The sequence below is a fragment of the Thermovirga lienii genome (assembly GCF_036847465.1).
Lineage (GTDB): Bacteria > Synergistota > Synergistia > Synergistales > Thermovirgaceae > Thermovirga > Thermovirga lienii.
Genome location: NZ_DAITZW010000001.1, coordinates 173,015 through 220,012 on the forward strand (window position 1 = coordinate 173,015; position 46,998 = coordinate 220,012).

Genomic DNA, 46,998 nt, shown 5'->3' on the forward strand with positions numbered 1-46,998 from the left:
TGCCATTGCTCGAAGCAAAATAATAAGATGTCTTTGATTTTGTCCCACTTTGTCTTTGAAGAGCTACTCTGAGATAGTGGGGTTTCCTTTCAGGATGTACCAGCATGTCCATTAGTTCTTCTGTAGAGAAAACTCCTTCTTTGACGAGGGAGGACAATAGCTTCCCATCGTGGTCATTAAGTACAGCCTCTTCAGAAAGCTGATTTGAAAGTCTCCCAGTAGGGGTGGAACGATTTTTGCCTACTCCTTTGATTTCGAAGTTAGTGCTTCTAATTTTGTCGCTGCCAGCTATCATTCTAAATTTACTGGCCTTAATTGTTTTTCTTCCACCGGTTCCTTCAATCAGTATGGAAACTGCTCTTCCTCCTTCATCTCGTTTTGCTATAGTTATCCGTTGTATTTTCCCAAGGTTGATACCATTTTTCCTTAGTTTGCTTTCAAGTTCGCCCAAAGGTATGACTGCTCTCCAATTGGAATAAGGAGATACGTACGAAAAGGGTTCCTTTTGGGCTTTAAGGTAAGGAATGTTACCACTCCAAACATCCCAGACGTTTGCAGTGTATCCTCCGCTGTCAGAATGGTAAGGTGTAACTGCCAGTTTACTTCCGTAATAGAGCACCAAACCCTTGGTGCTGGTTATTGCCCTATCTAGTTTGGGATCTTCTGCGTTTATTCCTCTGTAGACTTGGCAGTGAGGCAATGCGCAGAGATCGAATCCCTGCGAGCTATGTTTCCCTTTATTTCTCAAAGCATAGGTCCTCGCCACTACAGCCTGGGCCTTTAAAGCTTCCATTTGCCAAGCGGGGTTTACCTCCATCTTGAGGACTCCCCTAAGGTATTGCTCCACGCTTATCACGTTGATGACGTTGAATCCCTGAGAAGAAGGATAAATTTGAAGCCATCCTCTGTACGGGCGATTTCCCCAATATATCGGAGTTTTACTGGTGATAGCTAGAGGTAAAGTAGCGGACTTGCCATTTACGTATATTTTTTTAGGAGAGTTGGTCTTTAAAAGAACCTTTCCTGAAGCCTTAAAGGTTTTTCCAGAGGCGTCTTTGAAATAAAGCATGCTCTTGGAAAAGACATACCCTGTTCTTTGGTTCGTCGCTAGGCCAATCTTCAAGGAGGTGTCAGTGGCCCATGCCGTTTCTATGCCAACCAACCCCACAATAAAGGCAAACACTAAACTTAAAATGCAAACTTTAAAAAGATTAGGCTCTTTTCTCATAATATTATTCATTCTCCTGAAATTATTTTAAAAATTTAGTAAAAAGATTTAGAAGTAGTGTTAAAATTATGCTTAGTATGAGCATGCTGGTTATTGGGAATATGAACACTACCCTTGGTTTTTTTATTACTATGTCACCGGGTAATTTCCCAAAAGGAAGATTAGCGTTGCCAATCAAAATAAAGACTAATCCTAAAAAGATAAGAACCCCACCCAAAAACAAGAACGTCTTGCCTATGCTGCTAAACATTACCATCCCCCCTTTACGAGAATGGGTTTATTCCTCCAAGTTCAATTGTTCTTGTTCCCAAGCAGGTACATTGGGCTCTATTCCCAAGTACCGATAACTTTTTATGGTCGCCTTGCGCCCCCTTGGGGTTTTTTCAATTAATCCTAATTGGATAAGAAATGGTTCATATATATCTTCTATGGTCTGTGGTTCCTCGTTAAGTGCTGCGGACAGAGTGGTGAGGCCTACCGGTCCTCCACCGAATAGGCTAATCATAACCTTAAGATATTTCCTGTCGCTTTCATCTAGCCCCATGTGATCTACGCCCAGCATCTCAAGGGCTGTTTCTGCAAGAGGACCATCTATTACGGAACAATTCTTTACCTGAGCCACGTCTCTTACCCTTTTCAAAAGTCGTAGGGCAATCCTGGGGGTTCCCCTGGATCTTTCCCCTATGACCAAAGCCCCATCTTCGGTTACCTTCACTCCAAGCACCATTGCTCCTCTACTTACTATTTTAGCCAGCTCCTCTGGGTTATATAAAGTCAGCTGCTCCACTATGCCAAATCTGGAGCGAAGCGGCGATGTTAGCAAGCCCAACCTAGTGGTGGCTCCGATGAGCGTAAATGGAGGAAGCTTAAGCCTTATGTTCCTTGCCATGGGCCCCTTACCCACAATTATGTCCAGATGATAGTCTTCCATACCTGGGTATAATATTTCTTCGACTACCGAAGGAAGCCTATGTATCTCGTCAATGAACAATACATCGTTGGGTTGCAGGTTTGTCAATATTGCCGCCAAGTCTCCTGGCCTTTCCAGGGCTGGTCCCGTTGTTACCCTCAGTTGGCCGTTCATTTCATTGGCTATTATTCCTGCAATAGTTGTTTTGCCCAACCCTGGAGGTCCATAAAGAAGGCAGTGATCCAAAGGTTCTCCCCTATTTTTGGCTGCTTCTATATATATGAGCAGCTTTTCTTTTATCTTTTCTTGGCCTATGAATTCGTCCAAAGATTTGGGACGTAGCTTTAATTCGTCCTCCGCAGGTTTGCCAGAAGGGGTAAGAAGATTCTCAGTGTTTTTCCCCATACTTTTAACTCCTAATCACTGTAAGTTTTGCGGACCTGAACTTCTTGTAGTGCTGCTTGTAGCAGCTCTTCTTCTGAAGAAAAACCGCCCTTTTTCTCCAGCGCTCCTCGTATAGCTCTTACAGCTTCGCCCGGAGAAAATCCCAGCGTTATCATGGCTTCGGTAACGCCATTACTTATATGAGCATCCAAGGCAAGGTCTGGTTTTGAGTCTCCATGTTTTAACATTTTTTGCTTCAGCTCAAAGCATATTCTTTCTGCAGTTTTTTTACCCACACCAGGGACGGTCGTCAACAGGGCTATTTCTGAAAAAGCTATGGCACGTGTAATTTCTTCCAGATTTAAGAAACGCATAAATGACATAGCTGACTTGGCTCCAACCCCTTTTACTTTCATCAGCATCTGAAACACCTCAAGCTCCTCTTCATCTTGAAAACCGAAAAGGCTGAAGCCGTTTTCGCTTACATGCAAATAAGTGTAAAGCCCTTTTTGCTCTCCTAAAATGGTCGTTTCCATGACCTTCTTTGAGCATTGGATCAAGAAACCAAACCCACCGACCATCAGTCCAATGGTATCCTGTTTTTTTTCAAAAACTGTACCCTCAAGATAGCGGAGCATCAATAGGTCCTCCTGTTTTTTGGGCAAACTCGTGTAACAAAAGACCTGCGATAGCTGTAGCCAAAGCATCGGCAACATCGTCAGGGGTCGGGGGCTTAGCCAGTCCCAAGGTTCTTTGAACCATCAACTGAACCTGCCTCTTGGTCGCACGGCCATGACCACATATTGCCATTTTAATTTGGGTTGGTTTGGGCTCCACGACCCCAATTTTTTGCAATCCAGCGTTCAAGAGTATAATTCCTCTTACCTGATATACCACCTCTGCTGTTGTGGTATTCCTCCCAAAAAAAAGCTTTTCTACCGCCAAAAGATCGGGTTTGTTTTCTTCAATCATCTTACCCAATGTAATATGCACATCAAGAAGGCGCTCCGTTAAGTTTTTTTTCGGAGACGTTTCTATGCAGCCAAAGTTTACCGCCTTAAACGTATCGCCTTCTTTGCTTACAAAAGCATATCCCAATCTGCCAATTCCCGGGTCCAGTCCCAAACACAATGACATAAATTGATTATCCTGCCATTCCTTCTAATATTTCATCAGGTATGTCAAAGTTTGCATATACTTTTTGAACGTCATCATGATCCTCCAATGCGTCCATCAATTTCAAAATTTTTGCTGCATCATCAGGAGAATTTATGGACACAGTTGTTTTGGGGATCATATCCATTTCGGTCTTCACGACCAAATAACCTGCCTTTTCAAGGGCTTCTCTTACTTCTGAGAGCAACGAGGGATCTGTAGAGATGGCATAGCCTTCTTCCGCCTTAGTCATGTCCTCAGCCCCCGCTTCGAGGCAGGTCATAAGAAGTTCATCTTCGTCAAGGTTATCTCCTTTTACGTAGATTATTCCTTTTCTATCAAACAACCATGATACGCAACCGGTCTCGCCCAGGGTTCCGCCGTTTCTGCTGAAAATATATCGCATCTCAGATGCTGTCCTGTTCCTGTTGTCTGTTAGAGTCTCTACCATTACAGCAACACCTGAGGTGCCGTACCCCTCGTAGATTACTTCCTCGTATTTGACTCCCTCTACATCTCCTACGCCTTTCTTGATGGCTTTTTCGATATTGTCATTTGGGACATTTGCCGCTCTTGCTCTCTCTAAAGCCGCCTTAAGTCTTATATTAAGAGCTGGGTCTGCTCCTCCTTCTCTGGCCGCAACCATAATGGCGCGTATATGTTTCTGAAATTCTCTGCCTTTCTTTGCATCTTGAGCAGCTTTTCTATGTTTTATATTTGCCCATTTTGAATGACCTGCCATATCTATCACCTCTACATAGTAAAATTAATTACCCTATCTTACAGATAGGTGGCGTTTTCCGTTTGTGTTCTGCTCGCAAACTTGCTTTTCTTATTTTTTCTGCGACGTCAGGTGGAACCTCTTTGCCTGCGAGATACAAATCTAGCATATGATAACTTATTCCCATTTCTTCTTCATCGGTCTGCCCTTCCCACAGTCCAGCAGAAGGGGGTTTTTTATATATCTTCTCCGGTACACCTAAATATTCTGCCAACTTGAAAACTTCCCCCTTGAGTAAGTCCCCTAGTGGCAACACATCAACTCCAGAATCTCCATACTTAGTAAAATACCCCATGGTTATCTCTGCCTTATTGCCAGTTCCGCATACAAGGAAATTTCTTTGTTGCCCAAACAAGTATAGGGCTGTCATCCTGAGCCGTGGTTTAACATTGGCTGCAGGAAGCCTTTCAAAAGGTCCTTCGAGGGCTTCTGCTTCTTTCATTAGGGTTTCATATGTCGATGTAAGATCCAATTCACGATATGGAACATCAAGGACCTCAGCAACCAGCTTGGCATCTTCTATATCAGAAGCTAAGCTCTGACAGGGCAAAATTAAAGCTAGCATATCTTTACCGCAGACTCTCCTCAGTAAGGCTGCAACAACGGCTGAATCGACTCCTCCACTGAGTCCCACAATTCCTCCAGATTTTTTGGCCTCTTTTATCTTTAAGGCCAGCCACTCACTTATTTTATCGGCTAAAAGTGCCGGATCCCTATACATTGCATCAATACACCTCTTTTATTTATATTTTTATGCCTATCTTTAGAGTTAGTTCGACACGTAACACGTGATATTCTATCATAGGTGTAAGTTTTTTAAATTGGGGGAAGGATATGAGACCTAAAGCTTTATTATTGGATGGATACGTTGACGAACCAGCATGTTTTGGAGTGCCTCCTTATATCTCACCGTACGTTAGGTATGTCTACGGTGTATTATCTTATTACAACTTTGATATTCGATACGAAACAGCGGATTCCTGGCGAAAAGTAGATAATGAAAGTGCCATAAAGGAATCCCAAATTATAGTCATAGTAGCCGGAATGACCGTACCGGGGCGCTACAGAGGTGGCTCTCCTATAACTTTATCCGAGATAAAACGTATCCTGTCTATCCCAAGAAAAGGTGTCCTTTTCATGGGCGGTCCAATCTTACATGGATACAGCCTAAAAGGTGGCACAAAGGCCATTAAGCTTGATTTGCATGGTGTGGACTGCCTTTGCTACGGTGATATTGAGGCCGTACTGGGCCACTTTTTGAAGACAAACGAAATAGACCCCTGTAGGAAAAGAACATACGATAATGATTTCTCTCTATGGGCCAGCTTGGGAGCTGAAGTGGTGATCAAGCACCCTTGGTATCCCTGGATCATAGCAGAAATAGAATTGTCCAGAGGCTGCGACAGACTTAAAGGGCATTGTAGCTTTTGTTCTGAGGGCACAATAAAAAAATATGAAGAAAGGCCAATAAAGAGTATCTCCCAAGAAGTAAAGGCTCTTTACCAGCAAGGAGTAAAAGCTTTCAGGCTTGGAAGATGTGCAAATATATTGGCCTTTGGCGGAACAAAGAATGATAAGGGGATAATGCCCAATCCCAACGCAATAGAGGACTTGTATTTATCAATTAGAACTGAGGCTCCAGATCTTGAGGTCCTTCATACCGATAACTGTAACCCTTTGAGCATAGTAAATTATCCAGATGAAGCAGCTTCAGCCCTCGAAAAAATAGCCACTCACAACACGGAAGGGGACGTTCTTTCCCTTGGTCTTGAGAATTTAGACCCGAAGGTGGCTAAACTAAATAATTTGAAAGTTGATTACAGAGGCGCTCTTTTTGCCGTGCAGTTGATCAACCAAATAGGCAATCACACCAAAAGACCTAAGGGATTACCGGCTCTGTTGCCTGGACTCAACTTTCTTTATGGGCTGCCTGGCGAAGACCGTGAGTCATTGGACATAAACAAAAGGTTCCTTGAAGAACTTATCTATGAAGGCCTTGCTGTAAGGAGGATCAATATCCGTCAAGTTATAGGGGGTTTGGAGGGGACTTATTTTTCTCAGATAATAAAAGATCATCCCAGTAAGATAAAGGAAAGAGAGTTCCATAAATGGAAGGATTGGGTAAGGAAGGAAGTTGATCCTGTTTTCCTAAAGCGAGTAGCCCCCACAGGCACAATAATAAAAGACGTCAAAATAGAGGAAATAAATGGACATATATGCTATGGTCGTCCTCTGGGGAGCTATCCCTTGCTAGTAGGAGTAATAGCTGAAGGAATCAAAGAGGGAGATGTTATACCTCAAGTGCTGATAACGGAACATGGAAGACGATCTGTGACTGGAGTACCTTGTCCTATCAGAGTAAACAGTTGCTCCATTGCCACTTATGAGGCTTTGCCAGGAATTGGAAGGTCCAGAGCCAAACGACTTCTTTTAAAAAGACCTTTTACAAACTTCGAAGAAGTTTGCTCAGCCCTAGACGATCCTTCCCTCTTGGAGCCGTACAGGGAGGAATTAGATTTTTCTGATTAGATCAAAATTTATAGCTGTCAATAAAAATAAAGGTCTTTCCTGACGTAACGAAAGTATCTGGAACACGAGGCTTTCTTCAATTTAGTCATATCTATTTTTAGTTTTATTTGCTCTTCAAAATCTGCCGTTGTCTTGGCAAGAACTGTCCCGTTTGGACTCACGGCAGATATCCCTTCTAAATTTCCACTTCTTACGATTAAGATATCGTTCTCGAAAGCTCTTGTTACCAACATAGAGGAAAAGATTTCTGCCATTTCCAGAGGACAAAATACAGGAGAACATACTACAGAGACTTGAGCTAATGCCATTGACCTAATAAATTCAGGAAAATACAGGTCATTTGCCGTAGCTACTGAAATTTTACTATCTCCAAAATTGAAGAAAAACGGCTTGTTTCCATGAACATATTTGTCTTCCCTTACATTTATGGGACCTAAATGAATTTCATCATAATGTCCAGCAACTATACCAGCATCGTTTATAACATAGGTCCTCTGAGTAAGACCTTCGTCAGATATGCATGGAATACTCCCGCAAACAATCCAACAGCCTAAGCGTTCTGCATAACCTTTAAAGGAAGCTAAAAGCACCCTTTCTATCTCTTCGGTTTTCGATGCTGGCACAAGCTGGAACTCAGGCATTAGGATCAGATCGACATCACTGTTTTCTCTGTTCAAAATTTCAGCCATACGGTCTTTTATTTGCATCAGGTTGTCATATTTATCCTTACATTGGATAATTGATATGGAAATAGATTTTTCAATCATATCAGATCACCTCTAAATAAAAATCATAACAAAAGGAGGATTACGATGGAACGGTTAGCTCGCTTCAGCATATCGCTGCCGGAATCTTTGTTGGAAGAATTTGATCGTTGGATAGAGAAAAAAGGGCATACCAGCAGATCGGACGTGCTTAGGCAATTGATTAGGAATTACATCTCAGAAACTTACTGGGAGGAAGGCACCAAAGAAGTCTATGGCACCGTTACCCTTGTTTACGACCATCACTCCCACGACACAGCGCAGGAACTTACCTCACTCCAACACGATTTCAACGACATAATAGTGTGTTCGACACACATACACATAGACCATGACCACTGTTTTGAGGTAGTGGTACTGAGGGGTTCATCTGATAAAGTGAAAGAATTTGTCGATGCTCTGAATGGCCTGAAGAGCGTTCATCACACTAAACCGGTATTCACGGCTATAGTATAAAGGCCGCCTTACAGGCGGCCTTTACCTATATTCCTCACCCTGAAGGGGCGCAACCTCTTTTCTTGCCAACAGAATCCCCCGACTCGAGGATTACGGCCTTTGAACGACATTTAGGGCATTTTATCTCGTTTTTGTCCCCTTCCAACGTAAAGATTTCTCCACACATAGCACAACGAAAGGTTCTTTTCTTTTCCTGAGTCATTTTACCTGCCCTCCTTCTTCGAGGTTTGGGCTTAAACGTTTCCTATCGTTGCCACCATTACTGCTTTTATAGTGTGAAGTCTGTTCTCTGCTTCATCGAAAACTTTGGATTGAGGTGATTCGAATACATCTTCCGTAACTTCGTTTCCTTTTACTGCAGGTAAGCAGTGAAGGAAGATAGTGTCATTGCGACCGGAAGCGGCCATAAGCTCTTTATTAACTTGATAGGGCTTCAAAAGGGCAATGCGTTCGGCGAGCTTGCTCTCCTCCCCCATAGAGGCCCACACATCCGTATATATTGCGTGGGCTCCTTTTACTGCTTCTTTCGGGTCTTCGAAAAATTCAATTGTCCCGCCAGAAACCTTGTTGAACTCTTCGCACTTTTTGACAAGTTCGTCTGAAGGTCTCAACCCTTCCGGGGAAGCTATAGCAAAATGTAAGCCCAACTTGGCCGAACCGATCATCATAGAGTTCGCCATATTGTTTCTGCCGTCACCCACAAAGACAAGCTTTATTCCCTTCAGGTACCCAAAATTTTCCTTTATCGTGAGAAAGTCAGCCAATATCTGGGTTGGGTGATACATGTCGGTCAAACCGTTCCATACGGGAACGCCAGCGTACCTAGCGAGCTCTTCCACTGTTTCTTGTTTGAACCCTCTGAATTGGATGCCATCAAACATTCTGCCTAGAACTCTCGCGGTATCCTTTACGCTTTCCTTGTGCCCTAATTGAATGTCGTTTTTCCCCAAGTATTCTGGATGTCCTCCCTCATCGATGCAAGCGACAGTAAATGCGCACCTTGTCCTTGTGGAAGGTTTTTCAAATAGAAGGGCAACACTTTTACCTTCCAGTGCATTTCCTCTTATGCCTGCGCGTTTTTTCAGTTTTAAAGAAGCAGAAAGATCGATCAAGTATTCTATTTCCTCCGGGGTGAAATCCAAAAGTGTGAGAAAATGTCTTCCCTTCAAATTTACAGCCATTTGTTTCTCCTCCTTCTAAATATATTATAGTTTATTTGTGTATATTCTCCCTGCAGATGGGCATACTCATACATCTAGGGCCTCCTCTGCCTCTCCCAAGCTCTGCTCCTTTTATTTCAAAAACTTTTATTCCATTTTCTCTCAATGCCCTATTAGATGCAACGTTGCGCCTGTAAGTTACCACTACACCCGGTTCTAATGCTAATGTGTTAGTGCCGTCGTTCCATTGATCTCTAGCCGCTGCTATTGGGTCCCCTCCTCCAGTCTCTATAAACCTCACATTGCTGATATCAAAAACTTTCTTTATACATTCTTTGAGGCTGCTGTGTTCCTTGATGGAGGTCAGGGTACCGTCTTCTTCATAATTAAGTTCCCAAATTCGTAAAGTCTCGCTGAGTCCCGGGTAAACCGTGAATGCGTCGCGATCTACCATTGTAAAAACAGTATCCAGATGCATAGCGGCCCTTGTCTTGGGGATATCAAATGCCAGTATAGTCTTGACGGAAGAGCTTCTAGCTAAGCGGCTGCCCACGATTTGCACGGTTCCAGCGGAAGTTCTCTGGCTAATTCCTATTGCGACTACTTTGTCAGAGAGGACCAGCACGTCACCACCTTCGATATGATATGGATATGTGTCTCTTGACTGAGTGCCATAAAATATTTTTAGTCCCTTAAAATAAGGATGGTTTTCAAATATATACTTGGCATATAGAGGTTCCTTCTTTCTAGCTTCGAAGTTCATAACACTTACTACTACACCATCCTGCACGAAACTGTAAGGATCTCTTTGGAAGTAAAGGTTAGGCACTGGACGAATCAAAAAATCGTAATCGCCTATAGAATTAAGGACCAAGCTAGTACAAGGACTCAAAATCTGTAAAGCTTCCTTCTTAGTCAATCCTGCTATCAATATCTCTGCCAGTTCGTCAGAAGGCATGGCCATCAATTCGCTTAGGAGTGCCATTGAAAGAGGTATATCAAGGGCTTCCAGTGCGATAACGTCTTCCAACAAAGATTTTCTGATGTTTTCATCTTTTAGTATGTGAGATAGACAATTTTTGAAATAAACTACTTCAACTCCATTGTCTCTTAATAAGTCAGCAAAAGCATCATGTTCCTTTTGAGCTTCTTCCACCCACAGGATATCGTCAAATAATAGATTATCCTTATTATCGATGGTTAAACGTTCTAATTCTCGGCCCGGCCTATGAAGCATAACCCTTTTAAGCCGTCCAATTTCTGAGGTAACGCTAAAAGCCGCACTCTTCTCCTTCATTTTTCTCCCCCTCTAATAAACCTTACTAAAAGTGAAGTTTATTTTATTACTGCTTATTATAAAACAAGATGTCTCAAAATGCACTACGTTTTGATATATTTCCAAAAAAGTGGAAGGCAGGGTTAAACCCTGCCTTCCACTTTGGTTAATTCTTCAGGTTCAAAGCTTCGTTCTGGTGCTTGGCTGGGTATAAAACCTCGCTTGACCTCCATTGTGGTGACTTTCTGCGCTTTAAGATAATTTGTTATGTGCTTAAAGGCCTTCCAAGGGTCAGCCTTAGTCCCACATGTAAAGAGATCTATGGCGGCGTAGCCGTACTCTGGCCATGTGTGTATTGTCAGATGGGATTCAGAAATGATAACAACGCCACTTACTCCTTGGGGAGCAAACTGCCTGAAGGCCACATCCAAAACCGTGGCACCAGCCAACTCGGCAGCTTCAACCATGGCAGACTGAACTCCCTTCAAGTTATCCAATTTCTCAGGTTCGCAATCATAAGCTTCAACCAATATGTGCATTCCCAAATTAGAAGAAGTCTCAAACAACCTTTTCCACCCCCCACAATAACAAAGCTTCTCTGGCAATTTTAGCTGCCAATACTGAGGTTATGTTATTGATATCCAATAAAGGACAAACTTCTACAATGTCCATTCCTACAATATTCAAAGAGCTCATAGTCGTCATGAAATTTAGCACTTCTCTGTAATCTATAACGCCTCCTGGTTCGGGAGTACCTGTTCCAGGTGCGATGGAGGGATCAAAAATGTCTATGTCAAGGCTTATATATATGGGTTTATCCTGCAAATCATTAATAACGTTGGACAAAGCTGAAACTATATCCTGCTCCTCAAATAACCTGGTATTGTTTTTGCCCCACTCGTATTCTTGCTTTGTGCCAGATCTAATTCCAAATTGGTACAAGTTTGAGGGGGTATCGAGGCACTCCTCTGCCACTCGCCTCATAACGGTTGCATGAGTAAATCTCTCTCCATGATAAGTATCGCGCAAATCCGCATGCGCATCTAAATGAATGACATGCAAACCGGGGTGAGTCTCTGCTGCGGCCTTTATCAACCCATAAGAAACTAAGTGCTCCCCTCCAAAGGAAAGCACTTTCTTCCTATTTTTGAAAAGGTGGTTTGCTACTTTATAAATTATATCTAAAGCTATCTCGATGGGCCTGCACTGTAGAACCAAATCGCCAATATCAAAGAAATTGACATCCTCAAGATCCCTTTTTATCGAAAAGCTAAAGGTTTCAAGATTCCACGATTCATCTCTTATGGACTGTGGAGCTTTGCTGCTACCTGGCTGTCTAGAGACTGTGCTGTCCAACGGCGCACCTAACAATATCCACTCCGCTTTCTTGAATCCAGACGCACTAGCAGAAATAAACCTTTTCAATTTTACTTACCTTCCTCCCCCTTTAAAAGCTGCACGACAAAACCAGGCAAAACGAAGGAGGCCTCATGCAAGGACCTGCTGTAATATTTTGTCTTTGCAGGCACATCTCTAAGGGGCTTTGCAGGGTCAGGACCTTTACTTCCGATCGTATACGTCCACATGCCTGTTGGATAGGTAGGCATAGCACCCCAGCACATTTTTACAATTGGAAAAACTTTGGACATTTCATTATAAGCATCTTTAACTATGTCCGCTTCTGCGAAAGGCGATTCAGTTTGAGCAATCATCATACCATCTTGTCTTAATGCGTGAAAAACATCTGAATAGAAATCCCTTTTAAAAAGTCCTTCTGCAAAATCTACAGGGTCTGTGCTGTCAACTATAACAATATCGAAGAAATCTTTTCTTTCCTTTATAAATTGAATTGCATCCATCGGTTTGATTTCAACTTTTTCGTTATCAAGCTCGCAACTTACTGAAGGGAAATATCTTCTTGATGCATTGATTACCTCTTCATCGATATCTACCAAATAGACCTTTTCCAATGAAGGGTGTTTCACAACTTCTCTAACTGTTCCTCCATCCCCTCCTCCTACGACTAAAACTCTTCTGGGGTTAGGATGGGAACACATTAAGATGTGGGCCATCATCTCATGATATGTAAACTCATCTTTTTCTGTTATCTGAATTGCACCATCAAGCAGCATTACCTTCCCGTACTCTAAGGTGTCAACAACTAAAAGATGCTGATACGGGGTATCTTTGTTGCATAATACCTCTTTTATCCTTAGGCCAAGACGCATATTTTTAGTCTGGTACTCAGTAACCCAAAGATCTGCAACTCTCTTTTCCATTTTTCACCAACCACTTCGCTAAATTTTTTATTTTACAGTTATAGCTTATAGAATAAGGGGCAAGAGGCTATAACGGAACCGCACACCTCAACTACGTGATCTATAGCCTTAACTTTTACTTCTTTTAACTTTAAACCCCTCATATCAAAAGCTTCTACAACCATGCTCTCTACCCTTTGGGCAGCTTCATCGGCCTTACAGAAACCAGAAAATTCCATGATCATGCCGAAACTATCGGCGTCTTCAGGAATTCCAACGCCAATGGCAGCTGCTATGGTTTCACCAGGCACATCGCTTGTTATGGAACCATAGGCAATTGGCAAAAGTGCGCCAAAAGGCATGTCCATCTTCTCCACGTAGACGCAGCGAGGGGGAAGGACACTGCTGACCCTCAAAAGATTCATGTTTCCTATCCCTGCATCAAGTAAAGCTGCATCGAAAGCCGTCAGCTTCTCTTTTCCCTCTCCCTTACCAACTGACAACGTAAACTTCTCAGGTATTGGCAACATTTCCACTGCCTCCTAGCTATTGTTATTATGATACCTTTTGAAAAACGGAATAATTATAACGTTACAGGGGTACATGTCAATTAATAAATTTGATTGATGCGAAATTTTGTTTTATTATAAGTGCTTGATGAGTGTTTTTACATAGGTTTCAATATCTTCGACAGAACATTTGCCTACTATCTTTCCGTGCTGGAAAAAGACCACACCACTTAAAGTCCCCGCTACACCCAAGTTTGCGCTTGATGCCTCCTTGGGACCGTTAACTTCGCAGCCCATTACTGCTATGGTCCAATCTTTTGGGAACTTATCAAGTACTGGTTCTATTGCCTTTACGAGGGTCTGCACATCGATTCTCTTTCTGCCACACGTAGGACAGGACACGAGATCGGCTCTAAAACGCCTAATTCCGAGAGCTTGAAGTATCTCCTGCCCCACTTTGATCTCCTTAACTGAAGAGTCCGTTAGGCTTACCCTTATCGTGTCGCCGATCCCTTGGGATAACATTAAAGCTATGCCCACGCTACTTTTAGTTACTCCATGTACTCCTGGTCCTGCCTCCGTGATACCTATATGCAGTGGGTAAGGATACCTCTGTTTTAGCAAAATGTTGGCCTTCAACGTTGCATTTATTGAAGTTGCCTTGGCTGAAATTATTAGGTCCTCAAAGCCTTCATCCCACATGAGTTTTATTTGTTCTTCAACTGCCAATACTAAGGCCTTTGCTTGATCACCTTGTGCTCTTTCATAAAAGCTTGAAGCCAACGAGCCTCCATTAGCGCCTATCCTTATCACTACACCCCTTTCTTTTGCAGCGCTTACAATCTCTCGTAAGGCTTTTTTGTTCTTCATGTTGCCAGGGTTTATCCTTACCGAGGGGCAACCTGCTTCAATGGCTGACAGGGCCAAATTAGGGTCAAAATGTATGTCGGCCATGATTGGAATATTAGTAGACTTTATCAAACATTGGAGCTGCTCCTTAAGCTCCAACGATGGAAAAGCAACACGCAACAACTCGCAACCTTCTCTTTCCAGTTCCCTAACCTTTGATACTACTTCTTCAAGGTTATATAGGGGAACTTTAAGCATAGTTTCTACTCTAACAGGATAACCACTACCCACTCCCATTCCACTGATGAAAACACATCTACCTTTTTTATCGCTCATTCTTTTCAATCAGTTCCCTTCTCGTGTCAAAATTTTCACTAAATCTTTCCATGTTACTGCGGCCAGCAGAGAAAGTAACAATATAAAACCTATAAAATGGATATATTGTTCCCACTTTTCTGGGATCCTTCTCCTAAAGATCATTTCTGCGACTACAAGCGCTAACCTTCCCCCATCAAGAGCTGGAAAAGGGAACAAATTTAAAATTCCCAGATGAAGGTTTATCAGGGCAAGGAAGGATAAAAAGCTCCAAAGACCTTCTTTTGCAGCTTCTCCTGCCATGGACGCTATTCCCAGAGGGCCTGTGACGGATATGCCGGAACTCCCAGATATCCATCTAACAATCCCCTCCAATATTTGAACACTGAAGTTCCAAATGTAGCTTACGGATTTTAAGGTGGCAGATAAAGGGTTGTAAGTTACTCTTGAAGGCTGTATGCCTAATAAAGGGTATCCATACTCTGGATCCAAAGGAATCTCCGCAAAGATCACCCTAACTTCTCCATTAACCTTCTTCACTTTTATTTTTACTGGTCCTGGTGTTTCTCCACTTTTCTTTATAGCCTGAGACATTTCCTTCCAGTCGTGGACAGGCTTATCTCCAACCGCAAGTATGACATCGCCTCTTTCTAAACCATATTTTTCAGCAGGGTAACCCTTCAGAACGTTTCCTATTTTTGCAGAGTTCAAATCCAAAACTCCGTGAGTTGAAAGCAAAAAAGCGGTCAACAATATGGCGACCATTATATTGGTAACGGAACCGCTTGCAAGGACTATGAACCTCCTCCATGCGGGTTTCCCCATGAAATCCATCCCTGGTAACACCTGCTCGTTGTCTTTCTCTTCGCCCATGCCTGCAAGTCTTACGAACCCCCCAATAGGAATGACCCTCAAGGACCAAACTGTCGTTCCTATCCTTCTTTGGTATAAACAAGGCCCCATTCCAAAGGAAAACTCGTGCACTTGAATGCCATTCCATTTGGCCGTTATGTAGTGCCCAAACTCATGGGATATCACACATATACCAATAACGACAAGGAAAGATAAAATACTTATTAACATTCACCGCACCCCTATCATAAAATTAAAGAGACTTCTTAACTTGTTTTTTGACTAGTTTTTTGCCAACATTTACCAAATCTGAAGCGTCATCCAAAGACTTAGGTTCTCCCCCGCTATAAGAGTCAAGGGCTTTCTCTATCAGCTCAGGTATCTGTCCAAAGGAAATTTTCCCCTCGATGAAGAGATTTACAGCCTCTTCATCGGCTCCCACCAAAATCGCCCTGCAAGCTTCACCTTTTCTGGCAGCCTCCAGAGCTATAAAATAACAAGGAAATCTTTTGGGATCTATCCTCTCAAGGGTTAAGGTTCCGAAACCCAGCGGGGACTCTTCAACGGGTACATCAAGCCTTTGTGGATAAGAAAGAGCTGACAGAGCGGGCAGGAACATATCTGGGTTAAGTACAGCAAGCTGCATGGAGCCGTCAACAAATTCTACTCCTCCGTGGATTTTGGACTCAGGATGAATTATTCCCTCGATTCTATCTATGGGAATATCGAACAGTATGGATGCCTCTATCACTTCCAGTCCTTTATTCATCATGGTTGCGCTGTCTATGGTTATTTTGCTTCCCATTTGCCATACAGGATGCTTAAGCGCGTCTTTAGGTGTAACCCTTGGCAACGCATCCAGAGGATAATTGAGAAAGGGACCACCGGAAGCCGTGATGAACATTCTCTTCACTCCAAAGGGTTTACAGCTTTTTCCTAAACATTGCCAAATGGCATTATGCTCGCTATCTAGTGGCAGCAACTGGTTGTCATACTTGACGTGTTCCTTGATCCATTTACCACCAACGATAAGACATTCCTTGTTGGCTATTAGCACTTCTTTTTCGTTATCAAGCGCAAGTATAATGGCCTTCAAAGATGTGACCCCGGAAGAGGCAAAGACAACCTTGTCTACCTCGGGATCACAAACCATCTCCTCCAAAGATTCAGGGCCAAACCTCACGGTAATATCAGGGATATCATCATTTTTTTTAAAACTTCCCATTTGGGGACTGAATAAATATGCCTTTGGAGTACCAAACTTCTTACATATTCTTATTAGTTTTTCGCCGTTGCTGTAAGCAGCCGCAGAGTGTAAAGAAAACACGTCGGGATATGCATCTATTACACGTAAAATAGCGTTTCCAACACTTCCTGTGGCTCCAATCAAAGCTATCTTATACATGCCAAATCAACCCCACAAATTGCCCCAAAGAAGATACACCAGCGTGGCAGAAACTACCACGCTATCAAACCTATCCAAGAACCCTCCATGACCTGGAATGATGTTTCCCGAATCTTTTATTCCTGCCTCCCTCTTGAGGAGAGATTCTGCAAGATCGCCTGCTTGACCGAAAGTGCCGCACAGCAAACCTATCAAAAGCAATGGGATAGGTTCAAGCTGCCAAAAAAAGGATAAAAGCCCTGCACACATGAGACTTCCTGCCAGCCCTCCAAAGAATCCCTCCATGGTCTTTTTAGGACTAACATTGGGCGCAAGGGGGGTTTTACCCCAATTACAACCCACAAGGTATGCCATTATGTCACAACTCCATGTGCAAAAAAACAAAGTCCCCAGAATGAAAAATCCCCACTGATGCTCTCTAAGGATAATCATGAAAGACCACGGGAAAACACAGTAAACTATTCCACCAACGGTGCCGCTCAAACTATGGATACCGAAGCTGGTCCCAGATGCGCTTTTGCGTATTATCTCAACTAACATTACAAAAAAGGTACCCATAACCAAAGAAGGAACTATCGCATTGTAAAAATGAAAGAACGAAAGAACTAAAATCGTTATGCCAACAAAAAAGCCCGTTGCCTTTGAAACGTGAAAGAAACCTTTCAGTATGCGATAGAACTCCAACAAAGACCCCAAAGCCGCAATAGAGCAAAGAATAAACCACGGATAACCACCAAGGTAGAGAGAACCCATTATTGCGGCAACAATAAAGAAACCACTGATAGCTCTTTTTATTGTCTCGTTCTTTATGTCAAACTGCCCCATAGCGCCTTTGCCTCTTTGCATATGATTCAAGAGCTTCGTCAAAATCTTTTTCCGAAAAATCAGGCCACAGTGTCTCAGTGAAAAAGAGCTCTGAATAGCTTGATTGCCATAACAAGAAATTGCTCAATCGCATCTCTCCACTTGTTCTTATTATCAAATCAGGATCCGGTACATCAGGTAAGTATAAACAAGATCTAAAAGATACCTCGTCGATTTCGTCTATATTGGAGGAGTAAATGTCCAGTAACTTCCTCGCTGCATCTATGATTTCCTGTCTTCCTCCATAATTTATGCAAAGAATTAGATCCAAAGTTTTGCAATTAGATGTTTCTTTTTGGACTTTTACCATGGCCATTCTCACATCTTCTGGAAGAGACTCTATTCTTCCTGCAAAACGTAACCTTATGTCGTTTTGCTGTAAATCACCGCTTTTTTTAGTCAAATAGTTTTTTAGAAGGGAGAAAAGTCCCTCTACTTCTTCCTTGGGTCTCTTCCAGTTCTCTGTAGAGAATGCATAAAGGGTTAAGTACCTTATACCCCTTTTTATGGCTATTTCCAAGACTCTCTCTACAGTTTTTGCACCCTCTTTGTGGCCAAAAAGCCTTGGTAGCTTTCTTTTTTGGGCCCATCGCCCATTACCGTCCATTATTATGGCTACATGTACAGGTATATTACTTGGGCTATCTTTGTGTAATGATTTTTCCACTTTGCTCACCTTGTAATTCCATCCATTTTTGTTTTATTTCCTGTATATCTATCCATGTATAGTATTTAGGGCTTCCAACCTTCGTGGAAGCGTTCCTCAAAAGATAACTGGGATGAAACATGGGTCTTATTAAAATCCCTCGCCAGTTGAACCATTTCCCCCTAAGTTTTGAGATACCCTCTGTCGTTTTCAAAAGCCATTTTGTGGGAGTAGATCCTAGGCAGACAATTATCTTAGGGTTTACCAATATAATTTGAGACATCAGATATGGATCACAAGATGTCATCTCCTCTATGGTGGGCACTCTATTGTTGGGCGGCCTACACTTTACTACATTGGTGATGTATATTTCTTCTCTCTTGATGCCTACGGACTCGAAAATTTTATCCAATAGTTGCCCCGCTCTTCCCACGAAAGGAAGTCCCTTTTCGTCTTCTTCTGCTCCTGGACCTTCTCCTATGAACATCAAGTCAGTATTTTTGTTGCCATAACCGATTACAGCCTGTTTTCTATGGGTTCCTAAAGGACATTTATTGCACTTTTCTATAAGGTCACTGAGTTTCTCCCAGGCCCTTTCCTTTTTCTCATTGATCATCGAAAGTCCACCTCTTGTATAATCAGATCTATCCTTGCGACCTCTAGTCCCGTAAAAGTTGATATTGCGCTGTTAAGCCTTTTTTGGATCAGTTTGCCCAATTCGAAAAACTGCAATTCTCCACATATTGCCCTTATTTGTACGGAAAGGGCTACCTTTTCATCCAAGGATTTAACATCTACATCAATAACTTTAGAGACTCCCCTGGTTCCTGCTACAACAAATTTCCCTATCTGTTCTATCGCCGTAGGTTCGATGTGCAAGCTCCCGTAAAATTTAAATGGTGGCCTCACTATGGTTTTTTCTCCTTCATGCTCTTGCTTATCGGATAGAAAAACCTTCAACCGACCAACCAGCTTCCCTGCAAAGTTTCTTCTGACTTGCACATGAGATACAGGAATAACATGCTGCCCCTTGATAGCACGCTCTCGCCGGGCGTTCATTATTTCTTCTTTTGAGGCTACTTCCTCTATCCGTATTATCTTTTCTGGAGTGTTAAGCCCTAAATTGTTCGTTATCTGCTCAACCATTCCAACCGAAGTAGATATTATCATTACAGTACAAGGTTGGGCCTTCTTCAAAAACGACCTTACTGCTTCTCTATGATCCTCAAATTGAAACAAGGCTCTCCGTATGGCCTTTATTTGGTTTTTTTCCGTCTTGGCACTTCTACCACAAACAATTTGTCCCTTCCTTATTACCAATCCATCGTCAATAATATAATCCGCACCTAAATCCTTTGCCACAAGCTGAGCTCTCTGACTCTTCCCAGTGCCAGCAGGTCCTACAAAAGCAATCACCTTTACTCCTTTGATCACTTCCTTTTTTGAAAATTCGGTTAGGTGATTTTTAGAGTTCAACGGAAGTCAACACCTTCTTCAAAGAGGTTAAGAATTTGTCGTTTTCCTCCGGCAGGCCTATGGAAACTCTAAGGTGTCCAGGCAATCCTAAATCGCTTCCTTTCCTTACTATTACTCCTTCTTTCAGTAACAAATCATATATCAAGTCAGATTTAGCATGTTTGATAAGCAGGAAGTTAGCGCAGGTATTTACGGTCTGCATACCCAATTCCATAAGGGAATCCAGAATTCTTTTTCTCTCCGCGATCGTTTTGAGGCGCACTTCCTTGATGTACTCCTCCTCCATCAAAGCTGCTGCTGCAGCTTTTTGCGCAATGCTGTTTACTTCAAAAACTGGATGAGTTTTATCGTAGGCATCCACTATTACTTTAGGGGCAATAGCATAGGCAACCCTCAAGGCAGCGAGTCCATATATCTTGGAGAAAGTTCTTATCACAACTACTCTACCAACCTGCCTAAACAGCTCTACCCCTGCCAGATAGGCAGCATCCTCTACATATTCTGCGTACGCTTCATCCACAATCAGAAGGATTCCTCTGTTCTCTAGTTCGAGCGCAAGCTTGAGCATCTCGCTTCTTTTCAGCATCTTCCCTGTAGGGTTGTTAGGGTTACATATAACGAGCGCTTTTGTATTCTCGCTGCAATGAGATATTAAATCTTCTATTGCCCAGTAATCTTCATCTTTCGCATTTACCTCTACGCATTTGGCAGAAGCAGCAATAGCAGCAAGTTTGTAAAGGGGGTAAGTAGGTGTTGGTAGGAGGATCTCTTCTCCAGGATTAATGATCGCGTGGAAAAGAGAATGCAAAATCCCCTCAGTTCCAGCGCCTATTATGACCTCCTGAGGAGATACCCCCCATTTGGCAGCTACCCTCTTCCTTAAAAGGTAAGATCCTGGATCGGGATATCTATGCACTTTGCTGGTTCCCTTTATTATGGCTTCTTTCACAGAATCGGGCAAAGGCCAAGGATTTTCATTTGAACAGAGTTTAACAATCTTTTCAAACCCTAGTTCCCTCTGTAACTCTTCAATAGGTTTTCCATAACGGTACTTCCCTACTGATTTCAAGTCCTCCCTAACTACTTTTTTAAGCCACATAATGCTTCCTCCTTTGTTCAGAAGCTGTATTATAACTTACCACTTAGCGCTCCCATCTTCTTCCGATGGCAATTCCTCCACATCGCCCCCCAAGGCTTTCAGTTTATTTTGAAAATCTTCGTAACCTCGTCTTATGTGACCTAATCCATACACAACTGTCTCATCCTCTGCAGCAAGCCCCGCTAACACAAGAGCAGCTCCCGCTCTTAGATCTGTGGCCCTAACCTCTGCTCCTTTAAGTTTTGGTACGCCGTTGACAATGGCGGTGTTGCCTTGTAATTCTATATCAGCACCCATCCTTTTCAACTCACTTACATGCAAAAATCTGGATTCAAAAATGGTCTCCTTTATCACGCTAGTACCTTCTGCTATGGTCAATAAAGCAGTAAACTGCGGTTGCATATCTGTGGGAAAGCCTGGATAAGGTAACGTCTTAAGGGATACTCCTTTCATTTTGCAATCTCTCGCATCAACAGTAACAGCATCTTTCTCCACTTCTACTGTCACTCCTGTTTCCTCTAACTTGGCTAAAGTGGCGTCTATGTGTTCTAGCGTTACGTTCTTCACTTTTACCTTTCCTCTTGTTATAGCTCCTGCCACCATGTACGTCCCCGCTTCTATTCTGTCAGGAATTATCTTTACTTCAGTTTCCTCTAGGGAGTCAGTACCCTCTATATGAATTATTCCGGTACCTACACCCTCTATATTACATCCCATCAGCTTTAAAGCTTCCGCTAGATTGGTGATCTCAGGCTCCCTTGCTGCGTTCTCTATAACGGTCTCTCCTTTTGCAAACACGGCCGCCATCATAATGTTCTCAGTAGCCCCGACGGAAGGAAAATCCAAGTATATTCTAGTACCCCTAAGTTCCTTAGCTTTGACATGAACTGCACCATGAAGGAGCTCTACCTCTGCCCCTAGCTTCACTAATCCTTTAAGGTGGAGATCAATCGGTCGGCTACCTATAGCGCAACCGCCAGGAAGAGGTAAGACAGCCTTTCCCATTCTAGCAAGCAAGGGGCCTAAAACGAGAGATGATGCTCGCATCTTACTGACCAAAGCCTTAGGGGTTTCCCAGCATAGATCTTCAGGCACGGACAGTATCATGCTATGATCTACATGGTTAACCTCTACCCCTAATTGCCTCAGTAAATCAGCCATGGTATATATATCTTCTAATTTAGGAACATCCTTGATTTTCAATCTCTTTCCTTTAAGCAGCAAAGAAGCTGCTATTACAGGCAATGCTGCGTTTTTAGCTCCTTGTGTCGTGACTTCTCCACTCAAAGGATTACCGCCCTTAATCAACATTTTAGAATACATTAAAATCACCTCATCCGAGTCAATAACTGCTCTTACTTTTTCCTTTGAAGTATCTTTCCATGACTTCCACTATTACCTTGGAGGCATTGCCAGAACCAAAAGGATTGCTTGCATTGAACAATCTTTCTTTCTTTCGGTTATATTCCTTGTCAACCATCTTTGAAAGTTGCTGTATGGAGACTTCCAAAATCTTATCCCTAGAGGTTCCTACAATGAATGCTGTACCACATTCTAAAGCCTCAGGCCTTTCTGTTACATCCCGCATTACCAAAGTTGGTATACCCAATGCAGCAGCTTCTTCCTGAACACCTCCACTATCAGTTAGTATCAAAGAGCTGCGGTTCATTGTCCACACAAAGTCAGGATAATTTAATGGGTCACATAAAATTACCCTCGGATTCTTACCTAATATTTCCTGTATAGTTTCCCTTACTTGTGGATTTTTGTGCATAGGGAACACTACCCATATGTTGCTATACCGTGATGTTATCTCGTTCACTGCTTCGCAAATGTTTCTTAAAGGTGTCCCCCAGGATTCTCTCCTGTGGGCTGTTACAAGGAGCAAATGAGTTTTTTCAGGAATAGCAAATAACTTCTCCTCCGACGGAACGGATAGCTTCTGCAACGTCAATCTTAATGCATCTATTACAGTGTTACCGGTTACAACTATTTTTTCAGCGTTGATTCCTTCATTTAAAAGATTTTCTCTTGCTCTAGGTGTTGGGGCAAACAGTATGTCCGAAATTTTATCTACAACTACTCTATTTAACTCTTCCGGAAAAGGTAAATGTATATTCCCACTTCTAAGACCTGCCTCAACGTGTGCTATAGGTAACTTCCTGTAAAAAGCTGCCATTGCAGATCCGAGAGCAGTAGTCGTGTCACCATGAACCATTACAGCGTCGGGCTTGGCTTCATCCAGGGCTTTACCGGTTTCTAGCAATATGGCAGAAGTAAGGTAATCAAGACTCTGTGAGTCTTTCATGACGCAAAGGTCACAGTCAGGTTCGATATCGAAATAACCCAACGCTTGGTACAACATATCAGTATGTTGCCCTGTGGCAAGAACATACGGCTCCAAGATATCTGACTTGCTCAGCAATTGGATGACTGGCGCCATTTTTATTGCTTCAGGCCTAGTCCCCACGATACAGCAAATTCTCTTTTTATGGGACATGCATAACCTCCTTATTACTTACCTAGAAGTACGATAACAAGCTTATCTTGCCTAAAATCAAACCGTACCCCATTGCTATTATGCATCCATGGATTAATAATAACAAAAACAATGTTTGTTCTATTTTAAGGCCCTTATCCAACAAAATAAAATGTATATGGCCTCTATCGGGGGTAAAAGGAGATTTACGCAAAACTATCCTCCTAGAAGCTACCCAGAAAGTATCTAAAAAAGGCACTCCACCTATCAAAAACAGGGAAAGCACGATTATTATTGGGCTTCTTTCAACTAAAAGAGGGCACATAGCAAAAGATAAGTGGCCCATACAGAGAAAGCCCAAAAGGGTGCTCCCACCATCCCCAAGAAACGTCTTCGCTACAGGGAAATTCCAAAAGAACACACCCAATGCCATAGCGGCAAGAGGGAAAAAAATTCCTATTTTCGTCGTAATGGCTCCCAATACACATGAAAGCATGAAAAGAGAAAGGGCCAAGCCATTAACACCGTCAATCAAATTGTAGGCGTTGGTTGCACCTGCAATCCACAAAACCAAAAGAGCTCGTAAGGGTAAACTCACAGGCAAAAAACATACGATGAAGGTTGATGCCAACAAATGGAAGAACAACTTTACCCATGCTGGCAGTTGCCTCATGTCGTCTACATACCCCACCAGGAAGACTACTGTTGCACCAGTAGCTATAGGAGCCATTTCAGGATAAATTCCCAATAACACAAACGAGAGAAAAAGATAACCTATCCAGCAGGTCAGGCCTCCGCCTCTTGGAATTATTCCCTTATGTTTTTTTCTGCCGCCTGGCATATCAACTATTCTAAACGTCTTTGCCAATGCAATCGACAAAGGGGTGGCGGCTATGCCCCACGCAAAAAACAACAAACTCAGGAAAGCCGCGTTTTTCCAGCTAAGTACTATTGCCTGGGTAGCCATAACCTTATTACCTATTATTTACCTATCGGGTCCCAAAAAGCCTATCCCCCGCATCCCCCAAGCCAGGGACTATGTAACCGTGATCGTTTAAATGGTCGTCCAAAGCAGCAGTGTATATGTCCACGTCGGGATGTTGGCTGTGGACTTTCTCCACTCCTTCTGGAGCTGCTATTAGACAAACGAGGGTTATTTTTTTCCCTCCCTTTCTTTTCACGAGTTCTATGGCAGCCGCAGCTGATCCCCCTGTAGCAAGCATTGGATCAAGAATGAAAATGTCTCTTTCTCCTATATCTCCAGGCAGTTTGCAGTAATATTCCACAGGCTCCAAGGTCTCAGGATCTCTGTAAAGCCCTACATGACCTACTTTAGCGTTGGGGATCAACTGAAGTATTCCATCTACCATGCCCAAACCTGCACGTAGAATGGGCACTATCGCCATTTTCTTTCCAGCAAGGGAATAAGCTACCGTTTCTGTTATGGGGGTTTCAACTTTCACTTCTTCAAGGGGAAGGTTTCTTGTAATTTCATAAACCATGAGCCCCGCTATTTCCTGCACAAGTTCCCTAAACTCTTTGACCGTGGTATTTTTGTCTCTAATAATGCTAACTTTATGTTTTACGAGGGGATGCTCAACAATATTGAGCCTTTCCACTTTCTTGTTGGTGCAATATTCCGTCCTTTTACATTTTTCATAGTTTCTTATTTTCTCTACTCTTCTGCTATGTCTGCCTCCGTCAAAGTTAGTCTCTAACCACGCATCTACCATTGCCAATGCGTCTTCTAACTTTGTAGTTCTTCCCCCTAAAGCTAGTATATTTGAGTCGTTATGAGCTCTACACAACCTAGCCATTTCTACACTGCACACCAGCGCCGCATATGCTCCTGGAACTTTATTTGCTGCAATCGACATTCCTATGCCAGTACCACAGACCAATATTCCTTTGTCACATTTTTTGTTGGCTACAGACTCTGCAACTTTCACTGCTATATCGGGATAATCCACCGACACGTCCCCGCTGTCCGTCCCAAAATCAAAAACCTCAAAATTGTCAGGCTCTAAATTCTTGAGATGTTTCTTTATTTCTTCTTTTAGGCTAAACCCTGCATGGTCAGATCCCAAGGCAATTTTCATTATCCTTTCCTCCCAATTGTTCTATATGTTTATACGTTTAAATTACCCCCGCACAAGATATTGTCAAGGAGTTCTTTGGCTACAGAGTACGGGTCCTTCCTCCTTTGAGCTAAATCATCCAACAGTTCTTTGCTTTTCATGTTCTCCCAAGCGTCCTCCACTATCCGAGCAATTTCCTTTGCCAGGATAGCTTCTACCTCGTTGGTGAGCCTTTGATATTTTTTGCGTTTCCCTTCTTCCGAATTTGTCAAGAAGAAATAGTGTTCCTCAATTTTGCTACAAAGCTCCTTTATGCCTTCTCCCTTTTCTGCAATGGTTGTTACAACCGGAGGTAGCCACGACCGTTTCGGCATCAAATCAAGCATCATCTTTACTTCTGTTGCTATCCTTTCCGCACCATCTCTATCAGCCTTATTGACTATGAAGACATCTGCTATCTCCATTATTCCAGCCTTCATTATTTGTATATCGTCACCCATTCCTGGAACTAGAACCAAACAAACAGTGTCTGCAATCTTTACTATATCTACCTCGGATTGGCCTACACCTACAGTTTCAATTATCACTACATCTTTACCACAAGCATCTAGGATCAAAGCAGCCTCATAAGTTGCCCTGCTCAGCCCCCCCAAAGAACCACGAGTCCCCATACTCCTTATGAACACATCTTTATCCACCGAATGTTGCTGCATCCTAAGCCTATCTCCTAAAACTGCTCCGCCACTGAAAGGGCTTGAGGGATCTACCGCGATAACCCCCACTTTTTTGCCCTTCGATTTCATTTCTTTTATCATCTTGTCTACCAACGTGCTTTTTCCTGCTCCTGGGCTACCAGTAATACCTATGATGTGAGCTTTTCCAGAATGGGGATAAATGGTTTTCATCAAGCTTTCTGCGTAAGGAGATTCGCTTTCAACCAGCGTAATCAACCTTGCTATTGATCTTGCATCGCCGTTAAGGGCTTTTTCAATTAGCTTCTCCAAAACGGGCCACCTCTTTCTTTATAAAATGCTTTACTTGCTTTTATTTGTTTAAGATATCTATCCCTGCAAAGGCATAAAAGGCAAAATATATGGCCGCAGCGAAAACAAAACCTAGAAGCACTCGCAAGAAAAAAATCAACGTTGGGCCCCCAGGCCACTTGCCCTCATTAATTCTCACCACGGCTCTCGATATTAAAAGCGATAAAATGAAAAAAAGTAACGCCAAAAGCGCCTGAATATTAATAGCAGGCATCTTATTCCTCCTCATCTTGAGATAATAACTACAAGAGTATTGTACCAGCTAAACAATATAAGAACACTTTACAGCGAAAAGTCCGGGAAATCCCGGACTTTTCGCGCCACAAATGTCTACTTATGTAATAATACTACAAAAATAACTTAAACTTGAGAAATACTAGTATCAAAATTGGACGAATTTATCTGCTTCAAAACATGTATAGCCACCTCTAAGGCTCTTTTACCATCAGATATTCCAACCAGCGGTTGTCTTCCTTCCTGTATACAGGTAACAAAATGCTGCAGTTCAAGTTTGAGGGGTTCCTTCTTCGGAAAGACAGGATGCTCAATAACTTCGACCATGCCAGAACCTTTTTCTCTTATACAACGATGTATGGAAACATCCTGAGTCTCGTAATTAACCGATATGAACCTTTCAGGTTCCATAATTTCCAGCTGTCTTTGTCTTTTCTCTGAGACCCTGCTAACCAAAATCTGAGCTAATGCTCCGTTGGTAAAAGATATCTGGGCAGAAGCTACATCTTCCATATTCGTTCTTATAGCTCTTCCTATTGCAGTAATGGACTCAATCTCTGAGCCTACCAAAGCCAAGATTATATCTATATCATGGATCATCAAATCCAAGACTACACCAACATCACTGATCCTTGGGTTAAAGGGACCCATACGTCTCGATTGAATGAATATAGGTTTTTTAATAATCTTTTGCACGTACTGTATAGCGCTGTTGAACCTTTCTATGTGTCCTACCTGGAGGACTAGATGTCTTGAAGCAGCAATCTTTAGCAGTTCTTCCGCTTCCTCAACTGTTGCAGTCACAGGTTTTTCTATCAAAACGTGACAGCCTCTCTCTAAAGCCCTCCGTGCAACCTCATAATGCTCACTCGTTGGAACGACCACACTCACTGCATCTGGCTTGGTGGCATCCAAAAAAGTCTCCACATTGGTATAGTGAGGAACCTTTAGAAGCTCTCCTATACTTGCTGCTCTATCTTCATTTATATCAACTATACCCACCAGCTCAGCATTCAATAATTCCGTATAAACTCTTGCATGATGAAAACCTAAATGACCTACTCCCATAACGCCAACGCGAACAGGTTTCATACAAACCACCTTCCAGGTTTTTGAAAATCTTCCCACTCAATTTAATTATCACAGGACAATATTCTTTTTGGCATCGTCAAACCACATCTGTATAATTTATAGGCTAAGATGGCCTAACAAAAAATTTCTGTCTTCCATATCTCCGCATCTGTAAGAATACAATAAATCATTGTCGCATGAGGTGCAAAGATCTACTATCCTAATCCTCTGCGCTACTAGGCCTACTTCCTGCAACTGACTCTTTATAATTCCGGCCATATCGAAAAAAACCTTATCTTTTTCTTCTTTCCAATACTCTTTTGAGAAGCAAGCGGTAGCGGATTTAGTAGAAGGGTCATTCTTCATTCTATAATAGCACTTTTTGCATATGCCCGGACCTATCCATGCTATAGCATCTTTGATATCGCTTCTTATCATCACTTTCTCAATGAGTGCCTTGGCTATGTTCTTAAGGGTTCCCTTAAAACCAGAATGAGCCATGGCAATCCATGGTTTTGGGGATAAGCCTTGAACTACTATGGGGAAACAATCAGCAAACCGCAAAGATCCGTAAACGTCTGTTTTATCAATAAATATGCCATCTCCTTCAGGCCTGCAAGGAAGATATATGGATGATGACGGTTCCAATATCGTTACCCCGTGCACTTGTCTTGGCGCTATCATAGGGTATTTACCCGTTAAATATGATATCTTCTCGGCAAGTCGCTGTGGATCGCCAAAACTTCCGTCTACTAGGCTGCCCCTCATGAACAGCTGAAATTCACCTTTGTACGGGGGAGGTGCCACGTATCTTAGTATATGCTGACCGTTGTCTTCTATTATTTCGTAATTTATGGCAAAGTTTTGCAAGGATGTACCTCCTACAAAAGCTTATAGAGTCTATCTATTAGATACAAGCTGCCACAGCATAAAATGATATCGTTGCGCTTCATGGCTTTAATTAAAGCGGATTGGAGGTCGTCCACTGGTTCACACCGCCCCTCCCATCCTATACGACTGGCAGTAGAAACCAAATTCTCAGGTCTTTCGCTCCTATCCATTCCTGGTACCGATACAGCAAAAAGGTCGCCCTTTATCTCCTTTAGTATCTTCAGGCTCTCTGCGTAATCTTTATCCTTCATAGCCGCAAAGAGAATGGAGGGCTTAACATTGGGCAAGATATTTTTCATGGAGGACACTAACGCAGCCATTCCATGGGGATTATGAGCTCCATCCAAAATAATGGTCTTTCCATTTTTTTCTACAACATCAAAACGGCCTGGCCATTTGGCTTTCAAAAATCCTTTCCGTATATCTTTCTCGGATACGGTAATTGTCCCCTCTTTTTCTAAAAGTTTTATGGCCATTAGGGCATTGGCCGCATTTCTTATTTGATGGATCCCCTTCAACGATACTTTCAAGTCCTCAAAAGGTCCATTGGGGGTATATATGTCAAATACAGTACCTGCTAGATCCATTTTCTTTAATCTAAATTCCCATTCACGTACGACAAGATGCCCTTCATTTCCGAGTCTCTGAGATATAGTTATATATAAATCCTCAACTGAAGCCTCTCCTCCTATATAGCAGCTTCTACCCTGGGGCCTTAGAGCCGAGAATTTTTCTTTTGCTATGGATAAGATGTCATCGCCCAAGAACTCCTGATGATCCATCGCTATATCAGTAAAAACCGACACTAACACGTTGGGTACAATATTCGTTGCATCCAATCTTCCTCCAAGACCTGCTTCTATTACCGCAAAATCCACATCAGCCTCCGCTAGGATAGAAAATGCTATGGCAGTAGAAACTTCAAAGAAGGAAGGCCTATCATTAATTTTTTTCAAGATCTTTTCCACTTCGTCAAGTTTATCCAACCATATAGCGCTATCCACAGGTTCGTCGCCAATTACGAGCCGTTCACCAAAGTGATGAATATGGGGACTAGAGTAAAGGGCAACCCGGGCTCCTGTTTCTTCTAATATGGACTTGATGAAACAGGCGGTAGAACCTTTACCGTTTGTACCTAAAACGTGTATAGCTTGAAACCTGCGTTCAGGGTTGCCAAGCTCCTTAAGGAGCTTGGCAACCCTGCCCAATCCTGGTTTTATACTATTGCTTGATACATCTGATATTAAACGTTCAATTTTTTCGAAGGTCTCAATTTTCTTTCCCATGTTCCAAATAATCTCATCTGAACCTTTCCAGGTTCATTTCTATCCTTTTAAGTTTCTCCTTATTATCCTCTAGCCTCTTTTTCTCCTTTTCCACTATCTCATCGGGAGCATTTGCCAAAAACTTTTCGTTGCTCAGTTTATTTTCAGATTTCTTTATGGCCTCAAGAACACTACTTTTCTCTTTCTCTAGCCTCTTTATTTCTTCCTCGATATCTATAATTCCATCTACTACCAAGAAAGCCTCTCCATAATCAGATACAGATGCCAAAGCTTTACTTGGCTTCGAGCCATCTTGCTCAATGAACTTTATGTTTTCCACCTTGGTCAGTAGCTTTATGATATCTTCGTTTTCCTTTACAAATTGTAAATCCTTTGAACCCTTTACAAACAAATAGCATTCAGGCACCTTCTCTTGAGGTGCAAGCCTTGCTTCTGCTCTTAGATTCCTTATATCTCTAACTATATTCTGTAAGGTGTTCATGTTCTTTTCTGCGTCCTGTTCTTCTACGAGATCCTGCGCTACAGGCCAATCTTCTTTCTCTAAGAACTGATTGGAGAAGCCGAACGCATGCCACAACTCTTCAGTTACGAATGGAATGAAAGGATGAAGAAGTTTGATGACATCTCTAAAAACATCCAACAGGACCTTTTGAGTCGTCCTTCTGCGATGTTCTCCCTCATCTCCCCTCAAAGCTGGTTTTGCCATCTCCAAATACCAGTCGCAAAGGTCACTCCAAACAAAATCATAAAGAAGTCTAGCGGCTTCACCATAATAGTATCCTTCTAGATACTCTGTTACGTTTTTTATGACTTTGCTCAATTTGGATTTTATCCATGTATCATGAACTCTTAGAGCAAGATCGCCGACGTGGTCCTCCTGGAAATCAGCGGTGTTCATGAGGGCGAACCTCGCAGCGTTCCATATTTTGTTGAGGAAATGTCTATAGGTTTCTATCCTCTCTTTGCTCAAGTATATATCTCTACCTTGCACCGTTAAAGCTGCCAACGTCATTCGCAGTGCATCCGCCCCATGCACATTGATTATCTCTAGGGGGTCAATTACGTTCCCTTTGGATTTGCTCATTTTTTGTCCATGCTCATCTCTCACTAACGCGTGAATATAAACATGTCTAAAAGGTACATCATTCATAAATTTGAGCCCCATCATTATCATTCTTGCTACCCAGAAAAAGAGAATATCGAATCCTGTCACTAAGAGACTGGTAGGATAGTAATACTTAAGATCATCTGTCTCCTCCGGCCATCCAAGTGTAGAGAAAGGCCACAACGCACTGCTAAACCAAGTATCAAGCACATCTTCGTCTTGAGATATGTTTTCGCTTTGACACTTTTCACAACATGTAGGATCCTCTTCCGATACTGTAACGTGTCCACAATCAGAGCATGTCCATGCAGGTATGCGATGCCCCCACCACAGTTGTCGGGAAATGCACCAGTCTCTTATATTCTCCATCCACTGGTAATAAGTATTCTCCCACTGTCCCGGGATAATTTTGATCTTCCCTTCTTTTACAACCTTGATTCCCTCTTCTGCAAGCGGCTTTGTTCTTACAAACCACTGTTCCGATAGGTAAGGCTCAATTACCGTGCCACAACGATAACAAGTCCCCACCGAGTGCTCATGCTCCACTACCTCTACTAACAGTCCAGCGTCTTTGAGCATCTCCACAATTTTTTCTCTTGCCTCAAATCTATCTAACCCCACGAAGGCACTGCCTGCCTCCTCGTTCATCTTGCCGTTCTCGTCTATTACCTGAATCTGTGGCAGATTATGCCTTTGGCCAACCAAAAAGTCATTGGGGTCGTGAGCCGGGGTAATCTTAACCAAACCCGTTCCAAATTCTGGATCTACCATGTTGTCCTCTATTATCGAAATAACTCTATTACATAGTGGGACAACCACTTTTTTCCCTATATAGGCTGCGTTCCTTTCATCCCTGGGGTGAACGGCTATGGCCACGTCCCCCAAAATAGTCTCTGGTCTGGTAGTGGCTACTACGACTCCTCCCTCTGAGCCATCTGCGAAGGGATACAGAACATGATAAAGCTTTCCCTTTTTGGGGGTATGTTCTACTTCCAAATCAGACAGGGCGGTATGACACCTAGGGCACCAATTTATAATGTACTTTCCTTTATATATTAAACCCTCTTTGTATAGTCGCACGAATACTGCCCTTACGGCTCTAGATAGGCCTTCATCCATGGTAAATCGTTCTCTTTCCCAGTCACAGGAGGCCCCTAATTTCTTCAATTGGTTTATTATTCTGCTCCCATATTCTTCTTTCCATTCCCATACTCTTTGTACAAAAACATCCCTTCCAAGGTCGTGTCTGGTCTTACCTTCCTCTTGAAGTTTTCTTTCCACTACGTTTTGAGTTGCTATTCCTGCATGATCAGTTCCTGGAAGCCACATCACATTGTACCCAGCCATCCGCTTGTATCTGCAGGAAATGTCTTGGAGAGTATTATTCAAAGCATGTCCCATATGAAGAGACCCTGTCACATTAGGAGGAGGTATAACTATGCAAAAAGGGTTCCTCTTATCATCAGGCTCTGAATGAAAAATGCCCGATTCCAACCAGCGCTCATACCACTTGTCCTCCAAAGGCATAGGGTCATAGCTTTTTCCTATTTCTCTTGCTTTCTGAGCCATAGCATGTCCTCCTCCGTTGTTGTTATTTTTAATTTTTGATCGAAAAACCCAGGTCTTTTGCCTTTTCTTCGAGTGTTGAATCTATGTAATTAATTAAAAAACTTTTCAATTCCTCAACCCCTGTTTTATTCACAGAGGAAACGCACAAAGGACCAAAAGATTCAGGAGGCATTTGCCCTGCATACTTTTTCAAGAAACTAAGTCTTTTAGTAGTAGGAACTTTATCTACTTTGGTGAAAACCACTAAACTTTGAAGCCCTTGGCTGCTCATCCAATTTTGAAGGATGATGTCATTCTCCAAAAATCCATGGCGAAAATCTACCAGATGGACTATTAGAAGAAGAGATGATCTGTTTTTTGAATAAAAATCAATTAGTTTTGCCCATTTATTTCTTTCTCCTTTATCCCTTTTAGCGTAACCAAAACCCGGCAGATCTACTAAATAGAATTTACTTTTGGCTTCCACCATGTAAAAGTTAATGCTTCGCGTCTTGCCGGGATTACTGCTTACTTTAGCTATTTTAGTCCCCAGCAGCACATTTATCAGTGATGATTTCCCCACGTTAGATCTCCCAGCAAAGGCAATCTCAGGATATCTTTCGGGAGGAAACTGTTCTTTTGTAAATGCGGTTTTTATCAATTCCCCATGCCACTTTTTCATTTTCCGTTATCACTCACACATCTATTTATTGCTTCGCTTACTTCTCCTATGAAGGTTATTTTAAGACCTTTTATCGCCCACTGGGGCATCTCCTCAACGTCTACTTTGTTCCCTTCAGGTAAAAGAACTTCCTTGATGCCGTATCGTTTGGCAGCCAAAATTTTCTCCCTTATTCCGCCAACAGGAAGGACCATGCCTCTTAGGGTTGTTTCTCCCGTTATGGCGACATCATTGCGAATTCTTTTCCCTGAAACGACGGAGTAAAGTACTGTGGCAAGTGCCACACCCGCCGAAGGACCGTCCTTAGGTATTGCTCCCTCAGGCACATGCACATGGATATCTATTTCATCCCATTTGACATCCTTAATGTTCAACTCATCCGAGTGAGATTTCAGATAACTCAAGGCTGCCCGAGCCGACTCTTGCATAACTTCGCCTAGATTTCCAGTCAAAATAATGTTTCCTTTTCCCCTCATTGTTACGGCTTCTATTATCAGGATATCTCCTCCGAATTGAGTCCATGCTAAGCCTACCATTGCTCCAACTTGGGGTTCCCGAGGAATACCAGTGTCATAATTTCTGGGCACACCTAGATATTTACGAAGGTTTTTTACCCCTATTTTTTCTGTGGCAGAGGCACCCTTATTTGATTGTTCTGATTCAACGATGCGTTTCGTCACCTTCCTGGCAATCTTCGCCAACTGACGTTCTAGCTCCCTTACCCCTGCTTCCTTAGTGTAGTCTGATATTATCCTTTTTATCGCTGTCGGTAATATTATCAACTCTTTTTCACTTAAACCATGCTCCTTGAGCACTTTGGGAATTAGATGTCTTTTGGCTATCTGGTACTTTTCCTCCATTACGTAGCCAGGGAGTTTAATAACTTCCATCCTGTCCAAAAGTGGCTTAGGTATCGTGTGCACCACGTTAGCTGTAGTTATGAACATTACGTTGCTTAAATCAAAAGGAACTTCCAAAAAATGATCCGTAAAAGCATAGTTCTGCTCAGGATCCAAAACCTCGAGGAGTGCTGCTGCGGGGTCTCCCCTGAAGTCAGCCCCAATCTTATCGATTTCGTCCAGCAATATTACGGGATTTTTCGTTCCAACCTGTCGTATCTTCTGTATTATCCTTCCAGGCAAAGAACCTATGTAGGTTCTCCTGTGTCCTCTTATCTCTGCTTCGTCTCTTATTCCTCCAAGGGACATGTTGGCAAACTTCCTGCCTGTAGCTTTGGCTATAGATCTGCCCAAGGATGTTTTACCCACTCCTGGAGGTCCCACGAAGCACAAAACTTGAGATTTTACCCTACCTGAGGCTCTCTTCCTGACAGCTAAAAACTCCAATATCCTTTCCTTTGCTTCATCCAAACCGTAATGATCTTCATCCAAAACCTTCTTGGCCAACCTTATATCTACTGTATCCCTGGTGCGCTTCTCCCATGGCATATTTATGAGCCAATCAATATATGTCCGAACAACAGTGGCCTCGGCCGAAAGGGGCGGCATCTTTGCCATCCGCTCAAGTTCATGTAAAGCTTTCTCCTGGGCCTCAGGAGGCATTTTTGCATCTAATATGCTTTTTCTTAGTTGTTCTATCTCTGAATACTCTTCTTGCCCTAGTTCATTTTGAATTATCCTAAGCTGCTCTCTGAGATAGTACTCCTTTTGGCTCTTTTCCAGTTGCTGCTTCACTTTTTCTTGAATCGACAGCTCAAGCTGGAGCAATTCTATTTCTTGAAACAAGACTTTTAAAATTTTCTCCAATCGCTCTTTCACGTCTACGGATTCAAGGATATCCTGGCGCTCTTTTATTTTCACCATTAGGTGAGACGCCACCAAATCAGCCAACTGGGATGGGTCTTCAACATCTGACAAAGTCATTAAAATTTCAGGAGGTATCCTTGGATGTAGAGACACGTACCTCTCAAATTGGTTCAAAACCGATCTCTTCAATGGTTCCAATGATTCATCATCTTGATTTTCTAGTTCATCTATTTGTTTGTAGGAGCACATATAAAAATCATCGGAATCAATTAGCTCCTCCACATAAATCCTCTTTACGCCTTCAACTAGAACTTTTACTGTTCCGTCAGGCAATCTCACCATTTGAAGCACGTTAGCGATTACTCCAACCTTATACAGATCATCAAGGCTTGGCTCCTCAATATTCACATCCTTTTGGGTCACAATACAGATCTTTCTGTCCCCATTGTTCAATGCCCACTCAAGGGCTTTCTTGGAGCGAGCTCTACCTACAAAAAGAGGAGTAACCACCCCAGGGAAAAGTACTATATCCCTAACTGGTAAAAGGGGAAGAACGGTTTTTTCATCTTTCGCCCCTGTGTCCTCCTTTAGATCGTTCATTTGATCCTTTTCCACTGTATCTTTGGTCAATCTACGCTACCTCCTCATTCTCACCCTTATCGTTGTACTCAATAATTGGTCCCTTCTTGTCCTTCACGTACTCCTCGTCAATTATCACCTTTCGTACTTTCTGAGCCTTTTCTGGGAATTCATACATCAAATCGAGCATCAATGATTCTAAAATCGACCTAAGCCCTCTTGCACCAGTATTTCGTTTCTTTGCTTCTTCTGCGATATTCAAAAGGGCTTTCTCTGTAACCTCAAGTTCTATTCCCTCCAAGGAGAATGCCTTTTTGTATTGTTTTATAAGAGCGTTTTTAGGCTCCACAAGGATTTTAACCAAATCTTCAGTATCCAGAGCGTCCATGGGCGCTATAACGGGAAGCCTGCCTACGAACTCTGGTATGAAACCATACACAAGTAGGTCTTCCGGTATAACATGCCGTAAAATCTTCCTGGCATCCAAGTCCTCCGATGCGAGCTTACCTCCAAAACCTATAATCTTTTTGTTCAAGCGCCTTTCCACAATTTCTTCAAGACCATCAAATGCACCACCACATATAAAAAGAATGTTCTTGGTATTCACCTGTATGAAATCTTGATGTGGATGCTTGCGTCCTCCCTTTGGAGGGACGTTGGCTACCGTCCCCTCAATTATTCTCAGAAGGGCCTGCTGTACACCCTCCCCAGATACATCTCTCGTTATGGAAACCGATTGAGATTTTCTGGATATCTTGTCGATTTCGTCAATGTAGATAATACCTCTCTCCGCTAAGGCAACATCATAGTCAGCAGCTTGTAAAAGTCTAACTAAAATGTTTTCTACATCTTCTCCCACATATCCTGCTTCTGTCAGCGTAGTTGCATCTGCTATAGCAAAAGGCACTTCCAGCATTCTTGCCAAAGTCTCAGCCAATAGCGTCTTACCACATCCCGTAGGCCCAATCAAAAGCACGTTGCTCTTGGCCATTTCTACTTCATCATCTTCGCTCCTGTCGAACTCATAAATCCTTTTATAATGGTTGTAAACTGCCACTGCTAAGACTTTTTTCGCGTACTCTTGACCTATAACGTATTGGTCTAAAAATTTCTTTATCTCTGTGGGTTTGGGCAAGTTGGTACCAACTGCCTTAGCAGAGGCAGGTCTATTCATGTTATAGTCTTTACTCAATGCATCGTCTTGCGTGTCTATCAAATCATTTTTTAAAATGATATTACACAAATTTATGCATTCATCGCATATGTAAACTCCTGGACCTGCCACAAGTTTCTTTACCTCTCTTTGGGATTTTCCACAAAAAGAGCACCTATGTTCAATTTCTTTTCTTCCACTCTTTCCTCTTGTAACGTTGCTCATTTATGTGCACCTCTCAATTCGCACAACACATTTTTGTATTTCGTTCATGCTATTTTACAAGAAACGAAGGGAGACCGCTATTGGACTCCCTTCGTTCGCGCCCACTTTTAAATGCAAACTCCTCACGAGTCGTGCTTTACCTTTTTTCGATTACTTGGTCGATTATACCGTACTCTTTTGCTTCTTCAGCGGACATAAAGAAGTCCCGATCCGTATCGGCCTCTATTTTTTCCCTAGGCTGCTTAGTGTGGTACGTAAGTATATCGTTCAACCTCTCCTTTAGCCTCAGAATCTCCCTGGCATGAATCTCTATGTCTACTGCCTGTCCTTGCGCTCCTCCCAGCGGCTGATGAAGCATTATCCTCGCACTTGGAAGAGCTATCCGCTTACCAGGTTCCCCTCCAGCCAAAAGAACTGCTGCCATACTGGCCGCTTGTCCTATGCAGATAGTAGATACTGGACACTTTATATATTGCATAGTGTCATATATCGCTAGACCAGACGTTATAACTCCCCCAGGACTATTTATATATACATAGACATCTTTTTCTGGGTCTTCGCTCTCCAAGAAAAGCAACTGAGCTACAACCAGGTTTGCTAGATGATCGTCAATAGCCTCTCCTATGAACACTATTCTGTCCTTTAGCAGCCGACTGTAGATATCGTATGCCCTTTCACCTCGTCCAGTCTGTTCTATTACCATAGGTATGAGCATAGGCATACCTCCTAACCTTCAGTTATTAATTATCGTTTTTTGCTTCTCCTTCACCAACTTCATCCTCGTTTTTACCAGCAGAGACTTCTTTTACTTTCATGCGCTCCATCAAATTATTGACGGTTTTTTCAAACCTTATTTTGCCTATTATGTTGGACAAACGCTCCTTGTCTTGCGCGAGAATCTGTTGCACCCTTTCAGGGTCCGCATTTACTGATTGGGCGAGCTTGGCTATTTCACGCTGAAGGTCTTCTTTGTCCACCGATATCCCTTCTTTGTCCGCTATAGCCTCCAGGACAAGAGAGCGTTTCACCAGCTTTTCAGCGTATTTTTTAAGATTCTCCATGTATTCTTCTTCGTTTAGGTTTGTCTCTTTGACGTATTCCTCCCATGACTTTCCAAAGCGCTGCTGAACCATTTTCATATCTTCGTTTTTAAGCTCTTCCATTTGCCGCTCGACCAGCGTGTCAGGCAGCTCCACTGAGCTTTTTTCGCACACTAACTCAACAGCCTTCTCTTTCAGCGCCTCTAGGCTCTCTTCATTGAACCTTGCCTCGAGAGCTTCTTTAACTTTCTGTCTGAATGCCTCCTCGTCATTAACTTCTTCTCCAAAGACCTTTTTGAAGAGTTCTGGGCCAATTTCGGGAAGTTTCTTCTCAAAGACAGCGAGAACCTCTATTTCGTACCTAACTTTTTCTGTAGCGTTCCCGTCACCTTCATCTTCGGTCTCGTTCTTCTCTTTTGGTACGTCAAGCTCTACTTCCACTTTACTGCCAATTTCTTTGCCTAACAGGGCATCCAGAAATTCCTTTCTCAACGTATTGGGCGAAGCCTCTACTGTAGTCTTCTGAGGCTCCTGCTGCTCTTTGCTTCCCTCTACCTGCACGGAATAGCTGATCTCCACTATGTCCCCTTCTTTGATCGGCCTATCCTTCACCGGCTCTCTCTCGGAGAAAGAGGCCCTTATCTCCTCTATAGCCTTGTCAACCAGCTCATCGTTCACATCTACAACTTGCTTCTCAACCTCCAGTTCTTCTATCTCTGGAAGTTCCACTTCTGGGCGAGTCTCAAAGGTAAAAGTCAAATTGATAGGTTCGTCGTCCTTTATCTCATCAATTTCCACTTTGGGCCTGTCTATCAAGTCAAGCCCATAATCCTCCACGATCTTATCCAGCATTTCAGGGATAAGTTTCTCAAGAGCCTCAGACTGAATAGCCTCCTTGCCAAGGTGCAAAAGCAATACGTTTCTCGGAACTTTACCTTTACGAAAACCCTTGATATTAGCTCGTCTTCGCAATTCGTTAATAGCTGCCTCAAAAGACTTCTTAAAATCTTCCTGAGACACCTGAGCCTGTATTTTTACCACATTTTTCTCTTGAGATATTATTTCTGAACGCAATTACTACAACTCCCTCCAAGTTTCTTTTTTAGTTTTTGTTACAACATAAAAGATTACTGTCATAAATCTATACAACTCAAGAAATATTAGCACAAACACACATTTATAGAAAGATACAAAAGATGAATGGCGTTGCCAACAAAAGAAACCCCTCCACATACAAGAAGGGGTTTCATAAGCTTCACTCTTGGTGCGAGAGAGGGGACTCGAACCCCTACGCCCGAAGGCACTGGATCCTAAGTCCAGCGCGTATACCAATTCCGCCACTCTCGCAATTGGTGGGTCATACAGGACTCGAACCTGTAACCCCCTGATTAAGAGTCAGGTGCTCTACCAGTTGAGCTAATGACCCGATAAACAAAACAGAGAACATTCTAAAGAGAGAAAGCCACGTTGTCAACAACTTATAAGCCTTAAAATAAAGCCTAAATTAAAACAAAAGTTCCAGACAGCATCCGGAACTTTACCAACTTAAAAATGGTGGGCCATACAGGACTCGAACCTGTAACCCCCTGATTAAGAGTCAGGTGCTCTACCAGTTGAGCTAATGGCCCTTTGCATTTACCTAGCTTACTTTGGCGCGCCCGGCAGGATTTGAACCCGCGACCTACGGATCCGAAGTCCGCCGCTCTATCCAGCTGAGCTACGGGCGCTTTTGATGGGGTGAGCGAGGGGACTCGAACCCCCAACCTCTGGAGCCACAGTCCAGCGCTCTGACCAGTTGAGCTACGCCCACCATCTTTATATTATGGCGCGCTTGGCAGGATTCGAACCTGCGACCTACGGATTAGAAGTCCGTTGCTCTGTCCAGCTGAGCTACAAGCGCGTTTGAAACCTGGAGCGGGAAACGGGATTCGAACCCGCGACCTACGGCTTGGAAGGCCGTCGCTCTGCCAACTGAGCTATTCCCGCCTTTACTTGGTCGGGGCGAAAGGATTCGAACCTTCGACCCCCTGCTCCCAAAGCAGGTGCGCTAACCAGACTGCGCTACGCCCCGATATTCTACACAAACAAGACCAGCTTTACAACCCTCTGGTGGAGCTGGGGGGACTCGAACCCCCGACCTCTTCCGTGCGAAGGAAGCGCGCTCCCTCTGCGCTACAGCCCCTGGCCTCAATTCCCAAGTGCCGGCGACAATTCTAGATTCCAATAGGTACCTTGTCAAGCCCTCTGCTGCTTTATATTTTAAATTCCTGACAACTCGTGCATTTTTCGTTGAATTTAGCAGTTTCACGCGGCAATACTTGTGTATTGTAAAACATGTTGCTAAAATAGACTAGAACACAATACTTGAGTTGTTTAATGACATAATTTTGCGAAGGAGGACGACTAACATGACTGAGAAGTGGAAGGACAGGTTGACCGATCAACTGTGCAAGGCCATTTTGTCGCTGGAAACCCCAGAGGAAGTATATGCTCTATTGGAGGATATAGCGACGATTGGTGAAATTAGAGCTTTGGCGCAGAGATTGGAAGTAGCTAGGTTGTTGAGCGAAGGTTATACCTACCCTCAAATCGCTCAGCAAACAGGTGCCAGTACGGCCACTATAAGCAGAGTCAAAAAGTTCCTAGAATACGGAGCAGATGGCTACAAGACAGTACTTGAAAGGATAAAAGAATAACCTAATACTGTAACAATAAAGGAATCAATAAATTTGCAAACTTAAGGGGGGTTGCTGATCTGCAACCTCCCTAAGTTTATGACTAAATTAACAATCATCTTTTGATTATCTTTTTCAGCAAACTTTCCCGCAGCGCCATGGAACCGTTGGGGCACATTTCATGACAACAAAGACACTTTACACACTTTGCCCTATCTATGATTGGAAAAGTTTCCATTCGAATAGCATCTACAGGGCAGACTTTTTTGCATATTCCACATTTAAGACAAGTATCCCTATTGAGGAAAGGATAGAAATATACAAGGTTATGTACCATTCCTCTGATAAAAGAGGGCATCTGGGATATGAAAGATACAACCCTCTTGTAGTCGTCAATACGTAGCTCTTCCAAGGTCGCTCCAACAAGTTCGATATCATTCAATGAAGACGGGCCATATTTCCTTTCCGAAGCTGCTTTCAAAAGAGGAACACTTAAAGGATCCTCATACCCCATAAGATAGGCAGCAACCATGTCTATAGCCAGTGCATTGTTCGAAGCGAAAATCCATCCCCCTGTCCTAGGATTACCGTGAGAAGGTCCATTACCTTCCATAACTGTTACAGCATCCATAACATGGAAATCTGGCTCCCTCAGAGCATAGATATCCACTATGGCATCCAAGAACTTTCTCTGGGTAATGGAGGCGTGAGCCTCCTTTCGAGTTTTTCTGTCAGCTATGCCGAATATGTTTTTTATGCAACCTGTAATCAAGGTTTCCACATGAGTTTTTAGTTTGGCAACGTTGATTGTGGAATATTTTTCATCAAGCCATATTCGAGCAACTCTGAGAGATTTCAGACTTTTAGCATCCTCTTTTTCTACTTCAACAAGCCCCCTGTCGGAAAGAAGTTCGACTGTGGCTAAACCATCCCTAGACAGATCAGCCATGCCAGTAACTTGAAATAGCATATCCCTCTGCTCTGTGAAGATATATCCAGGGCTGTCGGCCACCACGAACTCCATGTCGCTGCTTACCGTTTCACGAACTAGTGTAATTAACCCTTTGACCACTTCGGGATGTGTAGTTACAGCCTCCTCAGGACGTCGGGGGGCCAAAATGTTAGGTTTGACAATCATTTGTTTTTTGAGTTTGGGGAATCCATCAGCTCTCGCAACAGCTTCCTTTAGGGCTTGTAGGACTTTACCCCTTTCGTACTCGTAGCATCGAGCACACCCAACTTTGTATTTCATTTCAAGCTGCTCCCTTTGAATTTAAATGTTCACATAGGTGCGCCAGAGAGCATAATTGACACCTGGGATTTAAGGCCTTACAAATGGCCCTACCGTGGGCTATCATGTTAAGGTGTCCTCCCAGGAATCGTTCCTCTGGTACCAATTCCTCCAAAATTTTTTCGATATCTTCCGGTAGAGTATTACCTCCAACAAAGCCCAACCTTTTTGAGAGCCTAGCGACATGAGTATCCACAGGGAATGCTGGAATGCCCAGATCAAACAACAACACGCAAGCTATTGTCTTTGGACCCACTCCAGGCAAAGAGCTTAAAAAACTTATTATTTCCTCTTTTTCCAGTCTTTTTAGTCCCTTAAGACTGCAAGATCCCCAAACGCCGTTCACTGTGGCCAAGATTTTCTTTATTCTTTGAGCCTTGACGTTAGCAATACCCGCGCTTCTTATTGCGTCAGCTACTTCCTCGACTTTCGCGTCAATGACTTGTTGCCATGAAGGAAACCTATCCTTTAGCGATTCCCATGCCATGTCCCGGTTTTTATCGTTGGTGTTTTGCGATAAAACCGTTTTTATCAAACCATCAATAGGATCTTCAAAGGACTCATACGAAGGCCGTCCCTCGTTGCCCCACTTTTCTTCCAAAAGATCCAGGCAGAGTATTATCTTTTCCTTGTGAGCGTATATTGGGGCTTTGTCCGTTTTTATGCTTTTAACTATTCGATTTGTCCTTGTCTTCATCTGTTTCCTTTTCTTGCTTCTCCCTAGCACAACGATCTGCCTTATCCAAATCTTTCTTTAGCCTTGCTGCTTTCTCCATCCATCCTCTCAACTTCGCCATGACTCTGCCATGAATACTATCAGGAGGGAAACAGCCTTTGTCATCAGGAACGCCTGCTTCTATTCCTGTCAGCAGCTCTATGCCTTCGTCAACATTCTTTACAGCCCAAATATGGAACTTACCCGAGGCAACTGCATCAAGAACCTCATGGTCTAACATCAGGTGCTTAACGTTTTGTTCAGGTATTATCACACCCTGCTCTCCTGTAAGTCCATTAACCTTGCAGTACTTGAAAAATCCCTCTATCTTTTCGTTAACCCCTCCGATTGGCTGAACATTACCATGTTGATCCACCGAACCCGTAACCGCTATTCCTTGCTTAAGGGGCACGTCGGAAAGAGAAGATAACAAGCAATACAATTCTGTGGACGAAGCACTATCTCCTTCGATACCTGAATAAGTCTGTTCAAAGGTTATGCGAGCCGAAAGGGATAAAGGGAATTCCTGAGCATATTTCGCCCCCAAGTAACTCTCAAGTATTAGCAACCCTTTGTTATGAATTGGGCCCGTCATCTTTACTTCTCGTTCGATATTCACTACCCCTTCGGATCCCATGTAAGTGTTAGCTGTTATCCTAACAGGGTGCCCAAAGGAGTAATCACCCATATCTACAACTGTCAATCCATTTATCTGTCCGACCTTTAATCCGTCGGTCTGGATTTTTACAGTTCCATCTTTGAAGCTGTTAAAAATTCTCTCCTCAACTAAGTTTGACCTAAATTGTTTCTCTCTCAGGGCCTTTATAACGTGTTCTTTTCTTACTACCTCCTCTTCTCCCGCCCAGGCAGAAGCCTCCACTATGACCTCACATATCTTGTTGAACTGAGTAGACATTCTCTGAGAGTGTTCGGCCAGCCTGGAAGACCACTCTATTAGCTCTGCCACAGCATCAGCAGAAAAATGTTTTAGCTTCTCCTTTTGGACGAAACCAGCAACAAAAAGTGCCATCTGTTTCTCGTTCTCCAAGTTTCTGGGCATGTCAATGTCGAAATCAGCTTTAACCTTAAAAAGTTTCTGGAATTCCGGATCATAAATGTTCAACAGATGATATAGCAAGCGACTTCCTATTAAAATTACTTTAAGATTTATATCTATTGGCTCAGGTCTAAGGGATGAAACTGGTATTATGCCCAGCTGCTCGCCTAGGTTTTCTACTCTTATTTTCTGGGTTCTAATGACTCTTTTCAGGGTGTCCCACGACATAAAGTTGCGCAACACTTCTTCGGCCTGAAGGATTAAATACCCGCCATTTGCCTTTTGGATTGCACCAGCTATTATCTTTCTGAAATCTGTCGCCAAAATACCTTGACGACTTTCGTACTCAATCTTACCGGCGAGATTGTAATATGACGGATTGGTCTCCCACACCACAGGAGCTCCGTTCTCAGGGTCGTTAGTCACAAAAACGTTCAAATCGTATCTGCTAAACTCCTGCTCACTTATAGACTCATCTCTAGCTGCAGCTACAAAAACACTGAAATTACTTATAATATCCTCCTGCAAAGCATTAAACCATTCGCCAAGTTTGCCTTCATCGCCGAATTTATCCTTCAGTTCCTGCATATAAGGCATTATCGCCGTCCTACATATCTCTGCTTCTAAAGTTTTTATCTTTTCCTTGAGTTCTTTCTCTTTGTCCCTCACTAAGCGCAAAACTTCTAGGGTTTTCTGAGAAACTTCTTCCGACCTTTTCTGAAGCTCTTTTTGCTCTTCTTCCGAAAGAGCTTCAAAATCCTCCTGTTGCATCTCTTTATACTTCGGCTTTGTTTTTTTATCATCGGGGGACGCATGTGTTTCCTCTTGGTCTTGATCCGATTCAGAATCGGAGTCCTCATCCAAAATCACTGGTATGTTCACAAACCCTTGAGGTGTCCTCTTGATGGCGAAACCCTTTGTAAGGGCCCAAGACCTTAACTCTTCCATAAGGTTGTTGACATCCTCTTGGAACTCTTTGACCAATTGAGCTTTGGCATCCTCATATTCACTATTTTCAAAGGCCTTACTAAGAACACCCTTGAGTTCCTCCACCATATCGGACATGTGCTTTGCAAGCTCAGGGCCCTTTCCCGCAGGAAGGCTTAGTGCAATGGGCTCCTCAGGGTTGTCAAAATTGTACGCATACAAATAGTCATTGGGAGCCTTTTCTTTTTTTGCGTTCTCTTTCACCCTCTCTAAGGTATAAGTCGTCCTTCCACTTCCTTGACTACCTACGACAAAAATATTGTAGCCTTTATTGGAGACCTTTAACCCGAAGGATATGGCATCCACTGCTCTTTTTTGTCCAATCAGGGTTTCCAACCCTCCAATATCCATGGTTGTCTCGAAGCCCAAATCCTTAGGATTCGTTCTTCTGCGAAGTTTTTCTATGCTCAACGGTTTTATCATTCTCCATTCCTCCCAACGCTTTTTTCAATGATGCCGCCACCTACAACCCTTGATGCTGAATATAATACCAAGGACTGACCTGGAGCCACACCATAAACAGGCTTTAAGGCCTTTACTAGGAAAGAATCCTCTCCTGTTCTGGATATAATCCCCAAAGCTGGCCTTGCTTTATAACGATGTTTAAAGGCTAGCATTGTCCCATCAGTTATTTTCTCATGTAGTACAGCATTAGTACAATGTATAATCTCTATTGACAGGTCTTCCTTTCTACCGACCACTATGGCGTTTTCTCCTTGGAGCTTGTCCACCACATACCAGGGGCCGCCGGCTAACCCCAACCCTTGTCTTTGTCCAATGGTATACTTGTGTATACCCCTGTGATAGCCTAAAATTTCACCTTCGATGCTTAAGATAGGACCTCTAGATATATTCTTCAAATTTCCCTCTAAAAAATTATATAGTTCCCCTTTACCCAAAAAACACAAATCTTCGCTTTCTTTCATTCCCTTCGCGATCTCGGGAAACAACATAATGCCTTCTTTTTGAACTTCTCGCTTAGTGGAGTTCCCATGAGGAAAAAGTAAGCGAGAATAAAAGGTTTTGGGCAGTCTGTACAACATATAGCTTTGGTCCTTGGCCGGATCTACTCCTCTGCAAAGCCTTAATCCTCTGTTGGTGGCAAAAATCCTTGCGTAATGCCCAGTGGCTACCTTGCTACAACCTTTAGTATCTGCGATCTCCATGAGGATCTTAAACTTGACCTTCTCATTGCATACAACACACGGATTGGGAGTTAGGCCAAATTCATAGCTTCCCAGAAAATCGGCAATAACTTCTCGTCTGAAAAGCTCTCCGCATTGATGGACTATGTGTTTATCTCCCAAGCCTAAAGCTTTGGCTACCTCGCTAGCTTTTTCGATGTTGTTTTCGGGATGAAATCCTTCGAAGAAAAGAGTTACAGGTATCACCTCATATCCTTTTTCACTCAGCCTGAAACAAGCCATAGTGCTATCTATTCCTCCACTAAAACCTACTAAAACCCTCTCTTTCAATTTCTATACACCTCGTTTTAAAAAGCATATCTCGGTTCAAATCAGTATTCTATGCACTTTCGGCTTGAACACCCCGAACGGTATGGGTGTTTGACTTCAACCATCTCCGTAACGTAATCGGCTACCTCTATGATCTCTTTTGGTGCATACCTTCCTGTAAGAACTATTTCCACAGAGCTCGGACGATTTTTTACCACATCCAAAACTTCCTTGATCTCAAGAAGACCGAAATCTAGAACAACGTTTATCTCATCTAAAATTACCAAATCATACTTTCCTGAGCTTATCGCTTCTTTGGCTAACGCAAGGCCTTCCTTCGCGCCCTGGTAGTCTGCTGGGTCTGGATTCTTAGGGTCCACAAAATCCGGTCTACCAGTCAAGTGGTGAGTTATATTATCAAACTTCTTGAGCCCTTCTATCTCCCCATAATAAGGCCAACCTTTCATGAATTGAATTATGGCGATCCTCGCTCCATGTCCTGCAGCTCTTACAGCTAATCCCAGTGCGGCAGTTGTTTTTCCTTTCCCGTTGCCTGTATATACGTGCACCAATCCTTTTTCCAGAAAAGCCATAAAATTGCCCCCCGCTTATAAAAATTTATCTTCAAAACTTGTTCTTGAGTATATCCCTTTTAAACATTACAATGCCTTCAGATTGGAGGTTTGTCAATGCACATGAAGGCAATTATCCTCGTAAGTGGAA

At 42.8% G+C, this 46,998-nt stretch carries 46 protein-coding genes and 9 tRNA genes (1 of these 55 running past the window's edge); 3 read left to right on the plus strand and 52 right to left on the minus strand.

The window, feature by feature from the left end; translation table 11 throughout:
* The 7 genes in view from V7Z69_RS00895 to nadE are tightly spaced (at most 28 nt apart) and all read right to left on the minus strand, a layout consistent with a single transcriptional unit that may run on beyond the window.
* Nucleotides 1–1,228 carry the 5' portion of a SpoIID/LytB domain-containing protein gene (locus V7Z69_RS00895; protein WP_334138138.1) on the minus strand. The gene continues 146 nt to the left of window position 1, outside the view, so 1,228 of the gene's 1,374 nt are visible here — the first part of the coding sequence; its start codon is at nt 1,226–1,228; its stop codon lies beyond the left edge, outside the window.
* Between the two features lie 22 nt (nt 1,229–1,250).
* Nucleotides 1,251–1,478, minus strand: a complete 228-nt coding sequence (locus tag V7Z69_RS00900; RefSeq protein ID WP_014163182.1) for a DUF2905 domain-containing protein — start codon at nt 1,476–1,478, stop codon at nt 1,251–1,253.
* A gap of 27 nt (nt 1,479–1,505) precedes the next feature.
* Nucleotides 1,506–2,543, minus strand: coding sequence for a Holliday junction branch migration DNA helicase RuvB (ruvB, locus tag V7Z69_RS00905; protein ID WP_334138139.1), 1,038 nt, complete (start codon nt 2,541–2,543; stop codon nt 1,506–1,508).
* A gap of 11 nt (nt 2,544–2,554) precedes the next feature.
* Entirely contained in the window at nt 2,555–3,160 is a 606-nt protein-coding gene (gene ruvA / locus V7Z69_RS00910; protein WP_334138140.1) for a Holliday junction branch migration protein RuvA, read from the minus strand.
* On the minus strand, nt 3,144–3,659 hold the full coding sequence (ruvC, locus tag V7Z69_RS00915) for a crossover junction endodeoxyribonuclease RuvC (protein ID WP_014163185.1): 516 nt from the start codon (nt 3,657–3,659) through the stop codon (nt 3,144–3,146). The genes ruvA and ruvC overlap by 17 nt, the downstream gene beginning before the upstream one ends.
* 7 nt (nt 3,660–3,666) lie before the next feature.
* On the minus strand, nt 3,667–4,419 hold the full coding sequence (locus V7Z69_RS00920) for a YebC/PmpR family DNA-binding transcriptional regulator (protein ID WP_014163186.1): 753 nt from the start codon (nt 4,417–4,419) through the stop codon (nt 3,667–3,669).
* A gap of 28 nt (nt 4,420–4,447) precedes the next feature.
* On the minus strand, nt 4,448–5,179 hold the full coding sequence (nadE, locus tag V7Z69_RS00925; RefSeq protein WP_014163187.1) for an NAD(+) synthase: 732 nt from the start codon (nt 5,177–5,179) through the stop codon (nt 4,448–4,450).
* Between the two features lie 113 nt (nt 5,180–5,292).
* Between nadE and V7Z69_RS00930 the strand changes: the two genes are divergently transcribed.
* Entirely contained in the window at nt 5,293–6,987 is a 1,695-nt protein-coding gene (locus tag V7Z69_RS00930) for a radical SAM protein (protein ID WP_014163188.1), read from the plus strand.
* 17 nt (nt 6,988–7,004) lie between these two features.
* Here V7Z69_RS00930 and V7Z69_RS00935 read toward each other — a convergent pair whose 3' ends face one another.
* Nucleotides 7,005–7,754: a nitrilase-related carbon-nitrogen hydrolase gene (locus V7Z69_RS00935; RefSeq protein ID WP_334138141.1), complete on the minus strand. Its 750-nt coding sequence runs from the start codon at nt 7,752–7,754 to the stop codon at nt 7,005–7,007.
* Between the two features lie 45 nt (nt 7,755–7,799).
* Between V7Z69_RS00935 and nikR the strand changes: the two genes are divergently transcribed.
* On the plus strand, nt 7,800–8,207 hold the full coding sequence (gene nikR, locus V7Z69_RS00940; RefSeq protein ID WP_014163190.1) for a nickel-responsive transcriptional regulator NikR: 408 nt from the start codon (nt 7,800–7,802) through the stop codon (nt 8,205–8,207).
* A gap of 34 nt (nt 8,208–8,241) precedes the next feature.
* On the opposite strand, the gene V7Z69_RS00945 is transcribed toward nikR, so the two are convergent.
* The 39 genes from V7Z69_RS00945 to V7Z69_RS01135 all read right to left on the minus strand — a co-directional run bounded on the left by V7Z69_RS00945 (nt 8,242) and on the right by V7Z69_RS01135 (nt 40,278).
* Nucleotides 8,242–8,409: a TFIIB-type zinc ribbon-containing protein gene (locus tag V7Z69_RS00945; protein ID WP_014163191.1), complete on the minus strand. Its 168-nt coding sequence runs from the start codon at nt 8,407–8,409 to the stop codon at nt 8,242–8,244.
* 31 nt (nt 8,410–8,440) lie between these two features.
* The gene (gene argF / locus V7Z69_RS00950) at nt 8,441–9,388 is read right to left on the minus strand and encodes an ornithine carbamoyltransferase (protein WP_014163192.1); all 948 of its coding nucleotides are present in this window, start codon (nt 9,386–9,388) and stop codon (nt 8,441–8,443) included.
* Between the two features lie 31 nt (nt 9,389–9,419).
* Nucleotides 9,420–10,664, minus strand: coding sequence for an arginine deiminase (locus V7Z69_RS00955; RefSeq protein WP_014163193.1), 1,245 nt, complete (start codon nt 10,662–10,664; stop codon nt 9,420–9,422).
* A 122-nt stretch (nt 10,665–10,786) separates the two neighbouring features.
* Nucleotides 10,787–11,209 carry an adenosylmethionine decarboxylase gene (speD, locus tag V7Z69_RS00960; RefSeq protein ID WP_014163194.1) on the minus strand — a complete coding sequence of 141 codons (423 nt, stop codon included), beginning with the start codon at nt 11,207–11,209 and terminating at the stop codon, nt 10,787–10,789.
* A complete protein-coding gene (speB, locus tag V7Z69_RS00965; protein ID WP_014163195.1) occupies nt 11,202–12,068 on the minus strand; it encodes an agmatinase in 867 nt (288 codons plus the stop codon). Before speB ends, speD begins: the two co-directional genes overlap by 8 nt.
* A gap of 2 nt (nt 12,069–12,070) precedes the next feature.
* Nucleotides 12,071–12,922, minus strand: a complete 852-nt coding sequence (speE, locus tag V7Z69_RS00970) for a polyamine aminopropyltransferase (protein WP_014163196.1) — start codon at nt 12,920–12,922, stop codon at nt 12,071–12,073.
* 38 nt (nt 12,923–12,960) lie between these two features.
* Nucleotides 12,961–13,431 (minus strand): pyruvoyl-dependent arginine decarboxylase, encoded by a 471-nt coding sequence (locus tag V7Z69_RS00975; RefSeq protein ID WP_014163197.1) that lies wholly within the window; start codon nt 13,429–13,431, stop codon nt 12,961–12,963.
* Between the two features lie 114 nt (nt 13,432–13,545).
* A complete protein-coding gene (gene ispG / locus V7Z69_RS00980; protein WP_041446033.1) occupies nt 13,546–14,595 on the minus strand; it encodes a flavodoxin-dependent (E)-4-hydroxy-3-methylbut-2-enyl-diphosphate synthase in 1,050 nt (349 codons plus the stop codon).
* A gap of 9 nt (nt 14,596–14,604) precedes the next feature.
* Nucleotides 14,605–15,657 carry a M50 family metallopeptidase gene (locus tag V7Z69_RS00985; protein ID WP_334138142.1) on the minus strand — a complete coding sequence of 351 codons (1,053 nt, stop codon included), beginning with the start codon at nt 15,655–15,657 and terminating at the stop codon, nt 14,605–14,607.
* A gap of 22 nt (nt 15,658–15,679) precedes the next feature.
* Nucleotides 15,680–16,831 carry a 1-deoxy-D-xylulose-5-phosphate reductoisomerase gene (gene dxr, locus V7Z69_RS00990; RefSeq protein WP_334138143.1) on the minus strand — a complete coding sequence of 384 codons (1,152 nt, stop codon included), beginning with the start codon at nt 16,829–16,831 and terminating at the stop codon, nt 15,680–15,682.
* Between the two features lie 6 nt (nt 16,832–16,837).
* Nucleotides 16,838–17,656, minus strand: a complete 819-nt coding sequence (locus V7Z69_RS00995; RefSeq protein ID WP_334138144.1) for a phosphatidate cytidylyltransferase — start codon at nt 17,654–17,656, stop codon at nt 16,838–16,840.
* Nucleotides 17,643–18,371 carry an isoprenyl transferase gene (locus tag V7Z69_RS01000; RefSeq protein WP_014163202.1) on the minus strand — a complete coding sequence of 243 codons (729 nt, stop codon included), beginning with the start codon at nt 18,369–18,371 and terminating at the stop codon, nt 17,643–17,645. Before V7Z69_RS01000 ends, V7Z69_RS00995 begins: the two co-directional genes overlap by 14 nt.
* Nucleotides 18,337–18,957 (minus strand): uracil-DNA glycosylase, encoded by a 621-nt coding sequence (locus tag V7Z69_RS01005; protein ID WP_014163203.1) that lies wholly within the window; start codon nt 18,955–18,957, stop codon nt 18,337–18,339. Before V7Z69_RS01005 ends, V7Z69_RS01000 begins: the two co-directional genes overlap by 35 nt.
* The gene (locus V7Z69_RS01010) at nt 18,954–19,817 is read right to left on the minus strand and encodes a hypothetical protein (RefSeq protein ID WP_014163204.1); all 864 of its coding nucleotides are present in this window, start codon (nt 19,815–19,817) and stop codon (nt 18,954–18,956) included. The genes V7Z69_RS01005 and V7Z69_RS01010 overlap by 4 nt, the downstream gene beginning before the upstream one ends.
* A complete protein-coding gene (gene hisC / locus V7Z69_RS01015) occupies nt 19,807–20,916 on the minus strand; it encodes a histidinol-phosphate transaminase (protein ID WP_014163205.1) in 1,110 nt (369 codons plus the stop codon). Before hisC ends, V7Z69_RS01010 begins: the two co-directional genes overlap by 11 nt.
* A gap of 36 nt (nt 20,917–20,952) precedes the next feature.
* Nucleotides 20,953–22,239, minus strand: coding sequence for a UDP-N-acetylglucosamine 1-carboxyvinyltransferase (gene murA, locus V7Z69_RS01020; protein ID WP_334138145.1), 1,287 nt, complete (start codon nt 22,237–22,239; stop codon nt 20,953–20,955).
* A 19-nt stretch (nt 22,240–22,258) separates the two neighbouring features.
* Nucleotides 22,259–23,416 (minus strand): non-hydrolyzing UDP-N-acetylglucosamine 2-epimerase, encoded by a 1,158-nt coding sequence (gene wecB / locus V7Z69_RS01025; RefSeq protein ID WP_014163207.1) that lies wholly within the window; start codon nt 23,414–23,416, stop codon nt 22,259–22,261.
* 22 nt (nt 23,417–23,438) lie between these two features.
* Nucleotides 23,439–24,362 carry a glycosyltransferase family 4 protein gene (locus V7Z69_RS01030; protein ID WP_014163208.1) on the minus strand — a complete coding sequence of 308 codons (924 nt, stop codon included), beginning with the start codon at nt 24,360–24,362 and terminating at the stop codon, nt 23,439–23,441.
* 22 nt (nt 24,363–24,384) lie between these two features.
* Nucleotides 24,385–25,494, minus strand: a complete 1,110-nt coding sequence (gene upp, locus V7Z69_RS01035; RefSeq protein WP_014163209.1) for a uracil phosphoribosyltransferase — start codon at nt 25,492–25,494, stop codon at nt 24,385–24,387.
* A 29-nt stretch (nt 25,495–25,523) separates the two neighbouring features.
* Nucleotides 25,524–26,477: a methylmalonyl Co-A mutase-associated GTPase MeaB gene (gene meaB / locus V7Z69_RS01040; protein ID WP_014163210.1), complete on the minus strand. Its 954-nt coding sequence runs from the start codon at nt 26,475–26,477 to the stop codon at nt 25,524–25,526.
* A gap of 40 nt (nt 26,478–26,517) precedes the next feature.
* Nucleotides 26,518–26,730, minus strand: coding sequence for a hypothetical protein (locus V7Z69_RS01045; protein WP_014163211.1), 213 nt, complete (start codon nt 26,728–26,730; stop codon nt 26,518–26,520).
* 146 nt (nt 26,731–26,876) lie between these two features.
* Complete coding sequence (locus V7Z69_RS01050; RefSeq protein ID WP_014163212.1) at nt 26,877–27,842, minus strand: Gfo/Idh/MocA family protein; 966 nt, start codon at nt 27,840–27,842, stop codon at nt 26,877–26,879.
* 96 nt (nt 27,843–27,938) lie between these two features.
* On the minus strand, nt 27,939–28,691 hold the full coding sequence (locus tag V7Z69_RS01055) for a purine nucleoside phosphorylase YfiH/LACC1 family protein (protein WP_014163213.1): 753 nt from the start codon (nt 28,689–28,691) through the stop codon (nt 27,939–27,941).
* Between the two features lie 11 nt (nt 28,692–28,702).
* Nucleotides 28,703–29,998: a bifunctional folylpolyglutamate synthase/dihydrofolate synthase gene (locus V7Z69_RS01060; RefSeq protein WP_014163214.1), complete on the minus strand. Its 1,296-nt coding sequence runs from the start codon at nt 29,996–29,998 to the stop codon at nt 28,703–28,705.
* A 13-nt stretch (nt 29,999–30,011) separates the two neighbouring features.
* Nucleotides 30,012–32,672, minus strand: coding sequence for a valine--tRNA ligase (locus tag V7Z69_RS01065; protein ID WP_014163215.1), 2,661 nt, complete (start codon nt 32,670–32,672; stop codon nt 30,012–30,014).
* A 28-nt stretch (nt 32,673–32,700) separates the two neighbouring features.
* Complete coding sequence (gene yihA / locus V7Z69_RS01070; protein ID WP_014163216.1) at nt 32,701–33,333, minus strand: ribosome biogenesis GTP-binding protein YihA/YsxC; 633 nt, start codon at nt 33,331–33,333, stop codon at nt 32,701–32,703.
* Entirely contained in the window at nt 33,330–35,699 is a 2,370-nt protein-coding gene (lon, locus tag V7Z69_RS01075) for an endopeptidase La (protein ID WP_041446038.1), read from the minus strand. The genes yihA and lon overlap by 4 nt, the downstream gene beginning before the upstream one ends.
* Nucleotides 35,700–35,730: 31 nt before the next feature.
* Nucleotides 35,731–37,056 (minus strand): ATP-dependent Clp protease ATP-binding subunit ClpX, encoded by a 1,326-nt coding sequence (gene clpX / locus V7Z69_RS01080; RefSeq protein ID WP_334138147.1) that lies wholly within the window; start codon nt 37,054–37,056, stop codon nt 35,731–35,733.
* A gap of 136 nt (nt 37,057–37,192) precedes the next feature.
* On the minus strand, nt 37,193–37,771 hold the full coding sequence (gene clpP, locus V7Z69_RS01085; protein WP_014163219.1) for an ATP-dependent Clp endopeptidase proteolytic subunit ClpP: 579 nt from the start codon (nt 37,769–37,771) through the stop codon (nt 37,193–37,195).
* Between the two features lie 25 nt (nt 37,772–37,796).
* Complete coding sequence (gene tig, locus V7Z69_RS01090) at nt 37,797–39,170, minus strand: trigger factor (protein ID WP_014163220.1); 1,374 nt, start codon at nt 39,168–39,170, stop codon at nt 37,797–37,799.
* 188 nt (nt 39,171–39,358) lie between these two features.
* Nucleotides 39,359–39,443 (minus strand) — tRNA-Leu (locus V7Z69_RS01095).
* Between the two features lie 3 nt (nt 39,444–39,446).
* Nucleotides 39,447–39,522, minus strand: a tRNA-Lys gene (locus V7Z69_RS01100).
* Nucleotides 39,523–39,648: 126 nt separating this feature from the next.
* Nucleotides 39,649–39,724: transfer RNA gene (locus V7Z69_RS01105), tRNA-Lys, on the minus strand.
* Nucleotides 39,725–39,746: 22 nt separating this feature from the next.
* Nucleotides 39,747–39,823, minus strand: a tRNA-Arg gene (locus tag V7Z69_RS01110).
* Between the two features lie 6 nt (nt 39,824–39,829).
* A tRNA-His gene (locus tag V7Z69_RS01115) sits at nt 39,830–39,906 on the minus strand.
* Between the two features lie 13 nt (nt 39,907–39,919).
* Nucleotides 39,920–39,996 (minus strand) — tRNA-Arg (locus V7Z69_RS01120).
* 10 nt (nt 39,997–40,006) lie between these two features.
* Nucleotides 40,007–40,082, minus strand: a tRNA-Gly gene (locus V7Z69_RS01125).
* Nucleotides 40,083–40,089: 7 nt separating this feature from the next.
* A tRNA-Pro gene (locus V7Z69_RS01130) sits at nt 40,090–40,167 on the minus strand.
* Between the two features lie 36 nt (nt 40,168–40,203).
* A tRNA-Ala gene (locus tag V7Z69_RS01135) sits at nt 40,204–40,278 on the minus strand.
* Between the two features lie 226 nt (nt 40,279–40,504).
* On the opposite strand from V7Z69_RS01135, the gene V7Z69_RS01140 reads away from it, so the two are divergent.
* Nucleotides 40,505–40,792, plus strand: coding sequence for a YerC/YecD family TrpR-related protein (locus V7Z69_RS01140; RefSeq protein WP_014163221.1), 288 nt, complete (start codon nt 40,505–40,507; stop codon nt 40,790–40,792).
* A 94-nt stretch (nt 40,793–40,886) separates the two neighbouring features.
* On the opposite strand, the gene V7Z69_RS01145 is transcribed toward V7Z69_RS01140, so the two are convergent.
* From V7Z69_RS01145 to cobO, 5 genes are read right to left on the minus strand one after another with little or no spacing between them, the layout of a single operon-like run.
* Nucleotides 40,887–42,023: a DUF362 domain-containing protein gene (locus V7Z69_RS01145; protein ID WP_014163222.1), complete on the minus strand. Its 1,137-nt coding sequence runs from the start codon at nt 42,021–42,023 to the stop codon at nt 40,887–40,889.
* 1 nt (nt 42,024) lies between these two features.
* Nucleotides 42,025–42,759, minus strand: coding sequence for an endonuclease III domain-containing protein (locus tag V7Z69_RS01150; protein ID WP_014163223.1), 735 nt, complete (start codon nt 42,757–42,759; stop codon nt 42,025–42,027).
* Nucleotides 42,731–45,244 (minus strand): Lon protease family protein, encoded by a 2,514-nt coding sequence (locus tag V7Z69_RS01155; protein ID WP_014163224.1) that lies wholly within the window; start codon nt 45,242–45,244, stop codon nt 42,731–42,733. Before V7Z69_RS01155 ends, V7Z69_RS01150 begins: the two co-directional genes overlap by 29 nt.
* Nucleotides 45,241–46,296 (minus strand): tRNA 2-thiouridine(34) synthase MnmA, encoded by a 1,056-nt coding sequence (gene mnmA / locus V7Z69_RS01160; protein ID WP_014163225.1) that lies wholly within the window; start codon nt 46,294–46,296, stop codon nt 45,241–45,243. The genes V7Z69_RS01155 and mnmA overlap by 4 nt, the downstream gene beginning before the upstream one ends.
* A gap of 41 nt (nt 46,297–46,337) precedes the next feature.
* Entirely contained in the window at nt 46,338–46,868 is a 531-nt protein-coding gene (gene cobO / locus V7Z69_RS01165; RefSeq protein WP_014163226.1) for a cob(I)yrinic acid a,c-diamide adenosyltransferase, read from the minus strand.
* Between the last annotated feature and the right edge of the window lie 130 nt (nt 46,869–46,998).

Bases quoted from the DNA above. Each gene is read 5' to 3' on its own strand.
- ruvA (WP_334138140.1), bottom strand. From the start codon at position 3,160: ATGCTCCGCTATCTTGAGGGTACAGTTTTTGAAAAAAAACAGGATACC.
- V7Z69_RS01005 (WP_014163203.1), bottom strand. From the start codon at position 18,957: ATGATCAATGAGAAAAAGGAAAGGGCCTGGGAGAAACTCAGTGACCTT.
- ruvC (WP_014163185.1), bottom strand. From the start codon at position 3,659: ATGTCATTGTGTTTGGGACTGGACCCGGGAATTGGCAGATTGGGATAT.
- dxr (WP_334138143.1), bottom strand. From the start codon at position 16,831: ATGTATAAGATAGCTTTGATTGGAGCCACAGGAAGTGTTGGAAACGCT.
- argF (WP_014163192.1), bottom strand. From the start codon at position 9,388: ATGGCTGTAAATTTGAAGGGAAGACATTTTCTCACACTTTTGGATTTC.
- V7Z69_RS00975 (WP_014163197.1), bottom strand. From the start codon at position 13,431: ATGTTGCCAATACCTGAGAAGTTTACGTTGTCAGTTGGTAAGGGAGAG.
- V7Z69_RS01140 (WP_014163221.1), top strand. From the start codon at position 40,505: ATGACTGAGAAGTGGAAGGACAGGTTGACCGATCAACTGTGCAAGGCC.
- V7Z69_RS01145 (WP_014163222.1), bottom strand. From the start codon at position 42,023: ATGAAATACAAAGTTGGGTGTGCTCGATGCTACGAGTACGAAAGGGGT.
- V7Z69_RS01155 (WP_014163224.1), bottom strand. From the start codon at position 45,244: ATGATAAAACCGTTGAGCATAGAAAAACTTCGCAGAAGAACGAATCCT.
- V7Z69_RS00900 (WP_014163182.1), bottom strand. From the start codon at position 1,478: ATGTTTAGCAGCATAGGCAAGACGTTCTTGTTTTTGGGTGGGGTTCTT.
- V7Z69_RS01065 (WP_014163215.1), bottom strand. From the start codon at position 32,672: ATGGCTCAGAAAGCAAGAGAAATAGGAAAAAGCTATGACCCTATGCCT.
- V7Z69_RS01045 (WP_014163211.1), bottom strand. From the start codon at position 26,730: ATGCCTGCTATTAATATTCAGGCGCTTTTGGCGTTACTTTTTTTCATT.
- speE (WP_014163196.1), bottom strand. From the start codon at position 12,922: ATGGAAAAGAGAGTTGCAGATCTTTGGGTTACTGAGTACCAGACTAAA.
- cobO (WP_014163226.1), bottom strand. From the start codon at position 46,868: ATGGCTTTTCTGGAAAAAGGATTGGTGCACGTATATACAGGCAACGGG.
- V7Z69_RS00945 (WP_014163191.1), bottom strand. From the start codon at position 8,409: ATGACTCAGGAAAAGAAAAGAACCTTTCGTTGTGCTATGTGTGGAGAA.
- V7Z69_RS00935 (WP_334138141.1), bottom strand. From the start codon at position 7,754: ATGATTGAAAAATCTATTTCCATATCAATTATCCAATGTAAGGATAAA.
- V7Z69_RS00985 (WP_334138142.1), bottom strand. From the start codon at position 15,657: ATGTTAATAAGTATTTTATCTTTCCTTGTCGTTATTGGTATATGTGTG.
- clpX (WP_334138147.1), bottom strand. From the start codon at position 37,056: ATGAGCAACGTTACAAGAGGAAAGAGTGGAAGAAAAGAAATTGAACAT.
- V7Z69_RS00995 (WP_334138144.1), bottom strand. From the start codon at position 17,656: ATGGGGCAGTTTGACATAAAGAACGAGACAATAAAAAGAGCTATCAGT.
- lon (WP_041446038.1), bottom strand. From the start codon at position 35,699: ATGAACGATCTAAAGGAGGACACAGGGGCGAAAGATGAAAAAACCGTT.
- V7Z69_RS00920 (WP_014163186.1), bottom strand. From the start codon at position 4,419: ATGGCAGGTCATTCAAAATGGGCAAATATAAAACATAGAAAAGCTGCT.
- wecB (WP_014163207.1), bottom strand. From the start codon at position 23,416: ATGTCCCATAAAAAGAGAATTTGCTGTATCGTGGGGACTAGGCCTGAA.
- ruvB (WP_334138139.1), bottom strand. From the start codon at position 2,543: ATGGGGAAAAACACTGAGAATCTTCTTACCCCTTCTGGCAAACCTGCG.
- V7Z69_RS01150 (WP_014163223.1), bottom strand. From the start codon at position 42,759: ATGAAGACAAGGACAAATCGAATAGTTAAAAGCATAAAAACGGACAAA.
- ispG (WP_041446033.1), bottom strand. From the start codon at position 14,595: ATGAGCGATAAAAAAGGTAGATGTGTTTTCATCAGTGGAATGGGAGTG.
- V7Z69_RS01030 (WP_014163208.1), bottom strand. From the start codon at position 24,362: ATGGCTACCCAGGCAATAGTACTTAGCTGGAAAAACGCGGCTTTCCTG.
- hisC (WP_014163205.1), bottom strand. From the start codon at position 20,916: ATGTGGCTTAAAAAAGTAGTTAGGGAGGACTTGAAATCAGTAGGGAAG.
- murA (WP_334138145.1), bottom strand. From the start codon at position 22,239: ATGTATTCTAAAATGTTGATTAAGGGCGGTAATCCTTTGAGTGGAGAA.
- V7Z69_RS00930 (WP_014163188.1), top strand. From the start codon at position 5,293: ATGAGACCTAAAGCTTTATTATTGGATGGATACGTTGACGAACCAGCA.
- V7Z69_RS01060 (WP_014163214.1), bottom strand. From the start codon at position 29,998: ATGGGAAAGAAAATTGAGACCTTCGAAAAAATTGAACGTTTAATATCA.
- nadE (WP_014163187.1), bottom strand. From the start codon at position 5,179: ATGTATAGGGATCCGGCACTTTTAGCCGATAAAATAAGTGAGTGGCTG.
- V7Z69_RS01050 (WP_014163212.1), bottom strand. From the start codon at position 27,842: ATGAAACCTGTTCGCGTTGGCGTTATGGGAGTAGGTCATTTAGGTTTT.
- upp (WP_014163209.1), bottom strand. From the start codon at position 25,494: ATGAAAATTGCCTTGGGATCTGACCATGCAGGGTTTAGCCTAAAAGAA.
- yihA (WP_014163216.1), bottom strand. From the start codon at position 33,333: ATGAAAAAGTGGCATGGGGAATTGATAAAAACCGCATTTACAAAAGAA.
- nikR (WP_014163190.1), top strand. From the start codon at position 7,800: ATGGAACGGTTAGCTCGCTTCAGCATATCGCTGCCGGAATCTTTGTTG.
- V7Z69_RS00955 (WP_014163193.1), bottom strand. From the start codon at position 10,664: ATGAAGGAGAAGAGTGCGGCTTTTAGCGTTACCTCAGAAATTGGACGG.
- clpP (WP_014163219.1), bottom strand. From the start codon at position 37,771: ATGCTCATACCTATGGTAATAGAACAGACTGGACGAGGTGAAAGGGCA.